Below are 55,837 nucleotides of genomic sequence, written 5' to 3'. Positions count from 1 at the left end.
TCTCGGCGCCCACAGTGTACTTGCCGAGGTCGTCGGCAGACACGCGGAACTCCCACAGACCACGACCCGGCTCAACCTTGGCCTTCGCGTAGTGACCCTTCAGCGGCTGCGTCAGCAGGTTGGCGCGCTTGGTGCCCACCGAAACCTGGACGGCGCTGTAGCCATCGTTGTCGTCCGTCTTCAACTGGGTCACCCGGTTCGGCGTCGCTTCGATCAGCGTCACCGGAATCGAGTGGCCATCTTCAGTGAAGAGCCGGCTCATGCCGCATTTGCGGCCCACCAATCCGATACTCATCTTCGTATCCTGTCTGTCGCTCAACCGAGCTTGATCTGAACATCGACGCCAGCGGCGAGATCAAGCTTCATGAGCGCGTCCACGGTTTTGTCGTTCGGGTCGACGATATCGAGCACACGCTTGTGCGTACGGGTCTCGTACTGGTCGCGTGCATCCTTGTCGACGTGCGGCGACGTCAGGATGGTGTAACGCTCGATCTTGGTCGGAAGCGGAATCGGGCCGAGTACCGTGGCACCCGTGCGCTTTGCCGTCTCGACGATCTCGCTGGCCGAGCGGTCGATCAGACGATGATCGTACGCCTTCAGCCGAATCCGAATCTTCTGGTTCGCCATAACCGTGTCCTGTTGTCGAAAGAACGTAATGTGAAACGAAGCGGCTTCTCACCGCCTCGCACAACCCTTTGCCACCACATCAGTGGTCGCGAACAAAACCCGCGACCCCAACTCGAAAACGCCAAGCGAGCACAAAGAGGCTCGCCTGGACATTCATTGCCAATCGCGCAAGTCATCGTGATCGACAGGGCGGACCCTGTGACTACACCGAATTGCGAGGGCCATCCCGGCCTGCGAACTCGAAGCACGTCCTGTGCCTCATTTCGCGGTAGGTCGACCGGGATCGTGCCCCTGTCGACAAGCAAGCTGCGAAGTATACCTGCAAATATCCACTTAGTGAAGTGACCCGGGGAAATTTCCTTCCGCGGGCACCACCGCGCGGCGCGAGACAGGTTCAACGCCCGTCCGAACCCGGGTCGCCATGGTAAGCGACCCCGGTATGCGCACCAGATTTCTTACTTGATGACCTTGGCCACCACGCCGGCGCCGACGGTACGGCCGCCTTCGCGGATGGCGAAACGCAGGCCCTCGTCCATCGCGATCGGGTGGATCAGGCTCACCACCATCTTCACGTTGTCGCCAGGCATCACCATCTCCACGCCTTCCGGCAACTGGCAGGCGCCGGTCACGTCGGTCGTGCGGAAGTAGAACTGCGGGCGGTAACCCTTGAAGAACGGCGTATGACGGCCACCCTCGTCCTTCGACAGCACATACACCTCGGCCTCGAAGTCCGTATGCGGGGTGATCGTGCCCGGCTTGGCCAGCACCTGGCCACGCTCCACGTCGTCACGCTTCAGGCCGCGCAGCAGCAGACCGGCGTTGTCGCCCGCCTGACCCTGATCCAGCAGCTTGCGGAACATTTCCACGCCGGTGACCGTGGTCTTCTGCGTGTCGCGGATACCGACCACTTCGATTTCGTCGCCGACCTTGATGATGCCGCGCTCGATACGACCGGTCACCACGGTGCCGCGGCCGGAGATCGAGAACACGTCTTCCACCGGCATCAGGAACGGGCGGTCGATCACGCGCACCGGCTCCGGGATGTAGCTGTCCAGCGCGTCCACCAGCTTGATGATCGACGGCACGCCGATCTCGCTCTGGTCGCCTTCCAGTGCCAGCTTGGCCGAACCATGGATCATCGGGGTGTCGTCGCCCGGGAACTCGTACTTGCTCAGCAGCTCGCGAACTTCCATCTCCACCAGCTCGAGCAGCTCGGCGTCGTCCACCATGTCCGCCTTGTTCAGGTAGACCACGATGTACGGCACACCGACCTGACGCGACAGCAGGATGTGCTCGCGCGTCTGCGGCATCGGGCCGTCCGCGGCCGAGCACACCAGGATCGCTCCGTCCATCTGCGCCGCACCGGTGATCATGTTCTTCACATAATCCGCATGGCCCGGGCAGTCGACGTGCGCGTAATGGCGCTTCGGCGACTCGTATTCCACGTGCGCGGTCGAGATCGTGATGCCACGTGCCTTCTCTTCCGGCGCCGCATCGATCGAGCTGTAGTCCTTGAACTCGCCGCCGAAACGTTCCGCACCAACCTTCGTCAGTGCCGCCGTCAGCGTCGTCTTGCCGTGATCCACGTGACCAATCGTGCCGACGTTGACGTGCGGCTTGGTGCGTTCGAATTTACCCTTTGCCATGACTCAAACCTCAAAAGAACTGTAGTTATTCGGAAAAGATCGGCCCTATCAGGCCTTCTTCATGACCTGTTCGGCAATATTGCTCGGCGCTTCGGCGTAATGGTCGAATTCCATCGTGAAGGTGGCTCGACCCTGGCTCTGTGAACGCAGACTGGTGGCGTAACCGAACATCTCGCCCAGCGGCACCGTAGCGTCGATGACCTTGCCTGACGGCGTATCGTCGGAGCCCCGGAGCACGCCGCGACGGCGACTGAGATCGCCCATCACGTCGCCCATGTAGTCTTCGGGCGTCACGACTTCTATCTTCATGATCGGCTCGAGCAACACCGGATCGGCCTTGCGGAAACCTTCCTTGAAGGCCATCGAAGCGGCCAGCTTGAAAGCCATCTCGGACGAGTCGACATCGTGGTACGAACCGTCGACCAGGCGAACCTTGACGTCGACCACCGGATAACCGGCGAGCGGACCGCTGGTGATGGTTTCCAGGATGCCCTTGTCGACCGCTGGAATGAATTCCTTCGGAATCACACCGCCGGAAATCGCATTCTCGAACTCGTAACCCTTGCCCCGCTCCTGCGGAATCAGCTCGATCACCACGTGACCGTACTGACCCTTGCCGCCCGACTGCTTGGCGTGCTTGTAATCCTGCTTGACCGTCTTGCGGATCGTCTCGCGATACGCCACCTGCGGCTTGCCGACGTTCGCCTCGACATTGAACTCGCGGCGCATGCGGTCGACCAGGATGTCCAGGTGCAATTCACCCATGCCGGCAATGATCGTCTGACCGGATTCTTCGTCGGTGCGCACCCGGAAGGACGGATCCTCCGATGCGAGACGCCCCAGCGCGATGCCCATCTTCTCCTGGTCCGCCTTGGTCTTCGGCTCGACCGCCATGGCGATCACCGGCTCCGGGAAAACCATTCGCTCGAGCGTGATGATGTGATCCTGCGCGCACAAGGTGTCGCCGGTGGTCACGTCTTTCAGGCCAACAGCGGCGGCGATGTCGCCCGCGCAGACTTCCTTCAGTTCCTTGCGCTCGTTGGAGTGCATCTGCAACAAACGACCGATGCGCTCTTTCTTGCTCTTGATCGGGTTGTATACCGCATCGCCCGACTTCAGCGTGCCCGAATAGACCCGGAAGAAGGTCAGCGAGCCGACGAACGGGTCGGTCATGATCTTGAAGGCCAGCGCCGAGAACGGCTGGTCGTCGCCCGCAACGCGCGACGTCTCTTCCTCGTTCTCGTCCAGTCCCGGCACGGGCGGGCGGTCGGCCGGCGACGGCAGCAACTGCACCACGCCGTCCAGCATGGCCTGTACGCCCTTGTTCTTGAACGCGGTACCGCAGTAAACCGGGATCAGCTCGTTGGCCAGTGTGCCGGCGCGGATACCTGCAACGATCTCGTCCTCGGAGAGCGAACCCTCTTCGAGGTACTTGTTCATCAGCTCTTCGGATGTCTCGGCTGCCGCCTCGACCATGTAACTGCGCGCTTCGTCGACGATGTCCTTCAGGTCCTCGGGAATTTCCCGGTACTCGAACTTCATGCCCTGGGACTCCATGTCCCAGACGACCGCCTTCATCTTCAGCAGGTCGACCACACCCTCGAAACCTTCCTCGGCACCGATCGGTACCTGCATCGGCACCGCGCGCGCGCCAAGGCGCGCCTTCAGCTGACCGACGACCTTGTCGAAATTGGCCCCGGTGCGATCCATCTTGTTGACGAACGCCAGCCGCGGGACCTTGTACTTGTTGGCCTGGCGCCAGACGGTCTCGGACTGCGGCTGCACGCCACCGACCGCGCAGAGCACGAACACCGCGCCATCCAGCACGCGCAGCGAACGCTCGACCTCGATCGTGAAATCCACGTGCCCGGGCGTGTCGATGATGTTGAAGCGGTGCTGCTCCAACGTACCGTCCATACCCTTCCAGAACGCCGTCGTTGCCGCCGACGTAATGGTGATGCCACGCTCCTGCTCCTGCTCCATCCAGTCCATCGTGGCTGCACCGTCATGCACTTCGCCAATCTTGTGACTGACGCCGGTGTAGAACAGGATGCGCTCCGTGGTCGTGGTCTTCCCGGCATCGATGTGGGCCATGATGCCGAAATTGCGGTAGCGTTCGATGGGAGTGGTGCGTGCCACGGGTCTAACCTCTGATCGTGCTTGCTGAAGCGGCGCTCATCCGAGCCAGCGGCGCTTACCAGCGGTAATGCGAGAAAGCCTTGTTGGCTTCCGCCATGCGGTGCGTCTCTTCACGCTTCTTCGCCGCGCCGCCGCGGCTTTCCGAAGCCTCCAGCAGCTCCGCTGCCAGCTTGCGCGGCATCGAGGTTTCGCCGCGCTTGCGGGCGGCGTCGATGACCCAGCGCATCGCCAGCGCCATACGGCGACCCGGACGCACTTCCACCGGCACCTGGTACGTGGCGCCGCCGACCCGGCGAGACTTCACCTCGACCGCGGGAGCGATGTTGTTGAGCGCCTTCTCGACCAGAGCCACCGGCTCCGCATTTTTCTCGCCGATGTGCTGCAGCGCACCGTAAACGATGCTTTCAGCCACGGACTTCTTGCCGCTCTTCATCACCATGTTGATGAAACGGGCGATCAGCTGGCTGCCATGCTTGGGATCCGGCAGAACCAGACGGGCGGGATGTGAACCTTTACGCGACATGTTTCGAGTCCTTTACTTCTTCGGGCGCTTGGCGCCGTACTTCGAGCGCGATTGACGACGCTTGGTGACACCAGCGCAATCGAGGCTGCCGCGCACCGTGTGGTAACGCACACCGGGCAGATCCTTGACGCGACCGCCGCGGATCAGCACCACCGAGTGCTCCTGCAGATTGTGACCTTCACCGCCGATGTAGCTGATGATCTCGAAGCCGTTGGTCAGGCGTACCTTGGCAACCTTGCGCAAGGCCGAGTTCGGCTTTTTCGGGGTGGTCGTGTAAACGCGCGTGCAGACGCCACGACGCTGCGGGCTGCTCTGCAGAGCCGGCGACCCACTCTTGTAGGTCTTGGGGCTGCGGGATTTGCGCACCAATTGGTTGACTGTCGTCATGCGAAGCTGTTCCTGAAAACATAAAGGCAGCCCGATCAAGCTCGGTCTGCCAAGAAGCGGGAATTTAACATGAGCAGCTTGCCATAGGCAAGCCGGCGCTCTGCCGTCCCTGACCCGAACACGAGGTGCGTCCATGCACCTCATTTCGTATGTTAGCGAGCAGAACCCTGGACGGGCTTACTCGACACCGTTATCGCTACCGGCCGGAACCTCGGCAAACGAGGCGGTAGGCGTGGAAATGGAGAGAGTCTCCAGCTCCGTGGCGGTCAAACCACCCTGACGACGACGCGCTGCGTGGTACGCCAAGCCTGTACCTGCCGGAATAAGACGGCCGACGATAACATTTTCCTTCAAGCCGCGCAAGGTATCACGCGTGCCACGCACCGCCGCCTCGGTCAGAACCCGGGTGGTCTCCTGGAACGAAGCCGCCGAAATGAACGACTCGGTCGCCAGCGAAGCCTTGGTGATGCCCAGCAGGATCGACTGGTACTCGGCCGGACGCTCACCCTTGGCGATCGCACGGTCGTTCTCGCCATTGATGCGCACCCGCTCGATCTGCTCGCCACGCAGGTAATGGCTGTCGCCCGGCTCGACGATCTCGACCTTGCGCAGCATCTGGCGAATGATCGCCTCGATGTGCTTGTCGTTGATCTTCACGCCCTGCAGGCGGTACACGTCCTGGATCTCCTTGACCAGGTACGAGGCCAGCGGCTCCACGCCCAACAGGCGCAGGATGTCATGCGGGCTTGGCTCGCCGTCGACGACGGTTTCGCCCTTCTCCACGTGCTCGCCCTCGAACACGATGACCTGACGCCATTTCGGAATCAGCTCCTCATGCTCGTTGCCGTCGACATCCTTGATCACCAGGCGCTGCTTGCCCTTGGTGTCCTTGCCGAAGCTGATGATGCCCGAGCGCTCGGCCAGGATCGCCGGCTCCTTCGGCTTGCGTGCCTCGAACAGATCGGCCACGCGCGGCAGACCACCGGTGATGTCGCGGGTCTTCGAGCTCTCCTGCGGGATACGTGCCACCACGTCGCCCACGCCCACTTCGGCACCGTTCTGGATCGACACGATGGCACCGGCGGGCAGGAAGTACTGCGCCGCAATGTCGGTGCCCGGCAACTTGAGCTCCCGGCCCTTGGCATCTTCCAGGCGCACGATCGGACGCAGGTCCTTTGCCTGCGCGCCGCGCCGCTTCGGATCGGTGACCACGGCCGATTCCAGACCGGTCAACTCGTCGGTCTGGCTCTGCACGGTGACGCCATCGAGGAAGTCGATGAAGCGCACCACACCGGCCACCTCGGTGACGATCGGATGGGTATGCGGATCCCAGTTGGCGACGGTCTGGCCCGGCTTGACCGGAGCGCCGTCCTTGACCGCGATGATCGCGCCGTAGGGCACCTTGTAGCGCTCACGCTCGCGGCCGCTGGTGTCGATCACGCTCAGCTCGCCGGAACGCGATACCGCAACCAGGTGACCCTGCTTGTGCTGCACCGACTTGAGGTTGTTGAACTTCAGCGAACCGGTGGTCTTCACCGTCACGTTGTCCACCGCCGCCGCACGCGAAGCCGCACCACCGATGTGGAACGTACGCATGGTCAGCTGGGTACCCGGCTCACCGATCGACTGCGCGGCGACCACACCCACGGCCTCGCCCATGTTGACCAGGTGACCGCGCGCCAGATCCCGGCCGTAGCAGAGCTTGCACACGCCATGCGTGGCCTGGCAGGTGATCGGCGAACGCACCTTCAGCACCTGCACGCCGGCCTTGTCGAGTTTCTCGACCAGGGCCTCGTTGAGCAGGGTGTCGCGGGTGACGATCGGCTGATCGTCGTCGCCGGGGGCGTAGACGTCCTCGACCACCACACGACCCAGCACGCGCTCGCGCAACGGCTCGACCACGTCGCCGCCTTCCACGATCGGCTGCATGATCACACCGTTCTCGGTGCCGCAGTCGTCCATGGTGATCACCACGTCCTGCGCCACGTCGACCAGGCGGCGGGTCAGGTAACCCGAGTTCGCGGTCTTCAACGCCGTATCCGCCAGACCCTTACGGGCACCGTGGGTGGAGTTGAAGTACTGCAGCACGTTCAGGCCTTCGCGGAAGTTCGCCTTGATCGGCGTCTCGATGATCGAGCCATCCGGACGGGCCATCAGACCGCGCATGCCGGCCAGCTGACGAATCTGCGCCACCGAGCCGCGGGCGCCGGAGTCCGCCATGATGTACAGCGAGTTCATCGACTTCTGATTGACCATCTTGCCGTCGACATCCATCACCTTCTCGGTGCCGATGCCGTCGATCATCGCCTTGGCGACCAGTTCGCTGGTGCGCGACCAGATATCGACCACCTTGTTGTAGCGTTCGCCGGCGGTGACCAGGCCCGACTGGTACTGCTGCTGGATCTCGACGACTTCCTTCTCGGCCTCTTCCAGGATCGGCTTCTTCTCGGCCGGAATCAGCATGTCATCGATGCCGATCGAGATACCCGCACGCGTGGCGAAGCGATAGCCGGTGTACATCAGCTTGTCGGCGAAGACCACGGTTTCCTTCAGGCCCAGCAGGCGATAGCTGGAGTTGATCAGGCGCGAGATGTTCTTCTTGGTCAGCTCGGTGTTGGCCAGCTCGAACGGCAGGCCCTCCGGCAGGATTTCCGCCAGCAGCGCACGGCCCACGGTGGTGTCGACGATCTTGGTTTCGTGCGTGCGCGTGCCGTCCTCGGCAATGTGCACCAGCTTCAGGCGCACCTTGACCTTGGCATGCAGCTCGACGGCACGATTGTCATAGGCGCGGCGTGCCTCGCCAATGCCCGAGAACACCATGCCCGTGCCCTTGACGTTGATCAGCTCGCGGGTCATGTAATACAGACCCAGCACGACGTCCTGGGTCGGCACGATGATCGGCTCGCCGTTGGCCGGGCTGAGGATGTTGTTGGACGACATCATCAGCGTACGCGCTTCGAGCTGTGCCTCGATCGACAGCGGCACATGGACGGCCATCTGATCGCCATCGAAGTCGGCGTTGAACGCGGTACAGACCAGCGGATGCAGCTGGATCGCCTTGCCCTCGATCAGCTTCGGCTCGAACGCCTGGATGCCCAGGCGATGCAGCGTCGGCGCACGGTTCAGCAGCACCGGATGTTCGCGGATCACTTCCTCGAGGATGTCCCAGACCTGGGCCTCCTCGCGCTCGACCAGCTTCTTCGCCGCCTTGATCGTGGTGGCTTCGCCACGTGCCTGCAGCTTCGCGAAGATGAACGGCTTGAACAGCTCCAGCGCCATCTTCTTGGGCAGACCGCACTGGTGCAGGCGCAGGGTCGGACCGACCACGATCACCGAACGACCGGAGTAGTCCACGCGCTTGCCGAGCAGGTTCTGACGGAAGCGGCCCTGCTTGCCCTTGATCATGTCGGCCAGCGACTTCAGCGCGCGCTTGTTCGTGCCGGTGATGGCACGGCCGCGGCGGCCGTTGTCGAGCAGCGCATCGACCGATTCCTGCAGCATGCGCTTCTCGTTGCGCACGATGATGTCGGGCGCATTGAGCTCGAGCAGACGCTTCAGGCGGTTGTTGCGGTTGATCACGCGGCGATACAGATCGTTCAGGTCGGACGTCGCGAAACGACCACCGTCCAGCGGCACCAGCGGACGCAGGTCCGGCGGCAGCACCGGCAACACGGTCAGCACCATCCACTCCGGCTTGTTGCCGGATTCGAGGAACGCCTCGATCAGCTTCACGCGCTTGGTCAGCCGCTTCAGCTTGGTCTCGGAGTTGGTCGAGGTGATCTCTTCCTTCAGGCGGATGACTTCGCCCGGCAGGTCGAGCGACTTCAGCAAGTGGAACACCGCCTCGGCACCCATGCGCGCGTCGAACTCGTCGCCGTGCTCTTCGGTCGCTTCAAGGTACTGGTCTTCGCTGAGCAACTGGCCGCGCTCGAGCGCGGTCATGCCCGGATCGATCACCACGAAGGCTTCGAAGTACAGGATGCGCTCGATGTCGCGCAGCGTCATGTCCAGCATCAGGCCGATGCGCGAAGGCAGCGACTTGAGGAACCAGATGTGCGCGGTCGGGCTGGCCAGCTCGATGTGGCCCATGCGCTCGCGACGCACCTTGGCCAGGGTGACCTCGGTGCCGCACTTCTCGCAGACCACGCCGCGATGCTTCATGCGCTTGTACTTGCCGCACAGGCACTCGTAGTCCTTCACCGGACCGAAGATGGCGGCGCAGAACAGGCCGTCACGCTCCGGCTTGAAGGTACGGTAGTTGATGGTTTCCGGCTTCTTCACTTCGCCGTACGACCACGAACGGATCAGCTCCGGCGAGGCCAACGCGATCTTGATCGCGTCAAAATCCGGCGTCGCGCGCTGCTGGTTGAACAGATTGAGCAGGTCTTTCATTGCATGGCTCCTGTGACTGCGCGGGTCACTTGATCTCTTCCAGATCGATGTTGATGGCGAGCGAGCGGATTTCCTTCACCAGCACATTGAAGGATTCCGGCATACCAGCAGTCATCTCGTGGTTACCGTCGACAATGTTCTTGTACATCTGGTTGCGGCCCTGCACGTCATCGGACTTCACCGTCAGCATTTCCTGCAGGGTGTACGCCGCGCCGTAGGCTTCCAGCGCCCAGACCTCCATCTCGCCGAAGCGCTGGCCGCCGAACTGGGCCTTGCCGCCCAACGGCTGCTGGGTAACCAGCGAGTACGGGCCGGTGGAACGCGCATGCATCTTGTCGTCGACCAGGTGGTTGAGCTTCAGGTAGTGCATGTAGCCCACGGTGACCGGGCGATCGAATGCCTCGCCGGTACGGCCGTCGTACAGCGTGGTCTGGCCCGACTCGGGCAGATCCGCCAGCTTCAGCATCGCCTTGATCTCGGTCTCTTCCGCACCATCGAACACCGGCGTCGCCATCGGCACGCCTTCCTGCAGATTGGTGGCGAGCGTGAAGATCTCCTTGTCGGTGAGCGACTTCAGGTCGACGTACTGCACGGCACCCGCCACGTGGCTGTTGTAGATCTGGTCGAGGAACTCGCGGATCTTGGCGACCTTCTCCTGCGCCTCGAGCATCTTCTGGATCTTCTTGCCCAGGCCCTTCGCGGCCCAGCCCAGATGGACTTCCAGAATCTGCCCGATGTTCATGCGCGAGGGCACGCCCAGCGGATTCAGCACGATGTCGACCGGCACGCCGTCGGCGGAGTACGGCATGTCTTCCACCGGCACCACGTTCGAGACCACGCCCTTGTTGCCGTGGCGACCGGCCATCTTGTCACCCGGCTGGATGCGACGCTTCACGGCCAGGAACACCTTGACCATCTTCAGCACGCCCGGTGCCAGATCGTCGCCCTGGGTGATCTTGCCCTGCTTCTCCTTGAAGCGCTTGTCGAACTCTTCCTTGTGACGCTTGACCTGATCAGCCGCGCGCTCGAGGAACTCGGTGACTTCCTCGTCCTTGACGTTGATCTTGAACCAGTCGTCCTTCTTCAGGCCGTCCAGGTAGGCGTCGGTGATCTCGGTGCCGCGCTTGAGCCCGCCCGGGCCGCTCATCGCGGACTTGCCGACGAGCTGGGTACGCATGCGGCTGTAGATCGCACCTTCCAGGATGCGGAACTGGTCGTCCAGATCCTTGCGGATCCGCTTGACCTCGGTTTCCTCGATCTGCTTGGCGCGCTTGTCCTTCTCGATGCCGTCGCGGGTGAACACCTGCACGTCGATGACGGTGCCGTCCATGCCCGGCGGCACGCGCAGCGAGCTGTCCTTCACATCGGACGCCTTCTCGCCGAAGATCGCGCGCAGCAGCTTCTCTTCCGGTGTCAGCTGGCTCTCGCCCTTGGGCGTGACCTTGCCGACCATGATGTCGCCGGCCTTCACTTCCGCACCGATGTACACGATGCCGGACTCGTCCAGGCGCGCCAGCGCCTGCTCGCCCACGTTCGGGATGTCGGCGGTGATTTCCTCGGCACCCAGCTTGGTGTCACGGGCGATGCAGGACAGCTCCTCGATGTGGATCGAGGTATAGCGGTCTTCCTGCACGACGCGTTCGGACAAGAGGATGGAATCCTCGAAGTTGTAACCGTTCCACGGCATGAACGCGATCAGCATGTTCTGGCCGAGCGCGAGCTCGCCCAGGTCGGTCGACGAACCGTCGGCCAGCGTGTCGCCCTTCGCCACCACGTCACCGACGTTCACCAGCGGGCGCTGGTTGAGGTTGGTGTTCTGGTTGGAACGGGTGTACTTGGTCAGCGTGTAGATGTCGACGCCGGCGTCGTTGTCGCCGACCTCTTCCTCGTTCACACGCACCACGATACGGGCCGCGTCGACCTGGTCGATCACGCCGCCGCGCTTGGCGCTGACGATGACGCCGGAGTCGCGCGCCACGGCGCGTTCGATACCGGTACCTACCAGCGGGGTCTGCGAACGCAGGGTCGGCACGGCCTGGCGCTGCATGTTCGCACCCATCAGGGCGCGGTTCGCATCGTCGTGCTCGAGGAACGGCACCAGCGCCGCGGCGACCGACACGGTCTGCATCGGCGAGACGTCCATGTAGTCGACTTCGGCTGCCGGACGCAGCTCGGATTCGCCACGAAAACGGCAGGACACGAAGTCCTCGACGAAACCGCCGTGCTTGTCCAGCGGCGAGTTCGCCTGGGCGATCACGTGATCGCCTTCCTCGATCGCCGACAGATAGTCGACCTTGTCGGTGACCTTGCTGTTCGCCACCTTGCGGTACGGCGTCTCGAGGAAGCCGTACGAGTTGGTGCGGGCATACACGGCCAGCGAGTTGATCAGGCCGATGTTCGGGCCTTCCGGCGTTTCGATGGTGCAGACGCGGCCGTAATGAGTCGGATGCACGTCGCGCACCTCGAAGCCGGCGCGTTCGCGGGTCAGGCCGCCCGGCCCGAGCGCGGAGACACGACGCTTGTGGGTGACTTCCGACAACGGGTTGTTCTGATCCATGAACTGGGACAGCTGCGAGGAGCCGAAGAACTCCTTCACCGCCGCCGCCACCGGCTTGGCGTTGATCAGGTCCTGCGGGGTCAGGCCATCGGCCTCGGCCAGCGACAGACGCTCGCGCACCGCGCGCTCGACGCGCACCAGGCCGATGCGGAAGGTGTTCTCGGCCATTTCGCCGACCGAACGTACGCGGCGGTTGCCCAGGTGATCGATGTCATCGACGGTGCCATGACCGTTCTTGATGTCGATCAGCACCTTCAGCACGTCGAGGATGTCAGACGTCTCGCCCTGTTCCTTGACCAGGTTCTGCGAGGCCTCTTCCTTGCGCTCGCTGAAGAACTTGTGGTCGTACAGCACGCCCGGACCGAGGATTTCCTTGCGGCCCACGCGGCGGTTGAACTTCATCCGGCCCACGCCCGACAGGTCGTAGCGATCGAAGGTGAAGAACAGGTTGAAGAACAGGTTCTGCGCCGCATCCTTGGTCGGCGGCTCGCCCGGACGCATCATGCGATAGATTTCCACCAGCGCCTCGAGCGGCGTCTTGGTGTTGTCGATGCGCAGGGTGTGCGAGATGTAGGCGCCACGATCGAGGTCGTTCACGTACAGCGTCGGTATCGTCTCGATGCCGGCCTTGCGGAACGCCTCCATCTGCTCGGCCGTGATCTCGTCGTTGGCCGAAGCCAGCAACTCGCCGGTGTTGCCGTCCACGATATCGGTGGCCAGGATGCGGCCGACCGGATAGTCGTCCGGCACTTCCAGCGCGGTGATGTCCTCGGCCGCCAGCTGGCGCACGTGGCGCGCAGTGATGCGCTTGCCCGCCTCGACCAGCACCTTGCCACCGATGGCCAGATCAAAGCTCAGGGTCTCGCCGCGCAGGCGCTCGGCGACCAGCTCCAGCGTGGTGGTGCCCTTCTTGCCGAGGTGGAACACGTTGTGCTCGAAGAAGATGCCCAGCATCTCCTCGTTGTTGTAGCCGAGCGCGCGCAGCAACACCGTCACCGGCAGCTTGCGGCGACGGTCGATGCGGGTGAACAGCGCGTCCTTCGGGTCGAACTCGAAGTCCAGCCAGGAGCCGCGGTAAGGGATCACGCGAGCCGAGAACAGCAGCTTGCCCGAGCTGTGCGTCTTGCCGCGGTCGTGATCGAAGAACACGCCGGGCGAACGATGCAGCTGCGAAACGATGACCCGCTCGGTGCCGTTGATGATGAAGGTGCCGGTGTCGGTCATGAGCGGAATCTCGCCCATGTAGACCTCCTGCTCCTTGATGTACTTGACCACCTTCTTCGAGGCCGGGCTATCCTTGTCGTAGATCACCAGGCGCACGGTGGTACGCAGCGGTGCGCCGTAGGTCATGCCGCGATTGCGGCACTCGCGCTCGTCGAATGCCGGCTCGCCCAGGCGGTAGTCGACATACTCAAGCGCCGCATTGCCCGAATAGCTGGAAATCGGGAATACTGACTTCAACGCGGCATGCAGACCCTTTTCGCCGCGCTGTTTGGGCGCGACATGCTCCTGCAGAAACTCCCGGTAGGAATCGGTCTGGATGGTCAGCAGGTTCGGCACACCCAGTACGGGTGGACGCTTGCCAAAATCCTTGCGGATGCGTTTCTTCTCGGTAAACGAGTAGGCCATGATCGGTAGCGCCTCGGTTCGCAGTGACGCCGGTGGTGCACACACCGGCTGAATGAAAAATCAGATGTTCGACAAATCCGTGGATTTGGGAATCGAGAATGCGGAATCCTTACGGGATTCCCCATTCTCCATTCCCCCTTCCTGCTGAAGCAGGCAAAGCCCGGGGACTCGCGTCCCCAGGCTTGCTTGACGTCAAGTCGAAGCTACGGCGCGCAAACGCCGATTACTTCAATTCGACCGTGGCGCCGGCAGCTTCGAGATCCTTCTTGAACTTCTCGGCGTCTTCCTTCGAAACGGCTTCCTTCAGGACGCCACCGGCCTCGGTGAGGTCCTTGGCTTCCTTCAGGCCCAGGCCGGTGATCGCGCGGACGGCCTTGATCACGTCGACCTTCTTGGCGCCGGCGGTCTTCAGCACGACGTCGAACTCGGTCTGCGCTTCGGCAACCGGAGCGGCAGCAGCCGGACCGGCAGCGGCGACCGGGGCGGCGGCGGTCACGCCAAACTTCTCTTCAATGGCCTTCACCAGGTCCATCACTTCCATGAGTGACTTGGTGGCGACGGCTTCAACGATCTGTTCGTTGGTCAGGGACATTTGATTTACCTCTGGAAATGGATTCGGTTTGAATAGACGTTGAACTTAGGCGGGCTCGGCTTCGACCGGCACTTCGGCGGCAACTTCGCCACCACCCTGCTGGTCAGCCACGGCCTTGACGACACGGGCAAACATCGTGGCCGGCTCGGCCAGCACGCGGGCCAGCATGGCCAACGCCTGTTCGCGGGTCGGCAACGCGGCCAGCACATCGACGTGCTCGGCCGGCAGCAGCTTGCCTTCCATCGAGACGAGCTTCGCCTTGAGCTTGTCGTTGCCCTTGGCAAATTCCTTGATCAGACGCCCGGCAGCGCCGGGCTCTTCCGTCGAGAACGCGTACAGCAGCGGACCGACCAGGACGTCCTTGACGACCTCGAAATCGGTACCGGCCACGGCGCGCGAAGCCAGCGTGTTCTTGACAACCCTCAAGTACACACCGGATTCACGGGCCTTTTTGCGCATCGCGGTCATTTGAGCGACCGTGGTGCCCGCGTACTCGGCAGCGACCAGGGAGTGAGCCTTCGCGGCAACTTCTGCCAGTTCGGCGACTACTTCTTGCTTCTGAGACAGATTGAGAGCCATTGCACTCCTCCAAATGAACTCCGCTTACGGCTCCTGCCGCTTGCGGTCCTGGGCGACGTCCTCCTTGACGTCGGGGACCGGAGGTCCCGGGTGTTGGCCTTTCCAGATCAAGACGATTCCAGAAGGGGCAGCACCATCTGCGCAGGCCGGATTCGCGAAGAACCCGATTAAGCGATCCCGCTGGCGACGACGGCGATTCCCTGCCATTGGCGAGCTCCCTGCCCGTCGTCGTCGCGCGCTGATCGCGCCTGCGGTCTTTGACGGCGATCCCGGCCTTCGCCGGGACTGCCCTCAAAAACTGCCCGCGCCGGCCAGAGGCCGGTGCGGGACTTGTACTTACCGGGTGGCGATGGTCAACGACGAGGGATCGACGGCGACGCCGACACCCATCGTGCTGGACAAAGCCACTTTCTGCAGAAACTGACCCTTCGCGCTGGACGGCTTGGCCTTCAACAGGTCGGCGATCAGCGTGTTGAGGTTGTCCGCGAGCTGCGAGGCGTCGAAGCTGGCCTTGCCGATGGTGGCGTGGATGATGCCCGCCTTGTCGTTGCGGAACTTCACCTGGCCGGCCTTGGCATTGGTGACCGCCGTGGCGACGTCGGCGGTGACCGAGCCATCCTTCGGATTCGGCATCAGGCCGCGCGGGCCAAGCAGCTGACCGAGCTTGCCGACCACGCGCATCGCGTCCGGCGTGGCGATCACGCGACCGAAGTCGAGATCACCCGCCTGCATGCGCTCGGCCAGGTCGTCCATGCCGACGGCGTCGGCACCGGCGGCCTTGGCGGCCTCGGCCTTCTCGCCCGGCGGGCAGAACACGGCAACCTTGACGGTCTTGCCGGTGCCGTGCGGCAGCAGCGAGGAGCCGCGCACGCCCTGGTCCGACTTCTTCGCGTCGATGCCCAGACGCACGGCCACATCCACCGACTCGGCGAACTTGGCCTTGGCGTTGTCCTTGACGATCTTGAGCGCTTCTTCCAGGCCGTAGAACTTGCCCGGCTGCACCGCGGCCTGAGCCGACTTCATACGCTTAGTGAGCTTTGCCATGTCTTAACCCTCCACCACAAGGCCCATGCTGCGGGCGCTACCGGCAATGGTGCGCACCGCGGCGTCGAGATCGGCAGCCGTCAGATCCGGCTCCTTCTGCTTTGCCACGTCTTCCAGCTGCTTGCGGGTGACCTTGCCGACCTTGTCGGTATTCGGCTTGGGCGAGCCCTTGGCAACACCGGTGATCTTCTTCAGAAGAATGGTGGCGGGCGGGGTCTTGGTGATGAAGGTGAAGCTGCGATCGGAATACGCCGTGATGATCACCGGAATCGGCAGACCCGGCTCGAGCTTCTGCGTGGCGGCATTGAACGCCTTGCAGAATTCCATGATGTTCAGACCGCGCTGACCGAGGGCGGGGCCCACCGGCGGCGACGGGTTGGCCTGACCGGCCTTGACCTGCAGCTTGATGTAACCGACGACTTTCTTTGCCATTGGATTTTCCTCGCGAGTCCAGGCGCCTTGCGGCTCCTCGCTGTTCACCTTTCCATGGATGGAAGGAAGACCTGCCTCGTGCAGATCCGAAAACACGGGCACGCCGGATCGTGAGACCCAAGCGTGAACCGCGCAGTATAGAGATTTATGGGTGTGTCAGCAAGCCCCGTGCCAAGAGCCGGCAAACTGAACCGGATCGAACGACGCGAGCCGTCGGATCAGGCCTTTTCGACCTGGCCGAACTCCAGCTCAACCGGCGTCGAACGACCGAAGATCAGCACCGCGACACGCAGGCGACTCTTCTCGTAATTGACTTCCTCGACCACGCCATTGAAATCGTTGAACGGGCCCTCGGTGACCCGCACCATTTCGCCCGGCTCGAACAGCACCTTGGGCCGCGGCTTTTCGACGCCCTCACGCACACGACTGAGAATGGCCTCGGCCTCGCTGTCCTTGATCGGCAGCGGACGATCGGCAGTACCGCCAATGAACCCCATCACCTTCGGGGTTTCCTTGATCAGATGCCAGCACTCGTCATCGATACGCGGCGACTTGCCTTCGGTATTCGTCTCGATCTGCACCAGCACGTAGCCGGGGAAGAACTTGCGCTCGCTGCGGCGCTTCTGGCCACCGCGCATCTCGATCACTTCCTCGGTCGGCACCAGCACCTCGCCGAACCGCTCTTCCATCTCGGCGCGCTTGATGCGCTCCTCGAGCGACCGCTTGACCTGATTCTCGAAGCCCGAATAGGCGTGCACCACGTACCAGCGTTTGCTCATGCTCACCACCTCAGGAACCCAACTTCAACAGCCAATCGAGGATGACCGAGCTCAGGATCAGGTCGATCAGACCCAGCAGCAACGACAGCACGATCACCACCACGATGATGATGCCGGTGGTCTTGATCGTCTCGTCGCGAGTCGGCCAGACCACCTTGCGCATCTCGAACTGCGACTCGCCGAGGAAGGTCCGGACCCGCCGTCCCAGCCCCGTGAACGCAGCGATGGCCAACGAAATCACCAGCGCAGCCAGCACACCCAGCAGGCGCACCGACGAGGAAATGTTGCCGTCTCTGCCGAGCCAGGAATAGGCGACGATACCGGCAACCAGCACCAACCCTGCCAGTATCAGCTTGCCGATGTCGGCGGCGTTCGTGCCCTTGGGCTGTTCTGCCTTGGTATTCATGCACTAGTGATCGGATGTCGCAGCACGCCGTACCTTGCGGCCGACCTTGCCATCGTCACCCGTCTCGTTCCTCGGGGAAGTGGCACGCCAGGAGGGACTTGAACCCCCAACCTGCGGTTTTGGAGACCGCTGCTCTGCCAATTGAGCTACTGGCGTACATGGCTTGAACTTCAAACACGACGGCGAGCGGCTTGAATCCGCTCGCCCCGTGACGTTTTCTTCAGCCATCCTCCCTGATGGCAGAGATCATACCGGCATCCATGCCGGACTGTTCATGGGAGCAGTTTACTTGATGACCTTGGCCACCACGCCGGCGCCGACGGTACGGCCGCCTTCGCGGATGGCGAAACGCAGGCCCTCGTCCATCGCGATCGGGTGGATCAGGCTCACCACCATCTTCACGTTGTCGCCAGGCATCACCATTTCCACGCCTTCCGGCAACTGGCAGGCGCCGGTCACGTCGGTCGTGCGGAAGTAGAACTGCGGGCGGTAACCCTTGAAGAACGGCGTATGACGGCCACCCTCGTCCTTCGACAGCACATACACCTCGGCCTCGAAGTCCGTATGCGGGGTGATCGTGCCCGGCTTGGCCAGCACCTGGCCACGCTCCACGTCGTCACGCTTCAGGCCGCGCAGCAGCAGACCGGCGTTGTCGCCCGCCTGACCCTGATCCAGCAGCTTGCGGAACATTTCCACGCCGGTGACCGTGGTCTTCTGCGTGTCGCGGATACCGACCACTTCGATTTCGTCGCCGACCTTGATGATGCCGCGCTCGATACGACCGGTCACCACGGTGCCGCGGCCGGAGATCGAGAACACGTCTTCCACCGGCATCAGGAACGGGCGGTCGATCACGCGCACCGGCTCCGGGATGTAGCTGTCCAGCGCGTCCACCAGCTTGATGATCGACGGCACGCCGATCTCGCTCTGGTCGCCTTCCAGTGCCAGCTTGGCCGAACCATGGATCATCGGGGTGTCGTCGCCCGGGAACTCGTACTTGCTCAGCAGCTCGCGAACTTCCATCTCCACCAGCTCGAGCAGCTCGGCGTCGTCCACCATGTCCGCCTTGTTCAGGTAGACCACGATGTACGGCACACCGACCTGACGCGACAGCAGGATGTGCTCGCGCGTCTGCGGCATCGGGCCGTCCGCGGCCGAGCACACCAGGATCGCTCCGTCCATCTGCGCCGCACCGGTGATCATGTTCTTCACATAATCCGCATGGCCCGGGCAGTCGACGTGCGCGTAATGGCGCTTCGGCGACTCGTATTCCACGTGCGCGGTCGAGATCGTGATGCCACGCGCCTTCTCTTCCGGCGCCGCATCGATCGAGCTGTAGTCCTTGAACTCGCCGCCGAAACGTTCCGCACCAACCTTCGTCAGTGCCGCCGTCAGCGTCGTCTTGCCGTGATCCACGTGACCAATCGTGCCGACGTTGACGTGCGGCTTGGTGCGTTCGAATTTACCCTTTGCCATGCGCGCTAAACCCCGATGGAGTCAATGAATTGAAGGAAACTGCCCGTTTCGGGGCCGGCCATGACGACCGAATGAAATGGTGCTCATAACAGGAATCGAACCTGTGACCTCTTCCTTACCAAGGAAGTGCTCTACCGACTGAGCTACATGAGCACTGAACGTAACGCGAGAGCCAATGGAGCGGAAGGCGGGAATCGAACCCGCGTAATCAGTTTGGAAAACTGATGTTCTACCATTGAACTACTCCCGCCCTGCGCGGAACTCTTGCTGCCGGAGGGAGGTGGATTGCTCCGGGCATCCTGCCCTCCGCCCCTCCGGGGCCGCGCCGCTTTCGCGTCGCGTTCAAGGCAGCTCCTGCCGCCTTGTCAAACCATTCACAGGAATCGGTGGCTCAAATCCACCTTTCACTTTTTTCAACCTCGGACAACCGATCCTGCATGGCTGTCGCGGATACCTTGCTGGTGGAGGGAGGTGGATTCGAACCACCGAAGGCGTAAGCCAGCAGATTTACAGTCTGCCCCCGTTGGCCGCTTGGGTATCCCTCCAACAAAGAACGCGTATTGTGTGGATCGGGCCCCGAACTGTCAACACCCAAGGCGAGCATATCCGCATGCGGGAGCGATTTTTTCCGTGCCGCGATCAGTCGCTGTCGGCCACGCCGGGGTCGACCAACCGCTCCATCCCCTTGGACAGCTCGAGCAGCTCTCTCGCCTGCCGCTGCAGACGCCGCTCATTGTCATCACGCGGCTCCCAGTGCGGCACGGGGGTCGGCCTGCCATCCGGCGCATCCAGCGCCACGAAGACCATCACGCAACTGGTGGCCAGCCGCTGCTCTCCCTTGCGCAGGTCCCGTGCCAGCACGTCCACTGCCAGATGCATGCTGCTGGTACCGGTGTGGATCAGTCGCGCCCTTACCGTCACCAGGTCGCCGATCAGGATCGGCGCCACGAACTGGATGCCGCTGACCGACACGGTGACGCAATACGCCCCGCTCCAGGCCACGGCGCAGGCGTAGCCCGCCTGGTCGATCCATTTCATGGCCATGCCACCGTGCACCTTGCCCCCGAAATTGACATCGGTGGGCTGGGCAAGGAAGCGGAACGTCACTTCGTGCTGCTTACCTGACATGAGCGGCTCGCTTGAGAGTATTTCGGCTTCGCATTATGCCCGCAGCGCGACGGCGTCCGCGGACTCCGCGCGGCCAGCCCGCGACTGCGGCCGGGCTCAGACGTTGAAGCGGAAGTGCAGGATGTCGGCTTCCCTCACCAGGTACTCCTTGCCTTCCAGGCGAAGCCGCCCGGCTTCCTTGGCCCCGGCCTCACCCTTGTACTTGATGAAATCGTCGAACGCGACCGTCTCGGCGCGGATGAAGCCGCGCTCGAAGTCGGTGTGGATCACCGCCGCCGCCTGCGGCGCGGTGGAACCGGCCCGGACCTGCCAGGCGCGCACTTCCTTCACACCGGCGGTGAAGTAGGTCTGCATTCCAAGCAAGGTATAGCCGGCGCGGATCACCCGGTTCAGGCCCGGCTCGTCCAGGCCCATGTCCTTCAGGAACTCGTCGCGGTCGGCGTCTTCCAGTTGCGCCATCTCTTCCTCGATCGAGGCGCACACCGGCACCACTTCGGCGCCCTCAGTCAGCGCACGCGCGCGCACGACATCCAGCAGCGGATTGTTCTCGAAGCCATCGTCCGCGACGTTGGCGATGTACATCAGCGGCTTCAACGTCAGCAGGAACATGTCCCGCACCAGCGCCTTTTCCTCGTCATCCAGCCCGACGGTGCGCGCCGCCCGGCCCTCGTTGAGCGCCGCGAACAACTTCTGCAGCACGGGCTTCTTTGCCAGCGCTTCCTTGTCGTTGGCCTTGGCTGCCCGCTCAGCCTTGTTCAGCGCCTTCTCCACCGACTCCAGGTCGGCCAGGGCAAGCTCGGTGTCGATGGTTTCTATGTCGGAGATCGGATCGACCTTGCCGGTGACATGGATCACGTCGCCCTCGAAGCAGCGCACCACATGGGCGATCGCATCGACCTCGCGGATATGCGCGAGAAACTTGTTGCCCAGGCCCTCGCCCTTCGATGCGCCCGCGACGAGCCCCGCGATGTCGACGAACTCCATCGTGGTCGGTACCACCCGCTGCGGCTTGACGATCTCGGCGAGCTGGTTCAGGCGCGGATCCGGCACCGGCACGATGCCCACATTCGGCTCGATCGTGCAGAACGGGAAGTTGGCCGCGGCGATGCCCGCCTTGGTCAGCGCGTTGAACAGGGTGGACTTGCCGACGTTAGGCAGGCCGACGATGCCGCATTTGATGCCCATGACTTGGAATCCGGGTGAGGTGAATCTTGAGTCCCGCAAGGGGACTTCGTGAAAAATGGCAGGACCGGCTATTCCCGATCGACCGTCGTGTGCAACTGCTGCATGGCCTTCTCGAACTGGCCCTCGACCGCCAGCGGCAGCGCATCCATGGCCCGGGCAATACCGTCCAGGATCGCCTCCTCATCCTGCGCCGACGGCCGACCCAGCACCCACGGGGTGACCCGATCGCGGTGGCCGGGATGGCCGATACCCACACGCAGGCGATGAAACTTGCCATGCCCGAGATGCGCCATGATGTCGCGCAACCCGTTCTGGCCGCCGTGGCCGCCGTCGAACTTCATTCGCACGGTGCCGGCCGGCAGGTCGAGGTCGTCGTGCGCCACCAGGCACTGTTCCGGCTCGATCTTGTAATAGCGCAAGGCCGAAACCACGGCGATGCCGCTCTTGTTCATGAAAGTGGCCGGTTTGAGCAGCCACACCGGCGTGCCGCCGATACGCACCCTGCAGGCCTCGCCATGCAGCTTGCCGTCGAACCCGAAGCGCTCGCCCTGCCCACTGGCCAGGGCGTCAACAAGCCAGAACCCGGCGTTGTGCCGGGTTCGGAGATATTCGGCACCGGGATTGCCCAGCCCGACGATGAGTCGCAAACCAGCCATGCGAACAAGCAGCTGCTGACGGCCCGCCCTCCGGCGGAGTACGGGCCGTCGCGGCTTACTTCTTGTCGTCCTTCTTGGCCGGTGCGGCGGCTGCAACCGGCGCAACTGCCTCGCCTTCAGCAGGTACTTCGTCGACTTCTTCCTGCACGGTATTGGCCGTGACCACCGGGATGTCGTGGCTCTCGCCCAGATGCAGCGCCACGATCTCCACATTCGGCGGCAGCTTCAGCTCCGACAGATGGATGATGTCGCCCGGGTTCAGCTCGCCCAGGTCCAGCTCGATGAACTCGGGCAGGTCCTTCGGCAGGCAGGAGATTTCGACTTCCGTCAGATTGTGCGAGACCACCACGCCGGAGGTCTTGCCGGCGGCCGACTTCTCCTGGTTCAGGAAGTGCAGCGGCACGCTGACGCGGATCGCCTCGTTCTCGTTCACGCGCAGGAAATCCATGTGCATCATCAACTGCTTGAACGGGTGCTTCTGCCAGTCGCGCACCAGCACCTTCTCGACCTTGCCATCGATGTTGAGGTCCAGCACGGACGAGAAGAACCACTCGTGCTTGGCGGCCAGCAGAATGGTGTTGTGCACGATCTGGATGCTCTGCGGTGCCTGGCCGGCTCCGTAGACAACGGCGGGCACGAAGTTCGCATGACGCAGGCGGCGGCTCGCACCTTTCCCCTCGTCCTTGCGGCTTTGTGCCTTGATTTCATGAGTCTTGGACATTTGATTACTACCTAGTTTTTTGAAGAACCGCCTCGCGGTGGTTTCGTGACTTTTCCGCGACCAGAAAAGCCGGTTGTGCCGGGCGGCGGAACCGCCACGGCGAATTTCGATGGATCAGTCGACGTACAACGAACTCACCGACTCGCCAAAGGCGATGCGACGAATGGTTTCGGCCAGCAACTCGGCGACCGAGAGCTGACGGATCTTGGCACAGGCCTGCACTTCCGGGCGCAGCGGCAAGGTATTGGTGACCACCAGTTCATCGAGCTGGGAGCCTTCGATATTGCTGATCGCCGCACCCGACAACACCGGATGCACGCAGTAGGCCACCACCTTGCGGGCGCCGCGCTCCTTCAGCGCCGCGGCTGCCGCACACAGCGTACCGGCGGTGTCGACGATGTCGTCGATCAGCACGCAAGTCTTGCCGCTCACGTCACCGATGATGTTCATCACGGTGGCCACGTTCGCCTTCGGCCGGCGTTTGTCGATGATGGCCAGATCGGCATCATCCAGCCGCTTGGCCAGGGCGCGGGCACGCACCACGCCACCGACGTCCGGGCTGACCACGATCAGATCGTCCATGCTGTGGTTGCGCCAGATGTCGGCCAGCAGCACTGGCGAGGCATACACGTTGTCGACCGGAATATCGAAGAAACCCTGGATCTGGTCGGCATGCAGATCCACCGTCAGCACCCGGTCGATGCCGGCGGCACCGATCATCCGGGCAGCCAGCTTGGCGGTGATCGGCACCCGTGCCGAACGCGGCCGGCGATCCTGCCGGGCATAGCCGAAATACGGAATCACCGCGGTGACACTGGACGCCGAGGCACGCTTCAGTGCGTCGGTCAGGGCCAGCAGCTCGAACAGGTTGACCGCGCTCGGCGCGCCAGTCGGTTGCAGCACGAACACGTCCTGCTGACGGACGTTTTCCTCGATCTCGATCTGCACCTCGCCGTCGCTGAACGTGCCGACCAGCGCCTTGCCCAATGGCACACCCAGGCGGTGGGCGACGTCCTCGGCAAGCGCGCGATGGGCATTGCCGGTAAACAGCATCATCTGGGTGGACGTGTCCACAGTGTTACCTCGGAACAAAAGCCATCATGAATGGCTGGGGCGGCAGGATTCGAACCTGCGTATGCGGGAATCAAAATCCCGTGCCTTAACCAGCTTGGCGACGCCCCAGTGAATTGTGTGTTCGTTTGTACCTGAATCTGTATCCATCAGCCGGCGCGATGTCGCGCCAGCGCATCCCGCAACGGCGAAACCTCGACACCGGTAGCCACCCATGCCCTGAACGTCGCCGGACATTGCGCCGCCACGTCCTGCGCCCGGCTCAGCGAGCGCAATTCCAGGAACACGCAACCGCCGCTGCCGGAAAGCCGCGCCCGGCCAAAACCACCCAGCCAGTCCAGCGCCGCGGCCACCCGCGGGTGTCGCGCACGCACTACTGGCGTAAAGGCATTTTCGGTTGTTTCGCCGGAAGCAAAGGATGAAATTGTCGCCCGCGGCGCATTTCGTGTCAATTCAGGCGCTTGAAAAAGCCCTGCGGTCGGCACCGGCTCAAGCGGGTCGAGCACCACATAGTGGCGCGGCGGCAGGCTCACCGGGCTGAGCCGGTCGCCAATCCCCTCGGCCCAGGCCGAGCGGCCATGCACGAACACCGGCACGTCCGCACCCAGCTGGCGCCCCAGTTCAGCCAGCACGTCGTCGCCCAGATCCAGCTGCCACAACAGGTTGAGCGCCACCAGTACCGTGGCCGCATCGGAACTGCCGCCGCCGAGGCCGCCGCCCATCGGAATGCGCTTGTCCACCTCGATATCCACGCCGGCCGTGCTGCCGGCATGTCGCCGCAGCGACTCCGCCGCGCGCACCACCAGATCGAGTTGCGCCGGCACACCCGGGGCCCCGTGCAGGCAGCGGATGTCGCTGTCCTCGCGCACCCGCAGGCGAATCTCGTCACCCCAGTCGAGCAGCCGGAACACCGTCTGCAGCTCATGGTAGCCGTCGGGTCGTCGACCGGTGATGCGCAGGAACAGGTTCAACTTGGCCGGCGCCGGCCATGCCGTCCATTCACCGCTAACAGGTGCCGACAACGTCCGGCTCATGAACACGCGCAGGTGATCGGGAAAGCCATTCTCGCGATCCCGCTGCCGTGCGTAGGCAAACGCCGGATCGTCCTTGTCGACCCGCGCAAAGCCATGCTTGGCGTAGAACGGCGCGTTCCAGCGCACATCGGCCAGCGTGCCCAGGTCGACCCGCCGGTAACCGGCCATGCACGCCCAGGCACAGGCGTGTTCCAGCAGCGCCGCGCCGATACCCTGCCGGCCATGTTCCGGCAGCACATCCATTTCGGCGATGCCGATGACATCGCCGCCGGCCAGCGTGTCCAGCCAGACGAAGCCGACCGGCTCGCCCGCCCCGTCCAGGGCCACCCAGACCAGACCGCGACCGATGGCCTGCTGCAGCAGCTCCGGCGGGATCGCCATGGCCGAATAGCCCGCCCACGCCGGGTGACCGCGAAACAGTTGCACGGCCTTGCGCTCGATCGCGCACAAGGCAGCGACCTGGCTCGGGTCCGCACGTTCGATCACGAGTGACATCGGGGTTCCGGGATTCACTTGACGGCGCTGCCGCCGGAGGGCGCACAGCCTAACCCAACCGGCCCGTCGGCAGGCTTAGCGGAACTGCCACGACTCGATCGACAATTTCACCTTGTACGGCGATTTCCCGGCGTACACCTTCTTCGGCAAGGGTGGCTGGCGGCCGGTGTCCCATTCGCGGTAGTCGACGACCCAGCCATCCTGCTGCAGCAGCGAAGGCAGGCGATCGGCACCGAAGCTCAGCTCGGCCGGGCCACTGTCGGCGCGCAGGCCGAGTACCCACGCACGCAGGTCGCCCAGCGGCACCTCCCAGCCCAGCGCCTTGCGCATCAGCGCCTCGGCGTCCGGCCCGCGCAACGGGCTCGAACCGAGACCTTCCAGCAGGGCGCCCTCCGGACCGCCACTCAGGCGGAAGCTCTTGCCGGTGATCGGAGCGCGCAACACGAACTCGTAGCGGGTGCCATCCTGGGTCCAGCTGAAACTGCCGCTGCCGCCCTCCTTGCCGTCGGAGACACCGAGCCGTCCCTGCAGCACCCAGTGATCGGCCTGAGCCAGCGTCCGTTCGCGTGCCGCCTGGGCGCGCAGCAGGCTGGCGTCACTCTTGATCCGCACCATTGGCACGCAGGCCACCAGCAGCAGCGGCATGACCGCCGCAAGGCATCGCAGCGCCCACTTCATGGATGCAGTCGCTTCAGTGCTTCCTGCAGGCTGCTGCTGTGCGGGTCGAGCTTGCGCACTTCGTCGAACACTCGCTGCGCGTCCTGCCTATGGCCCTGCTTCCACAGCACCTCGCCCAGGTGCACGCCTACGTCGGCGTCCTTGCGCGCCTGCCATGCGCCACGCAGGGTGCGCTCGGCCTGGTCCAGATGTCCCATGCGGTATTGCAGCCAGCCCCAGGAATCGGCGATTGCCGGATCGTTCGGCTTGGCGGCGCGGGCGGCCCGGATCAGCCGTTCCGCCTCGGGCAGATCGCGGTTCGCGTCGGCCAGGGTGAAACCGAGTGCATTGCTGGCGTCGACATCACCCGGCTTGATCTTCAGCAGATGCTGGAAGTCCTTCACGGCCAGATCGATCTGGCCCGCTTCGGCGTAGGTGAGGCCGCGGCCGTACAGCAGCCCCGGATCGTCCGGCACGACCTGCAGGGCCCGACTGAACGCGGTCTCGGCCTTCGCGTACTTGTGTTCCTGCAGATACAGCTCGGCATCGAGCTGCCAGGCCTGGCGCAGCTGCGCCGGCTGATCGAGGTAGTCCAGCTGCATCTGCCCCAGCAGTTGATGCGCCTGGGCGAGCTTGCCCTGCGCATGCAGGATGACCGCGCTGCGAAGGTCCGCATCGAAGGCGTGCTCGTCGTCATCGCCGACCTGGCCGTACCAGTCCAGCGCCTCGGTATCGCGATGCTGCATTTCGGCCAGTTGGCCGAGCAGGTAGGCACCGTGCTCACGCACATCGGGCGGGGCTTTCTGCAACTCCCGGTAAAGCGCCGCCAGCGCTTTCTCGTCCTTGTTGTGCGCCGCCAACCCGGCGCGCATGCCATAGGTGTCGATATTCTGCGGGCCGTGTCCCAGCAGTCGGGAGGCACCCGCGTAATCGCCGGCCTGACTGAGCATGCCGGCGTAGGCCAGTCGCAGCTGGATATTCTTCGGCGCCTTCGCCAAGGCCTTCTGCAACAGTGCACGGGCACCGTCGCGGTCGCCGTCCTTGAACCTCATCTGCGCCGCCCAGGCGTAGGTTTCGGCGCTCTTGAAGCGCTGCATCGCCGCGTTGGCGATCTGCATGGCGTAGGCATGGCGGCCCAGCTTGTCGCCCAGCTCGCTCATCGCCAGCCATGCATGCGCGTCGTCGGGCAACCGCTGCGGCGTCGCCAGGGCCTCCAGCAGGCGGGCGGCCTGGGCCTGGTCGCGGGCAGCCACCAGCACGCGGCCGAACTGGCGCCAGGCGTCCTTGTCGCCGCTGGTGATCAACAGCTCCAGCTGATGCTTCGCTTCGCCGGTATCGCCGCGATCCAGCGCCAGCTCGGCCCGCGACTGGGCCATCCTGGCCGGCGTGGCGCCCAGGAGCTGCCAACGATCCAGCGCGCGCTGGGCGGCGGCACCGTCATGCACGGCGATCGCCAGGGCAGCAGCCCGTTCGGCCACCCTGGGGTCGGCGCTCAATGCCATCGCCTTGTCGTAATGACCCGAGGCCCCCTTCAGGTCGGCATGGGTCAGCGCCATCTCGCCGGCCAGCAACTGCGCCAGCACGTCGTGCGCGGTATCCGGGGTGACCACGATCATGCGTGCCAGCGGTTGCGCGGCACCCGGTGTTTCCCGTGCGGGTCGCGACGGCAGGCCGGTACAGGCGCCCAATCCCAGCGCCAGCAGCGTGACTGCCGTAAAATGCCGCAGTTGCTTGAACTTGGTCAGCCCGCTCCGCACACTACTCTCCATCCGTTTGTCTGTTCCGGACACGCCTGTTCACAGGCGCCCCCTGCCAAGCTTAGCCTACGCCGCCGAACTCCTCTTCCCGAGATCCTCACCACGTCATGCCGCTCATCGCCCTCGGGCTCAATCACCTCACCGCGCCGGTCAGCCTGCGCGAACAGGTGGCGTTCGATGAGGACGCCGCCAGTGCGGCGTTGTTCGAGCTGACCCGGCAACCCGGCGTGGAGGAGGCGATGATCCTGTCCACCTGCAACCGCACCGAGCTTTACGTCGGCGTCGCGACCGGTGCGGAGGAGATCCCGCAGTTGTGGCTGAGTCGTCATCATCGTCTGACTCCGGGCAAGCTGGATGAGTTCCTGTACCGACATGATGAACAGGATGCCGTGCGCCACATGTTCCGGGTCGCCACCGGGCTGGACTCGATGGTGCTGGGTGAACCGCAGATCCTCGGCCAGGTGAAGGATGCCTACCAGCAGGCTCGCCTGGCGCAGGCACTGAAGGCGCCGCTGGACCGGTTGCTGCAGCACACGTTTTCGGTAGCCAAGCGGGTTCGCACGGACACCCGCATCGGCGCACACACGGTCTCGGTCGCGTTCACCGCGGTGCGCCTCGCCGAGCAGGTGTTCACCGACCTCAAGCAGGCCTGCGTGCTGCTGATCGGCGCCGGCGACACCATCGAGCTCGCCGCCCGGCACCTGGCGGACAAGCAGGCGCGCCGGCTGATCGTGGCGAACCGCACGCTCGAAACCGCCCAGGAGCTGGCCGGCCGCTACGGTGGTTACGCGATTGCGCTGGCCGACCTGCCCCAGCATCTGGCCGAGGCCGATATCGTGATCTCCTCCACCGCCGCGCGGCAGCCGATCGTGACCCGCGGCATGGTCGAGCAGGCGATGACGACGCGCCGGCGCAAACCGATGTTCATGGTCGACATCGCGGTACCACGCGACATCGAGGCCAGCGTGGGCGAACTGCCCGACGTGTACCTCTACGGCATCGACGACCTGCGCCAGGTGATCGACGACAACCGCCGCTCCCGTGAAGCTGCGGCGCACGAGGCCGAGACGATCATCGACCTGCAGGTGGATCGCTACATGGCCTGGCGCCGGGCGCTCACCCTGAAGAATCCTGCGCTGGACATGCGCCAGCACGCCGAGATCTACCGCGACGAAGTGCTGGGCAAGGCCCGCGCAATGGTCGCCAACGGCAAATCGCCGGAGGAGGCGCTGGCGTTTCTTGCCAATACGCTGACCAACAAGTTGCTGCATCATCCCAGCGCACGCCTGCGCCAGGCTGCGCTGAACGGGGATCTGGACCTGCTGCACGCCGCCGGACGGTTATACGGACCTGATCAGGAAGAGAGTGGGGAGGAATGAGAAAATAGGGCAAGCCGTATCCAGCTACTCTCGTCTCTCATTTCTCTGCGTCCTGCACTCTTCAATGACCCCATCGATCCGCCGCAAGCTCGAAGCACTGGCCGAGCGCCACGAGGAAATCGGCCTGCTGCTGTCGCAGCCGGACGTACATGCCGACAACGCCCGTTTCCGCGAGCTCTCGCAGGAATATGCCCAGCTCGAACCGGTCACCGGCTCGCTGCGCGAGCATGCCCGGGTCGAACGCGAGCTGGCCGAGGCCCGCGCCATGCTGGACGATCCGGAGCTGCGCGAAATGGCCGGCGACGACGTGCGCCGGCTGGAGCAGCGCCTGCTCGACCTGGATGGCGAACTGCAGCTGCTGCTCTTGCCGACCGATCCTCGCGACGAGGCCAACCTGTACCTGGAAGTGCGTGCCGGCACCGGTGGCGACGAGGCGGCGATCTTCGCCGGCGACCTGTTCCGCATGTACCTGCGCTATGCCGAAAGTCGTCACTGGCACGTCGAGATCCTCAGCGAACACGCCGGCGAGCATGGCGGCTACCGGGAGATCGTGGCCCGCATCGAGGGCAAGGGTGCCTATTCGCAGCTGAAATTCGAATCCGGCGCCCACTGCGTGAAACGCGTGCCGGTCACCGAATCGCAGGGTCGCGTGCACACATCCACCGCCACCGTGGCCGTGCTGCCGGAACTGGACGAGATCGACGACATCCCGATCAACCCGGCCGACCTGAAGACCGACACGTTCCGCGCCTCCGGCGCCGGTGGCCAGCACGTCAACAAGACCGACTCGGCGATCCGTATCACCCATCTGCCGACCGGCACCGTGGTGGAGTGCCAGGAAGAGCGCAGCCAGCACAAGAACCGAGCCCGCGCGATGAGCCTGCTCAAGGCGCGCCTGCTCGACGCCGAGCGCAGCAAGCAGAGCGCCGCCCAGGCCGAGTCGCGCAGGCTGCAGGTCGGCACCGGCGATCGCAGCCAGCGCATTCGCACGTATCGCTACAAGGACAACCTCGTGACCGATCACCGGATCGGCCTGAATCTGCACAGCCTCGCCGAAATCATGCAGGGCAACCTCGGCGAACTGATCGACGCACTGACCCGAGAGCACCAGGCCGACCTGCTGCAGTCCCTCGGCAGCGCCTGAACCCCGCCGTCACGGCCACCCGGGTTAACCTGTCGGCACCAGGGCATCCAGCGAGGCACGCATGAGCAAGCATTACCGCAAGGCCATGGACGAACTGCAACTGGAGCTGGTTCGGCTGCAGCACGGATTGCACTGCAGCGGAAAGCGGATGGTCGTGCTTTTCGAGGGCCGCGATGCTGCCGGCAAGGGCGGCGTGATCAAGTGCATCAGCGAAAGCCTGGATACCCGCGGCTATCGCATCGCCGCCCTGGGCAAGCCGAGCGAAAGCGAAACCTCGCAATGGTATTTCCAGCGTTACGTCGCCCATCTGCCCTGCGCAGGCGAGCTCGTGCTGTTCGATCGCAGCTGGTACAACCGCGCCGTGGTGGAACCGGCGATGGGTTTCTGCAGCAAGGCCCAGTACGAGGCGTTTCTGGACGCGGTGCCGACCTTCGAGCAGATGCTGGCCGACGACGGCATCATCCTGCTCAAGTACTGGCTGGCGGTGGACCAGGTCGATCAGGAAGAGCGTTTCGCCGAGCGTGCCAGCAATCCGCTGAAACGCTGGAAGCTGTCACCCGTCGATCTGGTCGCGCGTCAGAAATACGCCGAGATGGGCCGGCTGCGCGACGTGATGATCGAACGCACCCACCGCGACCACGCGCCCTGGTTCGTGGTCGACTTCAACGATCAGAGGCGCGGCCGGATCAACCTGATCCGGCACTTGCTGCAGCAGGTGCCGCTGCACGACGAACCGATTGCCGAGGTGAAGTTGCCCAGGCTCAAGGGCAAGCCGCGGAAAGAGCACGTCACCGACAGGGCGCTGTGGGTGCCGAACACGTTCTGAGCGTCATCCGGTATGGAAACCGTGCAGCGCCTGCTCGGGCAGCTCCTCGCGACTGACCGACTCGACCCGCGCGGCCGGCGGCCCCTGCCGCAACCAGCGCTCCAACGCGTCGAGCATGTCCACCGATCCGCAGGCCAGCACCTCGACCCGGCCGTCCGGGCGGTTTTTCGCGTGGCCGGAAATGCCCAGCATCAGCGCCTGCTCGCGGGTGCTGGCGCGGAAAAACACGCCCTGCACCCTGCCGCTGACGATGAACCTTGCGACCGGCATCACTTCACACCGATCAACTCGGCCAGTGACGCCTCGGTGACTGGACCCACGATGTGCCTGGCGACCCTGCCATCCGGGCTGATCAGATAGGTGGTGGGCAGGCCGCGCGGCTCGTCGAAATCCTTCAGCGGCTTGTCCAGGGTGACCTGGGCGATCGGATAGACCACCGGATGCTTCGCCAGGAACGCCTTGATGTCGGCCGGTTCGCTGTCTTCGTAGGCCAGCCCGATGGCCACGACATGCTTGTGGGTGGCGACGAAATGCGAGATGCCCGGCATCTCCTTGATGCACGGCACGCACCAGGTCGCCCAGTAGTTCACGATCACCCAGTGCCCGCGCTGGGCGGCCAGATCGAAGGTCTGGCCGTCCAGCGTGCCGACCCGCAGGGTCGGCTGGCCCGGCATGGCCGCATCGGCCGGCCGTACGCATGCCAGCGCCAGCACCACGGCAGCGGCGCGGCCCAGGAATGAGGTGAACGTCGGGAACGGGGTCATGCGGGTAATTCCTCGATACCCGTCGCCGCATCGGCGACCGGGGGATAGATCTGGTCCAGCCGGGCGCCCAGCTTCGCCTCCAGCACCGTGGCCACTTCGGCCAGCAGCGACAGCAACTCCGGCGGCAACTCGATGCCAAGCGCCGCGGCCTCTTCCACCGGCTGCAGCGGCAGGCGATAGTCGGCATGCCGATACACGCGCAGCAGGTCGGTGCTGTCCAGGCTGCGGCAAAGCAGCCAGCCCCCCGCTTCGCCACGCTGGATCAGGTCGGCCTCCTGCAGATCGTCGAAATAGGCGGTGATCAGTGCGCTGCGCAGATACGGCTCCCGTACCCGCACTTCGGCCGGATCCACGCAGTCGCCGCTGCGATGGGCCTCGACAAAATGCCGCAACACCACCAGCAGGCCGAGAAATTCGGCGCCCTCGGGCAACGTCTTCGTCGGCGGGTGATACTCGAACGCGGAGGCAGAGGCCGCGATCGATGCCGCCAGGATCACGATGACCCACGACAGATAGACCCACAGCAGGAAGATCGGGATCGCTGCCAGCACACCGTAGATCTGCTGGTAGTTCTGTGCGTTCTTCACGAACAGGCCGAAACCCCAGCGGGCGATTTCGAACAGCACCGCACCGAGCAGCGCGCCGATCGCCGCATCGCGACGCGAGACCCGGGTGTTGGGAATCACCGAGTACATCAGCCACAGCGTGAAAAACGTCACCACGAACGGCAACGTGGCCAGCAGGCTCTGGGCGATGCCGCTGAGCTGATCGATGGCGCCGTGCAGCAACGGTGCGGCGGTGACGTAGGAAGTGACGGCGATGCCGCCGACGATCAGGATCGGCCCCAGGGTCAGCGCCGCCCAGTACAGCAGCAGGCGGGAACCCCAGCCCCGCGCCTGATGCACGCGCCAGATCCGGTTCAGCCGGTCCTCGATGCTGATCATCATCGACAGCGCACTGAACAGCATCACCAGGATACTGATGCCGGTGAGCTTGCTGGCATTCGCGGCGAAGCCCAGCATGGTGTTCTGCACGGCCTCGCCAGCCGAAGGCACGAAGTTGTTGAACACGAAATTGATCAACGTGTCGCGCGCCGGCTGGAATACCGGAAACACCGAGAACATCGCGAATATCGCCACCATCAGCGGCACCAGCGATACCAGGGTGGTGTATGACAGCGCGCCCGCCGTCTCGAAGCACTTGTCATCGACAAAGCGCTGCCAGATGAAACGGCTGAAGCTCCTTGTTCGATCGCGATTGAAGCGTCGGATCATCGGTATCCTTTCGGCGGCGCCACGCCGCGGCCAACATCGTGGGTATCGGTCGCTACACTAGCGTATTGCCGATGAATGCCTCAAACACATGAGCCCTGCCGCATGACTCAAGAAATCCTGGTCCTGTACTACAGCCGCAGCGGCCACACCGCCCAGCTGGCGCGCCTGATCGCCCGCGGCGTGGAGGAAGTGCCGGGCATGCTGGCCCGGTTGCGCCAGGTGCCGCCGGTCGCACCTGTGACCGAGCTGGCGCAACCGCCCGAGCCGGAAGACGGCGCACCGTATGTGACCCGGCAGGACCTGCTCGATTGCGTCGGGCTGGCCATGGGCAGCCCGACCCGCTTCGGCAACATGGCCGCGCCGCTGAAACACTTTCTCGATTCGACCGGGGCCGAATGGGCCAGCGGCTCGCTGGTCGGCAAGCCGGCCGCGCTGTTCACCTCGACCAGCACCATGCACGGCGGGCAGGAATCCACGCTGCTGACGATGGCACTGCCGCTGCTGCATCACGGCATGCTGATCGTCGGCCTGCCGTACACGGAGCCGGCACTCACCGCCACGCAAACCGGCGGCACACCCTACGGCGTCAGCCACGTGACCGGTGCCGGCGGCGACAACCCGATCAGCGGGCACGAGCGTGAACTGGCCCGGGCGCTGGGGCGCCGGCTGGCCGAAACCGCACGCAAGCTGGCGGCTGACGCATGAGCACGCTGCCCCGGGAACAACAGCTCGGGCTGCTCGCCTGGGCCGGCCTGAGCGTGTTGCAGCTGGCCTGGCACGGCTGGCTGTTTCCCCCGCAGGTCATTCCGGTCTGGCTGGTCCTGGCGATCACGGTGATCCCGCTGCTGCTGCCGTTGCTGGCGATCCGCGACGCGCGACGCGCGCTGTTGTGGGTCGGCATTCTCAGCCTGTTCTACTTCTCCCACGGCGTCGCCGAGAGCTGGAGCTCGCCCGGTCAGCGCTGGCCGGCGCTGGTCGAGGTCGTGCTCAGCCTGCTGTTGATCGCGACGCTGGGCGCCGGTGTCAAGCGCAGGCAACGCGACTAGCAGGATACGGCGGACGGGCGCCTGCCTATACTCGAGACCTTCGCTTTCGATGGAGTGCACCATGACGGGCTTCCTGCAGGATCCGGCGCAACTCGCCCATCCCTATCGCAGCGACCGCGTGCTGCTGTCCCTGCTCGATCGCGCCCTGCCCGCCGATCGGCGCGCTGCCCTGGATGCCGATCTGGATGCACTGGGTGCGTACGCGCAGCTGGCCTGGCAGCGGGCGAGCACGTCGACGCGACGCAAACCGGTGTTGACCGCGTGGGATGCCTGGGGCCGACGGGTCGACCGGATCGAGCTCACCACCGCATGGCAGGAAGGCCCCGGCCTCACCACGCGACACGCGGTACTGGCGGCCGGCCACGCACCGAGCGAGCACGCCAGGCTGGAGGAATTCGCCCGGGTCTACCTGTATCACCTGGCCAGCGAGTTCTACACCTGCCCGCTGGCGATGACCGACGGCGCGGCCACCGCGCTGAAGGCCTCCGGCAACCAGGCGCTGATCCGGCGCGCGTTGCCGCACTTCCTCAGCCGTGACGCCGCCAGCTTCTGGCTCAGCGGCCAGTGGATGACCGAGAACAGCGGCGGCTCCGATGTGGGTCTGACCGAGACCATCGCACGCCAGGACGCCGATGGTCAGTGGCGGCTCTACGGGCGCAAGTGGTTCAGCTCGGCCGTCGTGGGTGAGGCGGCGCTGGCGCTGGCCCGGCCGGAAGGCGCCGGCAGCGGCGCCGCGGCGCTGGCCCTGTTCTATGTCGAGACGATGGACGGCGAGCGGCGTCGCCCCGAACTCGTCATCGACCGGCTGAAGGACAAGCTCGGCACCCACGAACTGCCCACTGCGGAGATCCACCTCGAGGGCCTGCCCGCGTGGCCGCTGGGCGAGCTCGCCCACGGTGTGCGCCAGGTGGCGCCGATGCTCAACGTCACCCGCACGTGGAATGCCGTCTGCGCGGTCGCCAGCATGGCGCGCGCGATCAGCCTGGCGCGCGACTACGCCTCGCGCCGGCGGGCGTTCGGCCGCCCCGTGATCGAGCAACCGCTGCACGCGCGGACCCTGGCCGACATGCAGGCCGAGTTCGAGGGTGCCTTCGCGCTCGCCTTCGAGGTCGCCCACCTGCTGGGCCGGGTCGAACACGATGCGGCCGCCCCGCATGAAGCCGCACTGCTGCGCCTGCTGACGCCGCTGGCCAAGCTGTGGACCGGCAAGCTGGCGGTGAAGCTGTGCTCCGAGGCGCTGGAATGTTTCGGCGGCGCGGGCTACATCGAGGACACCGGGCTGCCGCAACTGCTGCGCGACGCGCAGGTGTACGCGATCTGGGAAGGCACCACCAACGTGCTGTCGCTGGACAGCCTGCGTGCGCTGGCCGGCGACCATCTCGGGCCCTTGCGCACGGCGGTCCGCGGCTGGACCGAGGGCAGCGGCGAAGCGGCGGCGGTGAGCCTGATCGGGACCACGCTGGACGCGGCCGCTGCCTGGCTCGATCAGCATGCCTCGGATCGGGATTCGCTCGAGGCCGGCGCCCGCGGCCTCGCCTTCACGCTGGCCCGCTGTGCCGGTGCCGCCTTGCTGGCGCGCCAGGCCCGCTGGTCGGGCGAACGCGACGATCCACGCCCCGCCGCCGCACTGAGGCGCTTTGCCAGCCACGGACTGGACCGGCTGGTGACACCGAACTCCGCGGACACCTTGCTGCTTCTGGACTAGTGCTCCCCGGCACGTAGCCGGGATGACCCCGCCACGCGACCGGCTCCGTCCCACAGGGGCTAAAATGCCCCGTTCCCCCAACTCGGCTCATCCGCATGCAGCATCTGACCATCGTCACCACCGGCGGCACCATCGACAAGATCTACTTCGACGACAAGTCGGACTACAAGATCGGCGCGCCGCAGATCGGCGAGATCCTCAGCCATCTGGGCGTGGCCTTCCAGTTCGACGTGATCCCGATCCTGCGCAAGGACAGCCTGCACATGGGTGCCGAGGATCGAGCGCTGGTGCGCTCGACGATCGAGGCGCAACCGCACCGCCACGTGCTGGTGACCCACGGCACCGACACCATGGTCGAGACCGCGCAAGAGCTGGCCAGCATCAAGGGCAAGGTGATCGTGCTTACCGGTGCGCTGAATCCGGCCCGCTTCCAGGGCTCCGACGCGGTGTTCAACATCGGCTGCGCGGTGGCCGCGGTGCAGACGCTGCCCGATGGGGTCTACATCACCATGAACGGCCGCGTGTGGGATCCGGCCAGGGTGCGCAAGAATCGCGACGCCAACCGCTTCGAGGAAGTGTCCGGCTGACCGGCCGTCGGTCCCTTCGTGGCGAGGTTCCGTCACGGCCCATGAAAAGGGGCCCGATCGATCCGATCGGGCCCCCTTGCATCACGATCACACAGAAGAAAAAAACGGGTCGTCCCTGACCCGTCAGGGGATTACCAGGTGGCCTTCAGCGACACACCGGAGAATGCGGTGTAGCCGCGCAGCTTGATGTAGTACGTGCCCGAGGGGGCGCTGAACGTGCAGCTCTCGTTGTTGCCGGTCTTGTACGGGCGGCAGTCGTAGCTGCTGGTGGTCGGTGCCGTACCCTTCTTCACGTAGAGATCGGCGTCGCCGGTGCCGCCGGAACTGGCGATAGTCAGGCTGCTGGTGCCGGCCGGAATCACCACGGTATAGCTGAGTTCCGCATTCTTCGCCGCGGCCTGGCCGGTCACCGGCACGCCGTTCTGCAGACCGCCACCACCGCCGCCACCGCCACCTGTGCTGTAGCTCGCCTTCAGGGTCACCCCGGAGAACGCGCTGTAGCCGCGCACATTGACGTAGTAGACGCCGGCCTGCGGCGAAGCCACGGTGCAGGTCTCGCCGTTGCCGCTCACGTACGGGCGGCAGTCGTAGCTGCTGGTGGTCGGTGCCGAGCCGAACTTGGTGTACATGTCGGCATCGCCGGTGCCGCCGGACATGGCGAATACCAGGTTCGTCGCTCCCGCCGGCACGGTGATCTTGTAGGCCAGTTCCTGGCCCGCACTGCCCGACAGGCCCGTCACCGGGGTGCCGTTCTGCAGATCCGTGGTACCGCCGCCGCCACCGCCGCCGGTGCCCGGACAGGTCACGCCCACACCGGTGAATGCGCTGATCACGTCATTCGCGCTGTAGCCCAGGTCGGTGGCCGCCGACTCCACTCCGCAGGCGCCGGAGTTGAAGGTGGAAGTGGCCGTCCAGTACGACTTGTTGGCGAGCGCGAAGGCCTGGAATGCCTTCTTCACGTCCCAGCCGCTGGTCTTGGCCAGCAGGCAGAAGGCCTTGTTGTAGACACCGCTGGAGTAGTGCACGTCCAGGCTCGAGGTGTAGTTCGCCGCGTTGTCGATCGAGCCGCCATCCTGCGGCGGATTGCACATGTAGCGCAGCGCATCGCCGATGCCGGCGCTGGTCTTGACGATATCGCGCCCGACCAGGAAGTCCGCCGAACCGCGATCGAAATATTCGGCCGCCTCGCCGGCAATATCCGAGTACGCCTCGTTCATGCCACCGGACTGGCCGGTGTACTGCAGGCCGGAGTTCTGCTCGGTGTACCCGTGGCTGATCTCGTGGCTGGTCACATCCAGCGACACCAGCGGATAGAACGTGCTGGCGCCGTCACCGAAATACATTGCCGAACCGTCCCAGAACGCATTCTCGTAGTTGCTCTTGTAATGCACCTTCATCACCAGCTGGATGCTCAGCGGCGGCGCACCGGTGTAGGCGGTGTACATGTCATGCACCACTCCACCGAAATGATGTGCATCGTTGACCGGCGAATAGGCACCGTTGGTGGCGTCGGTATTGCTGGTCGGACAGGTGAAGCTGACCACCGAGCCACCACTGGTGCCGTGGTTGAGGTTGTAGGTCTTGACGTTGGTGTTGACCAACGTGCAGGTGCTGCCCGACTGGGTCACGTCGAGCGCGGCGTAGTCGGTGCCGTAGAGGTACTGGCCGGTCTTGGTGTTGCCACCGGGCCCATTGGCCGAGGCGTCGGTCAGGCCATTCCAGCTCTGGATCACCGCGCCGGTGTTGGCATCGATGATCGCGGTGGGACGGCTGGGATTGGCGCCGCCGACGAAGTAGGAGACCCGATAGACCAGCCGGGCCGGGCCGCCATCCTGCGGATACACGAACAGGTCGGCTTTCTGATTCTCCATCGTCGCACCACCGGTCAGGGTGGTATGGGCGTGCGCCTTCAGCGCCGCGATGGCCCGGCCCTGGTTGAGCTTCGGCGCGACCGAGGCCAGGTCGAGCTGCGCGCTCTGCATCAATTCACCGCTGGCCCGCAGCGCATTGCCCTGCGCATCCTGCACCACGGCAATGCTGCGACCGTAGACCGGCACGCCACGGAACATCTGCTGCTGGCGCACGACGTGGTGGCCGCCGGCGAGGGCCACCGAACTGCGTGGCGCAAGCGACATGTCCTGTCCCAGATTGAGCTGGGCGGCCAGCGCACTGGCCGGTACGGCACCGAGATTCTGTTCGTGCAGGGTTCGCGTATTGGCGGCGGTCGCAACCGACGCGGTAGCCAGGCCGATCGCGGCCACCAGCAGTTTCAGACGGAAATGGTTGGGCATGAAAAAAACTCCTAGACAAAATTCGGGGCAAACGGGTCCTATGCGGCCGCAAGGCCCCATGCAGGAAATTGCCGTGCAAGGCACGGCTCGATATTCGTGAGCTGTCTAGCGATCCCAAAATACGTCCGGAACCGGCTGCCTTCCCCCTGGCTTTCCCTAGCGAGGGCAGCGCGTGGACGCGTAGCTGCAAAACGGTGGAGACACCGCTAAAGGATCATCCGTCAACCTCCCCGGTCGCGGATTCAGCAACGTTATTCCTTGCGACTAACCGTGACAATCCGACTTTTTCCTACGCCCGGTGACCACGGTCACAGCGCGACCTGTCGGGCCGACGGCAATCGGCGTTGCACGACGGGAATCGGCTGATTTCCTTGTTTCGAGCGCAGCGCGGCTGCGAACCACGCCCATCGGTTCGCTGTCGGATCAGGCTATTTCCCGGTGGCCTGCGCGCGGTACACCGCACAATTTTGCGAATGCGCCGAACGGGCTGTGGATTCAGAGCATGCCGGTTTCGAGCTTGGCGGCATCCGACATCATCGAATGGCTCCACGGCGGATCGAACACCAGGTCCACGTCCGCCTCGGCCACGGTGGGAATCATCTCGAGCTTGGTGCGCGCGTCATCCACCAGGATATCGCCCATGCCACAGCCGGGTGCCGTCAGCGTGAGCTTCACATAGACCTTGCGCTGGCCCGATGCGGTCTGCTCCAGGCTGAGGTCGTAGACCAGCCCCAGTTCGACCACATTGACCGGGATTTCCGGATCGAACACGGTACGCAGCTGGTCCCAGGCCAGCTTCTCCACATCTGCATCGGTGGCGTCGGCGGCCACCTCGATCGGCACCGGCTGCTCCTTGCCCAGCGCATCGGCATTGTTGCCGGCGATGCGGAACAGGTTGCCCTCCACATACACCGTGAAACTGCCGCCCAGCGCCTGCGTGATGTAGCCGATCTGGCCCGCGGGCAAGCTCACCACGTCACCTTGCGGCACCATGACGGCGCTGCAGTCGCGCAACAGGGTGAAGGGTTCGCTGCTCAGACTGAAACCACTCATGCCACTCGCCAATCCTGTATCTGTGGGTACGACCGGTTGCCGACCCAGGTTGTACATTATGCCGCCCGCGACGCGGGCTGGCTTGTTCCAGATCAGGCCGGAATCCCCGAACTCAAGGGAATGTGACTGCTGGCGCCACCATGGCGACCAGGCGGGGCACGTTATGATGGCCGCTTTGCACGATGGATAAGCCGATGTTTCCAGCCGTCCCGCCATGTCGTCGCCGATGAGCGTGCGCAGCGCGTTGCTGTTCGTGTTCGCCCTGTTCAGTGCCGCCATGCTGGGACTCGCCGCCGGCGCGGTCTGGATGGTGGTTTCCTTGTACCTGCGCCATCCGCTGCCGTGGCTGGCACCGCCGATCGGCGCGCTGCTGGGCCTGGCCATTCGCGGCAGCGTGCGCCGGCCCGGCACCGGCGCCATGCTGCTGGCCGCCGGGGCCACGGCGCTGGCCGGGATCTACGTCAACATGCTGATCGCCGGCGTGCAGATCGCCGGCAACATGGGCGTGGGGCTGATCGATGCCCTGCGCACCGCCGGTCCCGGAATGCTCTGGCAACTGGCCCGCCTGGCACTGACGCCGGCCGATGTCGGCTGGACCGTGCTGGCCGTCCTGCTGGCCGGCTGGCTGGCGCAGCGCGCGCAGAGCCGGCGCTGAGGCGCCGGCTCTGCTGAGGGTGCTCAGGCCTCGATGGCCTTCAACTCGGTCACCAGCTCACCCACCGCGGCCTGGCCGTCGCCGTACAGCATGCGGGTGTTGTCGCCGTAGAACAGCGCGTTCTCGATCCCGGCAAAACCGGTGCCCTTGCCGCGCTTGATCACGATCACATGCTTCGCATCGCCCACGTCGAGAATCGGCATGCCGTAGATCGGCGAGGCCGGGTCGGTCCTGGCCAGCGGATTGACCACGTCGTTCGCGCCGATCACCAGCGCCACGTCGGTGGCGGCAAACTCCGGGTTGATGTCGTCCATGTCGGCGATCAGGTCGTACGGCACACCCGCCTCGGCCAGCAGCACGTTCATGTGCCCCGGCATGCGGCCGGCGACCGGATGGATCGCGAATTTCACCTTCACCCCGCGCTTGATCAGCAACTGGGCGAATTCCCATACCTTGTGTTGTGCCTGCGCCACCGCCAGGCCATAGCCGGGAACGATCACCACGCGTTCGGCATAGGCCATCATCACCGCTGCGTCGGCGGCGTCGACCGGCTTCTGCGCGCCCTCGATCGCCTGCGCCTCGCCCCCCGCCGCACCGAAGCTGCCGAACAGCACATTGCCGATCGAGCGGTTCATCGCCTTGGCCATCAACTGGGTCAGCAGGGTACCGGCCGCGCCGACCACCATGCCGGCGATGATCATCGCCTCGTTGCCCAGCACGAAACCCTCGAACGCCACCGCCAGGCCGGTGAACGCGTTGTACAGCGAGATCACCACCGGCATGTCGGCGCCGCCGATCGGCAAGGTCATCATCAGGCCGAACAGCAGCGCCAGCACGAAAAACACCACGATCAGCGGCAGGCTGGCATGACCGACGATCAGCGCAAGGCCGACCGCGACCGCTCCGGCCAGCAACAGCAGGTTGACCGCGCGCTGGCCGGGAAACACGAAACGCTTGTCCAGCCATCCCTGCAGCTTGGCGAACGCGATCAGCGAACCGGAGAAACTCACCGCGCCGATCAGCGCGCCGAGCACGCCCAGCGCCAGTTCGACCGGTGACAGCGCGACCAGCGCCGGCGGCGGGTTCAGCGCGTTGATCGCCCAGCTCTCCGGCCGCAACGGCGAGGTATCCGGGAGCCCCGGCGGATGCAGGATCGCCAGCGTGCGCACATAACCGATCAGCTCGACCGCACCGATCGCCGCGGCCGCGCCGCCGCCCATGCCGTTGTACAGCGCCACCATCTGCGGCATCGCGGTCATCGCCACCCGCTTGCCGCTCCACCACGCCGCGGCCACACCGACCAGCACGGCGGCGATGATCAGCCCGCGGTTGTGCATGTCCGGCAGGAAGAACGTGGCGAGCACCGCCAGCAGCATGCCGTAGCCGGCCCACACGATGCCGCCGCGCGCCGTGCGCGGTGAACTCATCCGTTTCAGGCCCAGGATGAACAGCAGCGCGGCGAGGAAATAGCAGGCCTTGATCAGCGTCGGCAACCAGCTCATCAGTGACTCCCCTTGCCGGCACCGGGCTTGCTGGACTTGAACATCTCCAGCATCCGCTCGGTCACCACGTAGCCGCCGGCGGCATTGCCGGCGCCGAGCAGGACGCCGATGAAGCCGATCGTCATCTCGAACGGCGTCTGGGCGTGGCCTAGCGCGATCATGGCGCCAACCAGCACAATGCCGTGGACGAAGTTGGAACCGGACATCAACGGCGTGTGCAGGATCACCGGCACCCGCGCGATGATTTCATAGCCGGTAAATGCGGCCAGCATGAAGATGTACAGCGCCAGGAAACCGTCGATCATGACCCCACCCCGTCAGGACTCAGTTGAGCTTGCATCATACGGGAACCTCGGGAAACTTCGAGGCTGCCGTGCGGGCTGCGCGTGCCGGCCGGAGTCAACCTGCGCCAAGCTGCCGCGTTGAACACGGGAGTCCCACCGATGGAGCCCGAGGATGCGCCACCCGACGATGCAGGCGCGATGGCCATGAACAGTGCGGCCGGCACGCTCGACACGGACCTGCTGATCGAAAGCGGCCCGAGCGACATCCGGGAAACCCCGGCGACGCTGGATGCGTTCCTGGCGCAGATCGAGCGGCGCGCGTTCCGCATGGCCGAGCTGCAGCTGCGCCATCGCGAGGACGCGATGGATGCGGTGCAGGACGCCATGCTGCGGCTGGTCAGGCATTACCGCGACAAGCCGGCCGCGGAATGGCCGCCGCTGTTCTGGGGCATCCTGCGTCGGCGCATCGTCGATCTGCAGCGGCGCCGCAAGGTGCGCTCGATCGTGGTGGGCTGGCTCGGCGGCGGTCGTGACGGCGACGGCGACGAGCTGCCGGCATGGGAGCCGGCCGATCATGGCCCCGGGCCGCTCGAGCGGCTGCACGATGCGCAGTCGTATGCCGACATGGCGGCCGCCGTGAGGCAGCTGCCGCCGCGCCAGCGCGAGGCCTTCATGCTGCGCGTGCTGGAGGGTCTGGACGTGGCGGAAACCGCCCGTGCCATGGGCTGTGCCGAAGGCAGCGTGAAGACCCATCTGTCACGCGCCATGCATCATTTGCGCGATCAACTGGAGGACTGGCGATGACCACGCCCGACAACCGACCCGACACCCCGCTCGAACAGCGCGCCCGCGAGCTCTACGACGAGGCCGTCCGACGCATCGACCCGGACACCGCCGGCCGCCTTCGCGCAGCACGCCGACAGGCCCTGGAAGCCGCCCGGGCACCCGAGCGGCATCGCGCGCGCTGGCTGATCCCGGCAGGCGCCTTCGCGGTCGTCGCCCTGGCCACGATGATGGTGTGGCAGCCGCTGCCGCACCGGGGCGCCACGCCGTCGCACGTCGCGGGCACGGCGCCGACCACGGCCGACCTGGACAACGACCTGCCGCCGGATGCCGACAAGACCGACCCGAACCTCTACCAGAACCTCGATTTCTACGGCTGGCTGGCCGCCAACGACAGCAAGCCGGCGACCCGCTGAGCCATGAGCAGACTCCCGAACCCGATCCTGCCCCTCCTGCTTGCCGTGTTGCTCGGCAGCATCGTCGCGCCGGTGCGGGCGCAGGACGCGCCGCCACCGCCGCCGCCGCATGGCGAGATGCCGCCACCGCCGCCGCGACCGTGGAGCAGCCTGGATCCGGCCCAGCGCGAGATTCTTGCCCCGCTGCAGCAGGAGTGGAACAACCTGCCGGCGCGCAAGCAGGCACACATGCTGCAGCGTGCCGAACGCTGGGTCACCCTGCCGCCGGACCGGCGGGAGAAGATCCGCCAGCGGATCGCCCACTGGCAGCAGATGACGCCGCAGGAACGCGAGCAGGCGCGTGCGAACGAACGCAAGTTCCACGAGTTGTCGCCGGAGCAGCGTGCGCAGTTGCACCGCGCGTTCGAACATTTCCAGCAGTTGCCGCCGGAGCAGCGCGAGCAGCTGATGCAGCGCTGGCACCACCTGCCGCCGGCCCAGCGCAGGCAATGGATGGAACACCCGGACTTTGGCGTGCCGCCGCCCGGAGAACGGCCGCCCGGGCACGGCCCGCCGCCACCGCCACCGGATGCCGATGGCTCGATATGAAGGCAGCCGCCCCGCCTTGCGCGGGGCGGCTGCCTTCAGGCGCCGAAGCGGGTTTCGCCGGCGTGGCTGAGGCAGCTCCTGGTGATCAGTTCGTCGTCGAAATCGGGCCGCAGCTCGCCGTCGTGAACCAGCAGCTCGACGAAATTGTAGACATTGCGCGCATACATCTCCGAGGCATGCAGCGGCGCGCCGGCGGGCAGGTTGAGCGGCCCCAGGATCACCACGCCGCCATGCTCGACCCGCTCGCCCGGACGGGTCAGTTCGCAGTTGCCGCCGCCCTCGGCGGCCAGGTCCACGATCAGCGCGCCCGGCTTCATGCCCTCGACCATCGCCGCCGTGAGGATCTTCGGCGCGGGCCGTCCGGGCACCGCCGCGGTGGTCACGATCACGTCGATCGTCTTCAGATGCTCGGCCAGCGCCTGCTGTTGCGCGGCGCGTTCCTCCGCCGACAGCTCGCGCGCATAGCCGCCGCTGCCTGCCGCGCTGACACCGAGGTCGAGAAACTTCGCGCCCAGCGATTCGACCTGCTCGCGCGTCTCCGGACGCACGTCGTAACCCTCGATCTGCGCGCCCAGCCGGCGCGCGGTGGCGATCGCCTGCAGGCCGGCCACGCCGGCGCCGATCACCAGCACCTTCGACGGCCGGATCGTGCCGGCCGCGGTGGTCAGCATGGGGAAGAATTTCGGCGACGCCTCGGCCGCGATCAACATGGCGCGGTAACCGGCCACCGCCGCCTGCGAGCTGAGCACGTCCATCGCCTGCGCCCGGGTGGTGCGCGGCAGCAGCTCCAGCGAAAACGCGGTCAGCTTGCGCGCGGTCAGCGCGGCGATACGCTGGTCGGCGCCGTAGGGACGCAACTGGCCGACCACCAGGCTGCCTTCACGCAGTCCGGCGAACACGGCATCCTCGGGCGGCAACACGCAGGCCAGCAGGTCGGCCTGCGCCAGCACCCCGGCAGCATCGGCGAACTCGGTCTCCGCGTAGGCTGCGTCGGGAAAGCCCGCGGCGCGTCCCGCATCGTGCTCGAGCAGCACCCGCAAGCCCTTGCCGCGCAGTTTCTTCGCCATCTCGGGCGTGATCGCCACGCGCCGTTCCCCGGCAGCGGTCTCGCGCAAAGCGGCAACGGTGATAGGCATGACGCAATCCCCTTGGAATGGTCCGGACATCTTAGCGTCAGTTGGCGCGGACAGGTTTTGATCGGGTCGCAGGCGGGAGAGTAAGCTGGCCCGCCGGCACGCGCCGCACCGGGCCATCGCCGGAGAGTCCGATGTCTGTATCCGCCCATGCTTTCGATGACCTGCTGGCCCTGGCACGCCACGCGCGCGAACGGGCCTATGCGCCGTATTCCAGCTTCCACGTCGGCGCTGCCCTGCTCACTCTCGATGGCCGCACGTTCAGCGGCTGCAATGTGGAAAACGCGTCGTATGGCCTGTGCAACTGCGCCGAGCGCACGGCCCTGTTCGGCGCCATCGCCGCCGGCTGCCGGCCCGGCGACTTCGCCGCGCTGGCGGTGATCGCAGACACCCCCGCCCCGGTCAGTCCCTGCGGCGCATGCCGCCAGGTGATGGTCGAACTGTGCGGCGAGGCGATGCCGGTGTTGATGGGCAACCTGCATGACGAGACGCAGCGCACCACCGTGGGTGCGCTGCTGCCGGGCTCGTTCCAGCTGCCGCCACCCGCATGACGGAAAGATGCGGCAGAAGCGGTGGCGCACCCTCCCCGCCTGCGGCTTCTAGCCGGCGTCGCAGTGCTTCTTCTCGACGAGCTCCATGAGTCGCTTGAGGCGCGCATCGGACTGAAGCTGCTGGCCCTGCGCCGCCACCGCGCCCGCCTGGGCTCGATATTTGTCATTCAGCGGTTTGTCCTCGGCTTCGGCTCGCTGCCAGACCTCTGCCTGATGTGCCGCTTCGGCCTGGCCAACCGCCTTGCCCGAGAGGCCGGTCGGATCGGCCATCGACCCAAGCGCCGCCGCCGTCAGCCCCACGGCGGCCGGCGTCTCCCCGGCGACGCGTTTGTTCCCGCGATGGATCACCTCCTGCCCGGTGGCCGCCAGATCGGTGACGCCCGGCGTCATTCGCTGCATGTAGGGACCGAGCTCGGCGGCGATCTGTGCGCAGGTCATCGCTTCATCGCCGGGCAAGGCCCCCGGCGCCTGCGCCGCCGCGATGGCGAGCGCCCACAGAGTGGCACCGATCGAGCACGCTGCTGTCATGGGTTTGTGCCATGTCGACATGTCTGTACCTCCCGACGGATGCACCGAAGAAAGCTGTCAACAGAGGGCAAAAGCATCGGTCTGGCGAAATGACGATGTCAAGCAGATAACCGCCATGATGCGCTCGACCGTCAAGAGGGGGTCCGGCCTCAGGCCCCGCAGATTCCCCGCCTGGCCGGCCCGCACCAGCGAAGGGCTGCGGCGGTCCGTCGGACGGGTGCGCTAAAGTGCATGCTGGCGCCGGTCTCGACGCCCGGTTGACACTATTTTCCCGAGATCGTCCATGGATTCCCTCGAACAACACTTTGCTCCCTACCGCGCCAACATCGTCGGTCACGAGCAGACGTTCCGTTCGCCGTATGGCGAGCAGCGCATCGTCTACGCCGACTGGACCGCGAGCGGCCGCCTGTACCGGCCGATCGAGCAGTCGCTGCTGGAGCGCTTCGGCCCGTACGTGGGCAACACCCACTCGGAGAGCAGCGAAACCGGCCGGGCGATGACGCTGGCGTACCACGAGGCGCATCGCATCCTCAAGGCGCACGTCAACGCGCGATCCGACGACCTGATCATTTCCACCGGCACCGGCATGACCGGTGTGATCAACAAATTCCAGCGCATCCTCGGACTGAAGGCGCCGCAGGGCCTGCGCCGTTTCGTGGATATCCCGGAGGCGGAACGCCCGGTGGTGTTCATCACCCACATGGAGCACCACTCCAACCAGACGTCGTGGTACGAGACCATTGCCGACGTGGTGGTGGTGCCGCCGGATCCGCAGGGCCTGGTGGATCTGGCCGCGCTGGAGACACTGCTGCAGGAGTATCGCCACCGTCCGCTGAAGATCGGTTCCTTCACCGCCTGCTCGAACGTCACCGGTGTCTGCACGCCGTACCACGCGATGGCCAGGCTGATGCATCGCGCGGGCGGCGTGGCGTTCATCGACTTCGCCGCGTCGGCGCCGTACGTGGACATCGACATGCATCCGGCCGATCCCGAGGAGCGGCTCGATGCGGTGCTGTGGTCGCCGCACAAGTTCCTCGGCGGACCGGGCTCGTCGGGCGCGCTGATCTTCAACCGCGAGCTGTACCGCAACACCGTCCCCGACGATTCCGGTGGCGGTACCGTGAACTGGACCAACCCGTGGGGGCAGTACTCGTTCCTGGACGACATCGAGGCCCGCGAGGACGCCGGCACGCCGGGATTCCTGCAGACGATCAAGGCCGCACTGGCGGTGCAGTTGAAGCACCAGATGGGTGTGGAGGCGATGCGCCGGCGCGAGGAAGCCATCGTTCCCTACGTGATGGATGCGCTGCAGGCGATTCCCGGCGTGCATCTGCTGGCACGGGCGCACCGGCAGCGGCTGGCGATCTTCTCGTTCTACGTCGAGGACATCCACTACAACCTGATCGTTCAACTGCTGAACGACCGCTTTGGCGTGCAGGCGCGCGGCGGCTGTTCCTGCGCCGGCACCTACGGTCACTACCTGCTGCATGTGGATCCGTCGCGGTCGCACTCGATCACCGATCGCATCGACCAGGGCGACCTGTCGGAAAAACCGGGCTGGGTACGGCTGTCGTTCCATCCCAGCAGCACGACCGCCGACATCGACCACGCGATCCATGCGGTACGGGAGATCGTGGCGCATGTCGCGGAGTGGGCGAAGGACTATGTGTACTCGCCGGCCACCAACGAGTTCGCGCCGCGGGGCGGCGACGGCGCGGCCGCGCTGGCACGCATCAGGCGATGGTTTGAGCTGGAACCGCCCGATCAGGCAGGTTCCGGGCCTGCGCCCGCCTGAACGTGCCGGCGGTGACCGGCCGCCACCCCGCGACAGCAGCCGCGGGGACTGCTAAAACAGGTGGCCTCACCGGAAGCCGGTTCGGGAGGGGTTGATGCGATCGACTCGCGCGGGAATCCTGTTCGCTTGCGTGCTGCTGGCCGGCGGCATGCCCGCGGCCGGCCAGGTGCCATCGGGCGCCGAGTGGCAGGCCCGCCAGGGCGAGGCCTTGCGCCGCTCCGAAAGCATCCTGCAACGGGCGGCCGCACAGGAAGGGCTGCTGGCGCAGTACCAGCTGATGCGCGATGCCTACAACGCCAGCCGCGATCCCGTTTTCCGCCGCGTCTTCGGCCAGTACCTGAGCTGGTACCAGACCTTCATCGGCGACTATCCCGCGGCTGCGGCGAGCTTCTCGATCAGGCAGTCGCTGCTGCCGCAGGACCACCCGTCCCCCCTCGCCACGCCGGGCTACAGCGCCCGCAACGCAGTGGAGGCGATCGCCGAACTGGCCCGGAACCGGCGGGCCGTGTTCTTCAACGAGGCGCACAACGTGCCGCTCACGCGCAGCCTGACCGTGCAGTTGCTCGGCCGGCTGCGCGCGGAGGGCTTCGATTACTTCGCCGCCGAGACGCTGTCCACCCGCGATGCCGGGCTGCAGTCGCGCGGCTACCCGGTCCGCGCGAGCGGCTTCTATACGCGCGAACCGATCGCGGCCGAGATGGTGCGTACCGCGCTGAAACTCGGCTTCAAGGTGATTGCCTACGAATCCGGCCCGGACGTGAGCGGCGACGCGCGCGAGGCCGAACAGGCCGCCCGTCTCTATCGCCAGGTTTTTCAGAAAGACCCCGGTGCACGCCTGGTGGTCAACGCCGGTTACGGCCACATCCAGGAGTCCGGAGACTTCCTGGGCGGCTCGTCGATGGCCGAGCACCTGCGCAAGCTCAGCGGCATCGACCCGCTCACCGTCGAACAGACGGTGATGTTTCCGCATCCGTCCGCCGAGGACGACCACCCCTATTACAGCGCCGTCATGCAGGCGCTGCGGCCGCAGTCGCCGATCGTTTTCGAGGATGAGGCCGGGCACCCCTGGACGCTTCGCGCAGGCTATGACGTAAGCGTGTTCTTCCCGCCGCAGGTGCTGCGGCACGGGCGCCCGGAATGGCTCAGGCTGGGCGACCTGCGCCGGCCGTACTACATCAGCGGCAGCCGCTGCCTGTACCGCTACCCCTGCCTGGTCGAAGCCCGCTATGCCGACGAAGGCGAGGACGCGATTCCCGCCGATCGCCTCGTGCTGGATCCGGCGCCGCTGAACGTGATGCCACAGCAGCGCCTGCCGTTCGCCCAGGCCCCCGCCGATGCCGATCTCTATCTGCGGCCCGGGAAATACCGGCTGACCTACAGGCGTCGGAATGGTCACGTGGCGGCGCGGGAAACCATCACCGTCCCGGGCCGACCGCCTTGAGGCGCGTTTCGTACGACGGTTCACGGCAGGATGCGGGCGCGCCCACCGTCCATGGCGTGCGCGCCCGCGGCACCGGGGGCGGCGTCGACTCGCCACCGGTGCTGTTCACGCTATTGCGCGTCCAGTCGACCGTAGACCCCATGTTCCTCGTCGGCCGGTCCGGCAGTGAAGTACAAACTGTCGACCGACTGATGCAGGTAACCGTTGCCGAACGCGATGCCCCACAGCCCCTCGATCCGGACCGGCCGGTAGCTGGCGTCGCGCAGGCTGCCCAGCGGGATATTGAAGATCGGGTCGTAGGCGTTGATGCGGCCGTCGCCGAAGTTGCCGACCAGCAGGGTGTTGCCGAACAGGCCGAAGCCGGCCGGTGCCATCGCCATGCCCCAGGGTGCATTGAGCGCGCCGCGTGAAGCGATGCGCCTCAGCAGACGGCCATTTGGCGTATAGGCATCCACGAAGCCCAGCCCGGGGCCCTGCACGTCATCGTGTCTGCCGGCGTCCTGCTTGGCGTAGGTCACGTAGATGTCGCCGTGGATGTTCTGGATGCCGAACGGTGCGAAGCCGTGCGGAATGCCAGGGTCCCTGAACGCCCCCGGCGGCAGCGCCACCAGCGCGAAGTGGCTGTCATACACGTCGACCTTCGCGTTGAAGAAATCCGTCGCGTAGATCTGCCCGCCGTTGCCGCCCGCACTGATCGCGAGCCCCTTGTAGATCGCGCTGCCTGCGGTGCGCACCCGCACTGCATGGGTCGCATCCACGTTCGGAGCCCAGGCTGCGATCACCCCGTCCTCGGTGGCGAAAATGAACCGGCTCGGCCCGGAAACCGCGCCCTTGCTGACCACGAAATCGCCGGAACCGTTGTAGACCACGCCGGTCGGATTGCCGCCGCCATCCGTGGTCGGGCCGGGAATCTGCACCACCAGCGAAAGCACGTTGCCGTCGCCGTCGTACAGGGTCGAGGTGCCGCTGCCGTTGTTGGCCACCCAGACCGCGCCGGACGGATTGAAGGCGATGCCCCAGGTATTGACGAGGTGCGGGTCGACGTGGTCTGCCGGCACGAAGCCGTCGGACACCAGGTTGTGTCGCTTGTAGGTAGCACCGCCGGCGCTCGCGGCGGGTGCCGCGACGATGGTGAAAACGAGCGCCAGCGCGGCGCACAAGCGGGAGGATGTGGAGGAAAACAGTTTCATGTTCGGACTCCTGCGGCAATGAGGACGGAATACCCTTCGCACAAGACGCTCGTCGCGCGAGCGGTACCGGGCGTATCGTTGACACCGATCGCCCCGCACCGCCCGGTCTGTTCCCGCCGGACACGGATTGGTTCATTGCCTGCGGGCATTGAACCGAAAGCGGCGCGGCGGGCATTCACCTCGAAGGCTCAGCAGCGAGGACACCATGCCGATCACCGAAAGCGAAGCGCGCGGACCGGGGCGTGGCGATGCCGCGCTGGACGAGATCGTCCTGCTCGACCGCGTCGCCGCCGAGGACGCCGATGCATTCGAGTCGCTCTATCGCGCCTACCAGCCGCGGCTGAAGCGCTTCATCGGCCGCATGACCCGGCAACCGACGCTGATCGAGGAAGTGCTCGACGACACGATGATGGTGGTGTGGCGCAAGGCGCATACCTACAACCACGCCGCCAAAGTCTCCACCTGGATCTTTGCGGTCGCCTACCGGCAGACGCTGAAGGCCCTGCGGCACAGCGACGACACGGTCGAATTCGGCGACGAGCAACAGGCGGCGTCATCCGCCGCCGGCCCGGACGCCGAGTTGCAGCAGGACGAGCTGCACCGACACATCGGCGACGCCTTGGCGGGCCTGTCGGCGGAACAGCGCGCGGTGATCGAACTGACCTACTACCTGGGCTACGGCTACCGCGAGATCGCCGAGATCATGGGCTGTCCGGTGGATACGGTGAAAACGCGGATGTTCTACGCGCGGCGCAAGCTGAAGACGCTGCTCGCGCTGACACGGGAGGAGGCGATATGAGCGGGCGAGTACTCCGATTCGAGGGCTCCACCCACCTGGAAGTCGAACGGCTGTTGCCGTGGCTGGTGAACGGCACGCTGGCGGACGACGAACTGGCCCTGGTGCAGCAGCATCTGGACGAATGCGCCGCCTGCCGGCACGAGACGGACTGGCTGCGCTCGCTGCAGGCGGCGTGCAGCGAGGAAACCCCGCCAGCGGCGGACCTCGCACGGTCGGCGCGGCGCCTGCGCCGACGCGTGGACGCGGCACAGGCGAACGGTCGACGCGGCTGGGGTCGCCACGCGACGTGGCTGCCCTGGGCCATCGGGGCGCAGGCCGTGCTGGTGCTGCTGCTGGGCATCGCGCTGGTGAACACCAGCCGGCCGCCGACAGCGGCATATCACACGCTCGGTGCGGCGCAGACGGCGCACGCCCGGCTGGTCGTGATGTTCGATCCCCAGCTCAGCGAAGCACGGATGCGTCGGCTGTTGCGGGCCAGCGAGGCCCGCATCATCTATGGCCCGACCGATGCCGGCGGCTATGTGCTGAGCGTGCCGGCCGCGCGGGTGAAGACGGTGCGCGAGGCATTGCGTGCGGCGCCGGGCGTCAGCCTGGTGGAAAGCCTGGGCCCCGGTGACGAACGCTGACATGTCCAGGTCGATATCCCTCGTGCTGTTGTGCCTGGCCCTGGCCGCCTGCGCCGCCGCGGTGCGGCCGCCGAGCTCGACCGCAGCGGGAGTGATGGATGCGCAACGGCAGATCCTGGTGACCCTGCGCATCGCGCCGCCACATTTCCGGCCCGATCTGGATTACACCGGCAACTACCTGGCCGCGCCCGGTCGGGTGGCGCGTCGGCGCGTCGCGCAGGCACTGGCCCGTCGCTATCACCTGGTGTTGCTGGACGACTGGCCGATTCCCACCCTGAATCTGGATTGCTTCGTGATGCGGGTGGACGGCGCGCGGGTCGACCCGACGCTGCTGCAGCAGCTGTCGGCCGATCCGCGCGTGGCGACGGTGCAGCCGATGCATCTGTTCCACACGCTGGCCGACAACGATCCCTTGTCGGCGCTGCAGCCGACGACTGCCGTCTGGCACCTGGCCGAACTGCACCGGCAGGCCACCGGCAGGCACGTCACCGTGGCCGAACTGGACAGCGGGGTGGAGCTGACGCACCCGGATCTGCAGGGACAGGTCGGCACGGCGCGCAATTTCGTGGATGACGGCGGGTACCGGGCCGAGTCCCATGGCACCGAAGTCGCCGGCATCATCGCGGCGCGGGCCGACAACGGCCTGGGCATTGTCGGCGTGGCGCCGGGCGCGCGCCTGCTGGCCTTGCGTGCCTGCTGGCAACCGCCGCAACCGCAGCTGGCCGGGGCGACCTGCAGCAGCTTCACGCTGGCCAAGGCGCTGCAGTTCGCGCTGCAGACGAACGCCCAGGTGTTCAACCTGAGCCTGAGCGGTCCCGGCGATCCGCTGCTGGCGCAACTGCTGGATGCGGCACTGGCGCGCGGGATCACGATTGTCGTCGCGATCGATCCGGACCGGGACGACGGCGGCTTTCCAGCCTCCCACCCCGGCGTACTGGCGGTCACCGCGGATCCCGACGGCAGCCGCCTCGCCGGTGCCCTGCAGGCACCGGGCCGGGACATCCCGACGACCCTGCCCGGCGGCCAGTGGGGTTTCGTCAGCGGCGCCTCGTTCGCCACGGCGCAGGTGAGCGGCCTGGTCGCCGTGCTGCGCGAGCTGTCGCCACGGCTGCGGCCGGGGCAACTGCGCGCTGCACTGGCATCGAGAATTGCGCTAGGCTCGACCGCGCAGCGACCCGCGCTGATTGACGCGTGTGCAGCCGCGATGCGCCTCTCGCAACGTTGCGCATGCGATTGTGCCGTGCCGGCCATCGCGTCCCGGGGGTCGCACCCATGAGATCCTGCCGTGCTCCGTCGCGCGATCGCACTGAGTGCCCTGCTGTTCACGACTGCGGCCAGTGCCCAGGTCTCGGGTAGCGTTGCGCTGGTTTCCGACTACCGTTTTCGGGGCGTCTCGCTCAGCGACGAACGACCCGCCGCACAGCTCGCGCTTGCCTACGATCAGCGCGACGGCTGGTATGCCGGGATGCTGGCCTCCACGGTGAGGCCCTCGGGCACCCTCCGCACGCAGCTGCTGACCTATCTGGGGCTGGCGCGACCGCTTGGTGCGGGCCTGGACTGGGAAGCGGGAGTGGACTACGCCAGCATCGTCGGGGAAGGCCGCTACGACTATTCGGAGGCCTACGTCGGACTCTCCACGGAACACTACAGCGGCCGCCTGTACTACACCCCCCACGACTTCGGACAACCATCGCCGGCGCTGTATGCGACGATCGACCGCCACTGGCAACTCACCGATCGACTGCGCCTGCTCGGGCACCTGGGGCTGTTGCGGCGCAACGGCCACGCGGATGACGAATCGAGCCACTATCGCGCCGATGCCCGCGCCGGCCTCGGCATGACCTGGCGCGATTATCATCTGCAGCTGTTCTGGACCATCGTGCACGGCAGCGATGCGCCGTATCCGTTCGGCTATCGGCCTGGCAGCCAGCCGGCGCGGCAGGTCTGGGGGGTCAGCCTCTCGCGCTCGTGGTGACGCGTCCCGGCCCGGCCGCGCGCGAACGGCCGGGCCGGGGGCCATCCGTGAGCTCCGGCGGGACGACCTGCGCCGTTGCCCGCGGCGGCACGCGCCACTCGGGCCGACGGCGGGTTGTGTACGATGACGGTTTTCGCCACGACCCTGCCCATGCCCGACGCGCTCTCCCTGCTGCTCGAACGCCACTCGACCCCGTCTCGCCAGCTTGGCGAGCCGGCACCCGACGAATCCACGCTGCAGCGCCTGCTCGAAGCGGCGATCCGCGTGCCCGATCACGGCAAGCTGGTGCCGTTCCGGCTGATCCGCCTGCATGGCGAGGCGAAACTCGCGTTCGGCCGGCGGCTGGCCGCGATCGCGATCCGCAACCATCCGGAGATGTCCGAGGCCAAGCGGGAGAAGGAGCAGTTGCGCTACACCTTCGCCCCGTTGGTCATCGCCGTGGTCGCCTGCCTGCATGCCGACAGCAAGGTGCCGGAAATCGAGCAGAAGCTGTGCGCCGGCAATGTGGCCTACAACCTGTTGCTGGGCGCGCATGCGCTGGGGCTCGGCGCACAGTGGCTGACCGGCTGGGCCGCCTACGATGCGGATGCCGCGGCCATGCTGGGACTGGCCACGCACGAGCATGTGGTCGGCTTCGTTCACCTGGGCACGCCGCAGATCGAGATCCCCGACCGCGATCGCCCCGCGCTGGCCGACCTGCTCAGCACATGGACACCGTGAACCCGCCGGCGGAAAGGCCTCCCACCGTCCATCTGGTCGACGGCAGCCTGTATGTATTCCGCGCCTGGCATTCGATGCCGGACGAGTTTTTCGATGCAGACGGCCATCCGGTCAATGCGGTGCACGGCTACACCCGTTTCCTGTGCGAGCTGCTCGAACGCGCCCAGCCCGAACACCTGGCGGTGGCGTTCGACGCCTCGCTGACCAGTTCGTTCCGCAATGCGATCTATCCGGCCTACAAGGCCAATCGCGAATTGCCGCCGCCGGACCTGGAACGCCAGTTCATGCAGTGCCGCGCGATCACCGAGGCGCTCGGCATCCACCTGATGATCGACCACAGCTTCGAGGCCGACGACCTGATCGGCAGCACGGTGTGGAACCTGCGCGCGCTGGGCTGGCGCAGCGTGATCGTCTCGGCCGACAAGGATTTCGGCCAGTTGCTGGGCGAACACGACGAGCAGTGGGACTATGCCCGCGGCCTGCGCTGGGGGCCGGCCGGCGTGCACGAGAAGCTCGGCGTGCATCCGCACCAGGTCGCCGATTACCTGGCGCTGTGCGGCGACTCGGTCGACAACATCCCCGGCGTACCGGGCATCGGCGCGAAAACCGCCGCGGCCCTGCTCAGCCACTTCGGCAGCCTGGACGTCCTGCTCGACCGCATCGACGAGGTGGCCTTCCTGCGCCTGCGCGGCGCGGCGTCCTGCGCCATCCGGCTGCGCGAGCACGCCGAGCAGGCGCGGCTGTGCCGCCGGCTGACCCGGATCGCGCTGGATGCACCGGGGGCCAGCACGGTCGAGAGCCTGCGCCGCCGACGCCCGCAGCCCGACCAGCTCGAGCCGCTGTGCGAGCACCTGCGCCTGGGTGCGTTCA

Annotated in this window: 53 protein-coding genes and 5 tRNA genes (2 of these 58 only partly in view); 20 read left to right on the top strand and 38 right to left on the bottom strand. The window is 65.7% G+C overall.

The annotated features are described in order from the left end of the window. From rplC to ACFPPA_RS03845, 28 genes are all read right to left on the bottom strand, one after another. A protein-coding gene (gene rplC / locus ACFPPA_RS03980) for a 50S ribosomal protein L3 (protein ID WP_377319444.1) crosses the window boundary here: on the bottom strand, positions 1 to 295 show its 5' end (the start). 347 nt of this gene lie to the left of the window's left edge; only the first 295 of its 642 coding nucleotides appear in the window; the start codon lies at positions 293 to 295; its stop codon lies off the left edge, out of view. A 20-nt stretch (positions 296 to 315) separates the two neighbouring features. Beyond that, positions 316 to 627 (bottom strand): 30S ribosomal protein S10, encoded by a 312-nt coding sequence (gene rpsJ / locus ACFPPA_RS03975; protein ID WP_007082173.1) that lies wholly within the window; start codon positions 625 to 627, stop codon positions 316 to 318. 455 nt (positions 628 to 1,082) lie between these two features. Then, a complete protein-coding gene (gene tuf, locus ACFPPA_RS03970) occupies positions 1,083 to 2,273 on the bottom strand; it encodes an elongation factor Tu (RefSeq protein WP_377317462.1) in 1,191 nt (396 codons plus the stop codon). A gap of 48 nt (positions 2,274 to 2,321) precedes the next feature. Further along, a complete protein-coding gene (fusA, locus tag ACFPPA_RS03965) occupies positions 2,322 to 4,412 on the bottom strand; it encodes an elongation factor G (RefSeq protein ID WP_377317476.1) in 2,091 nt (696 codons plus the stop codon). A 55-nt stretch (positions 4,413 to 4,467) separates the two neighbouring features. After that, positions 4,468 to 4,935 (bottom strand): 30S ribosomal protein S7, encoded by a 468-nt coding sequence (gene rpsG, locus ACFPPA_RS03960; protein WP_007514548.1) that lies wholly within the window; start codon positions 4,933 to 4,935, stop codon positions 4,468 to 4,470. Between the two features lie 12 nt (positions 4,936 to 4,947). Beyond that, the gene (rpsL, locus tag ACFPPA_RS03955) at positions 4,948 to 5,322 is read right to left on the bottom strand and encodes a 30S ribosomal protein S12 (protein ID WP_056386848.1); all 375 of its coding nucleotides are present in this window, start codon (positions 5,320 to 5,322) and stop codon (positions 4,948 to 4,950) included. Positions 5,323 to 5,499: 177 nt separating this feature from the next. Next, positions 5,500 to 9,714, bottom strand: coding sequence for a DNA-directed RNA polymerase subunit beta' (rpoC, locus tag ACFPPA_RS03950; RefSeq protein WP_377317474.1), 4,215 nt, complete (start codon positions 9,712 to 9,714; stop codon positions 5,500 to 5,502). A 25-nt stretch (positions 9,715 to 9,739) separates the two neighbouring features. Next, the gene (gene rpoB / locus ACFPPA_RS03945; RefSeq protein ID WP_377319443.1) at positions 9,740 to 13,903 is read right to left on the bottom strand and encodes a DNA-directed RNA polymerase subunit beta; all 4,164 of its coding nucleotides are present in this window, start codon (positions 13,901 to 13,903) and stop codon (positions 9,740 to 9,742) included. A 220-nt stretch (positions 13,904 to 14,123) separates the two neighbouring features. Continuing rightward, positions 14,124 to 14,492, bottom strand: a complete 369-nt coding sequence (gene rplL / locus ACFPPA_RS03940) for a 50S ribosomal protein L7/L12 (RefSeq protein ID WP_377317472.1) — start codon at positions 14,490 to 14,492, stop codon at positions 14,124 to 14,126. A 45-nt stretch (positions 14,493 to 14,537) separates the two neighbouring features. Next, the gene (gene rplJ / locus ACFPPA_RS03935; RefSeq protein WP_377317470.1) at positions 14,538 to 15,071 is read right to left on the bottom strand and encodes a 50S ribosomal protein L10; all 534 of its coding nucleotides are present in this window, start codon (positions 15,069 to 15,071) and stop codon (positions 14,538 to 14,540) included. Between the two features lie 336 nt (positions 15,072 to 15,407). Further along, positions 15,408 to 16,115: a 50S ribosomal protein L1 gene (rplA, locus tag ACFPPA_RS03930; protein WP_377317468.1), complete on the bottom strand. Its 708-nt coding sequence runs from the start codon at positions 16,113 to 16,115 to the stop codon at positions 15,408 to 15,410. A 3-nt stretch (positions 16,116 to 16,118) separates the two neighbouring features. Continuing rightward, positions 16,119 to 16,547, bottom strand: coding sequence for a 50S ribosomal protein L11 (gene rplK / locus ACFPPA_RS03925; RefSeq protein WP_140656415.1), 429 nt, complete (start codon positions 16,545 to 16,547; stop codon positions 16,119 to 16,121). 218 nt (positions 16,548 to 16,765) lie between these two features. Continuing rightward, on the bottom strand, positions 16,766 to 17,326 hold the full coding sequence (gene nusG / locus ACFPPA_RS03920) for a transcription termination/antitermination protein NusG (RefSeq protein WP_377317466.1): 561 nt from the start codon (positions 17,324 to 17,326) through the stop codon (positions 16,766 to 16,768). Positions 17,327 to 17,336: 10 nt separating this feature from the next. Beyond that, a complete protein-coding gene (gene secE / locus ACFPPA_RS03915; protein WP_377317464.1) occupies positions 17,337 to 17,732 on the bottom strand; it encodes a preprotein translocase subunit SecE in 396 nt (131 codons plus the stop codon). Positions 17,733 to 17,812: 80 nt separating this feature from the next. Further along, a tRNA-Trp gene (locus ACFPPA_RS03910) sits at positions 17,813 to 17,888 on the bottom strand. A gap of 129 nt (positions 17,889 to 18,017) precedes the next feature. Then, on the bottom strand, positions 18,018 to 19,208 hold the full coding sequence (gene tuf, locus ACFPPA_RS03905) for an elongation factor Tu (protein ID WP_377317462.1): 1,191 nt from the start codon (positions 19,206 to 19,208) through the stop codon (positions 18,018 to 18,020). 77 nt (positions 19,209 to 19,285) lie between these two features. Beyond that, a tRNA-Thr gene (locus tag ACFPPA_RS03900) sits at positions 19,286 to 19,361 on the bottom strand. 23 nt (positions 19,362 to 19,384) lie between these two features. Further along, positions 19,385 to 19,458, bottom strand: a tRNA-Gly gene (locus tag ACFPPA_RS03895). A gap of 209 nt (positions 19,459 to 19,667) precedes the next feature. After that, positions 19,668 to 19,753, bottom strand: a tRNA-Tyr gene (locus ACFPPA_RS03890). 94 nt (positions 19,754 to 19,847) lie between these two features. Continuing rightward, on the bottom strand, positions 19,848 to 20,336 hold the full coding sequence (locus ACFPPA_RS03885; RefSeq protein ID WP_377317460.1) for an acyl-CoA thioesterase: 489 nt from the start codon (positions 20,334 to 20,336) through the stop codon (positions 19,848 to 19,850). 96 nt (positions 20,337 to 20,432) lie between these two features. Further along, on the bottom strand, positions 20,433 to 21,521 hold the full coding sequence (ychF, locus tag ACFPPA_RS03880; RefSeq protein ID WP_377317458.1) for a redox-regulated ATPase YchF: 1,089 nt from the start codon (positions 21,519 to 21,521) through the stop codon (positions 20,433 to 20,435). Positions 21,522 to 21,589: 68 nt separating this feature from the next. Next, entirely contained in the window at positions 21,590 to 22,177 is a 588-nt protein-coding gene (gene pth / locus ACFPPA_RS03875) for an aminoacyl-tRNA hydrolase (RefSeq protein ID WP_377317456.1), read from the bottom strand. A gap of 55 nt (positions 22,178 to 22,232) precedes the next feature. Further along, positions 22,233 to 22,898, bottom strand: coding sequence for a 50S ribosomal protein L25/general stress protein Ctc (locus ACFPPA_RS03870; RefSeq protein ID WP_377317454.1), 666 nt, complete (start codon positions 22,896 to 22,898; stop codon positions 22,233 to 22,235). Positions 22,899 to 23,012: 114 nt separating this feature from the next. Continuing rightward, a complete protein-coding gene (locus ACFPPA_RS03865) occupies positions 23,013 to 23,954 on the bottom strand; it encodes a ribose-phosphate diphosphokinase (RefSeq protein WP_377319442.1) in 942 nt (313 codons plus the stop codon). A gap of 49 nt (positions 23,955 to 24,003) precedes the next feature. Then, positions 24,004 to 24,080: transfer RNA gene (locus ACFPPA_RS03860), tRNA-Gln, on the bottom strand. A gap of 38 nt (positions 24,081 to 24,118) precedes the next feature. Beyond that, a complete protein-coding gene (gene ispE / locus ACFPPA_RS03855; RefSeq protein ID WP_377319441.1) occupies positions 24,119 to 25,546 on the bottom strand; it encodes a 4-(cytidine 5'-diphospho)-2-C-methyl-D-erythritol kinase in 1,428 nt (475 codons plus the stop codon). Positions 25,547 to 25,573: 27 nt separating this feature from the next. Beyond that, positions 25,574 to 26,176, bottom strand: a complete 603-nt coding sequence (gene lolB, locus ACFPPA_RS03850) for a lipoprotein insertase outer membrane protein LolB (RefSeq protein ID WP_377317452.1) — start codon at positions 26,174 to 26,176, stop codon at positions 25,574 to 25,576. Further along, the gene (locus ACFPPA_RS03845; RefSeq protein WP_377317450.1) at positions 26,173 to 27,924 is read right to left on the bottom strand and encodes a tetratricopeptide repeat protein; all 1,752 of its coding nucleotides are present in this window, start codon (positions 27,922 to 27,924) and stop codon (positions 26,173 to 26,175) included. Before ACFPPA_RS03845 ends, lolB begins: the two co-directional genes overlap by 4 nt. A 95-nt stretch (positions 27,925 to 28,019) precedes the next feature. On the opposite strand from ACFPPA_RS03845, the gene hemA reads away from it, so the two are divergent. The 3 genes from hemA to ppk2 all read left to right on the top strand — a co-directional run bounded on the left by hemA (position 28,020) and on the right by ppk2 (position 31,261). Further along, positions 28,020 to 29,291 (top strand): glutamyl-tRNA reductase, encoded by a 1,272-nt coding sequence (gene hemA / locus ACFPPA_RS03840; RefSeq protein ID WP_377317448.1) that lies wholly within the window; start codon positions 28,020 to 28,022, stop codon positions 29,289 to 29,291. 64 nt (positions 29,292 to 29,355) lie between these two features. Further along, positions 29,356 to 30,435, top strand: a complete 1,080-nt coding sequence (gene prfA, locus ACFPPA_RS03835; RefSeq protein WP_377317446.1) for a peptide chain release factor 1 — start codon at positions 29,356 to 29,358, stop codon at positions 30,433 to 30,435. A gap of 61 nt (positions 30,436 to 30,496) precedes the next feature. Next, positions 30,497 to 31,261 (top strand): polyphosphate kinase 2, encoded by a 765-nt coding sequence (gene ppk2 / locus ACFPPA_RS03830; protein ID WP_377317444.1) that lies wholly within the window; start codon positions 30,497 to 30,499, stop codon positions 31,259 to 31,261. A gap of 3 nt (positions 31,262 to 31,264) precedes the next feature. Here ppk2 and ACFPPA_RS03825 read toward each other — a convergent pair whose 3' ends face one another. Genes ACFPPA_RS03825 through ACFPPA_RS03815 form a run of 3 tightly spaced genes read right to left on the bottom strand, consistent with a single transcriptional unit; the run spans position 31,265 to position 33,299 of the window. Further along, positions 31,265 to 31,531 carry an acylphosphatase gene (locus tag ACFPPA_RS03825; protein WP_377317442.1) on the bottom strand — a complete coding sequence of 89 codons (267 nt, stop codon included), beginning with the start codon at positions 31,529 to 31,531 and terminating at the stop codon, positions 31,265 to 31,267. Beyond that, on the bottom strand, positions 31,531 to 32,025 hold the full coding sequence (locus ACFPPA_RS03820; protein WP_377317440.1) for a TlpA family protein disulfide reductase: 495 nt from the start codon (positions 32,023 to 32,025) through the stop codon (positions 31,531 to 31,533). The genes ACFPPA_RS03825 and ACFPPA_RS03820 overlap by 1 nt, the downstream gene beginning before the upstream one ends. Continuing rightward, positions 32,022 to 33,299 (bottom strand): YihY family inner membrane protein, encoded by a 1,278-nt coding sequence (locus ACFPPA_RS03815; RefSeq protein ID WP_377317438.1) that lies wholly within the window; start codon positions 33,297 to 33,299, stop codon positions 32,022 to 32,024. Before ACFPPA_RS03815 ends, ACFPPA_RS03820 begins: the two co-directional genes overlap by 4 nt. A 102-nt stretch (positions 33,300 to 33,401) precedes the next feature. Here ACFPPA_RS03815 and wrbA point away from each other — a divergent pair, with 102 nt between their 5' ends. From wrbA to ACFPPA_RS03795, 4 genes are all read left to right on the top strand, one after another. Continuing rightward, positions 33,402 to 34,004 (top strand): NAD(P)H:quinone oxidoreductase, encoded by a 603-nt coding sequence (wrbA, locus tag ACFPPA_RS03810; protein WP_377317436.1) that lies wholly within the window; start codon positions 33,402 to 33,404, stop codon positions 34,002 to 34,004. Continuing rightward, entirely contained in the window at positions 34,001 to 34,345 is a 345-nt protein-coding gene (locus tag ACFPPA_RS03805; RefSeq protein ID WP_377317434.1) for a DUF2069 domain-containing protein, read from the top strand. The genes wrbA and ACFPPA_RS03805 overlap by 4 nt, the downstream gene beginning before the upstream one ends. A gap of 61 nt (positions 34,346 to 34,406) precedes the next feature. Next, positions 34,407 to 36,050, top strand: a complete 1,644-nt coding sequence (locus ACFPPA_RS03800) for an acyl-CoA dehydrogenase family protein (RefSeq protein ID WP_377317432.1) — start codon at positions 34,407 to 34,409, stop codon at positions 36,048 to 36,050. A gap of 95 nt (positions 36,051 to 36,145) precedes the next feature. Beyond that, on the top strand, positions 36,146 to 36,637 hold the full coding sequence (locus ACFPPA_RS03795; protein ID WP_377317430.1) for an asparaginase domain-containing protein: 492 nt from the start codon (positions 36,146 to 36,148) through the stop codon (positions 36,635 to 36,637). A gap of 131 nt (positions 36,638 to 36,768) precedes the next feature. On the opposite strand, the gene ACFPPA_RS03790 is transcribed toward ACFPPA_RS03795, so the two are convergent. Together ACFPPA_RS03790 and sufT are read right to left on the bottom strand one after the other, a co-directional pair. Continuing rightward, complete coding sequence (locus ACFPPA_RS03790) at positions 36,769 to 38,928, bottom strand: M4 family metallopeptidase (RefSeq protein ID WP_377317428.1); 2,160 nt, start codon at positions 38,926 to 38,928, stop codon at positions 36,769 to 36,771. A 495-nt stretch (positions 38,929 to 39,423) separates the two neighbouring features. Further along, positions 39,424 to 39,981, bottom strand: a complete 558-nt coding sequence (gene sufT / locus ACFPPA_RS03785; protein ID WP_377317426.1) for a putative Fe-S cluster assembly protein SufT — start codon at positions 39,979 to 39,981, stop codon at positions 39,424 to 39,426. Between the two features lie 214 nt (positions 39,982 to 40,195). Between sufT and ACFPPA_RS03780 the strand changes: the two genes are divergently transcribed. Continuing rightward, positions 40,196 to 40,636, top strand: coding sequence for a hypothetical protein (locus ACFPPA_RS03780; protein ID WP_377317424.1), 441 nt, complete (start codon positions 40,196 to 40,198; stop codon positions 40,634 to 40,636). 23 nt (positions 40,637 to 40,659) lie between these two features. On the opposite strand, the gene ACFPPA_RS03775 is transcribed toward ACFPPA_RS03780, so the two are convergent. Together ACFPPA_RS03775 and ACFPPA_RS03770 are read right to left on the bottom strand one after the other, a co-directional pair. Further along, entirely contained in the window at positions 40,660 to 42,138 is a 1,479-nt protein-coding gene (locus ACFPPA_RS03775; protein ID WP_377317422.1) for an NAD(P)(+) transhydrogenase (Re/Si-specific) subunit beta, read from the bottom strand. Then, positions 42,138 to 42,443, bottom strand: coding sequence for an NAD(P) transhydrogenase subunit alpha part 2 (locus ACFPPA_RS03770; RefSeq protein WP_377317420.1), 306 nt, complete (start codon positions 42,441 to 42,443; stop codon positions 42,138 to 42,140). The genes ACFPPA_RS03775 and ACFPPA_RS03770 overlap by 1 nt, the downstream gene beginning before the upstream one ends. A gap of 183 nt (positions 42,444 to 42,626) precedes the next feature. Between ACFPPA_RS03770 and ACFPPA_RS03765 the strand changes: the two genes are divergently transcribed. The 3 genes from ACFPPA_RS03765 to ACFPPA_RS03755 are packed head-to-tail and all read left to right on the top strand — an operon-like array spanning position 42,627 to position 44,209. Continuing rightward, complete coding sequence (locus tag ACFPPA_RS03765) at positions 42,627 to 43,226, top strand: RNA polymerase sigma factor (RefSeq protein ID WP_377319440.1); 600 nt, start codon at positions 42,627 to 42,629, stop codon at positions 43,224 to 43,226. Then, entirely contained in the window at positions 43,223 to 43,621 is a 399-nt protein-coding gene (locus ACFPPA_RS03760) for a DUF3619 family protein (protein ID WP_377317418.1), read from the top strand. The genes ACFPPA_RS03765 and ACFPPA_RS03760 overlap by 4 nt, the downstream gene beginning before the upstream one ends. A gap of 3 nt (positions 43,622 to 43,624) precedes the next feature. Beyond that, entirely contained in the window at positions 43,625 to 44,209 is a 585-nt protein-coding gene (locus ACFPPA_RS03755) for a DUF3106 domain-containing protein (protein ID WP_377317416.1), read from the top strand. A gap of 35 nt (positions 44,210 to 44,244) precedes the next feature. Here the strand turns inward: ACFPPA_RS03755 and ACFPPA_RS03750 are convergent, their stop codons facing one another. After that, positions 44,245 to 45,345, bottom strand: coding sequence for an NAD(P) transhydrogenase subunit alpha (locus ACFPPA_RS03750; RefSeq protein ID WP_377317414.1), 1,101 nt, complete (start codon positions 45,343 to 45,345; stop codon positions 44,245 to 44,247). Positions 45,346 to 45,476: 131 nt separating this feature from the next. Here ACFPPA_RS03750 and cdd point away from each other — a divergent pair, with 131 nt between their 5' ends. Beyond that, positions 45,477 to 45,893: a cytidine deaminase gene (gene cdd, locus ACFPPA_RS03745; RefSeq protein WP_377317412.1), complete on the top strand. Its 417-nt coding sequence runs from the start codon at positions 45,477 to 45,479 to the stop codon at positions 45,891 to 45,893. A gap of 48 nt (positions 45,894 to 45,941) precedes the next feature. Here the strand turns inward: cdd and ACFPPA_RS03740 are convergent, their stop codons facing one another. Beyond that, positions 45,942 to 46,442 carry a hypothetical protein gene (locus ACFPPA_RS03740; protein ID WP_377317410.1) on the bottom strand — a complete coding sequence of 167 codons (501 nt, stop codon included), beginning with the start codon at positions 46,440 to 46,442 and terminating at the stop codon, positions 45,942 to 45,944. A 262-nt stretch (positions 46,443 to 46,704) separates the two neighbouring features. Here ACFPPA_RS03740 and ACFPPA_RS03735 point away from each other — a divergent pair, with 262 nt between their 5' ends. Both ACFPPA_RS03735 and ACFPPA_RS03730 read left to right on the top strand, forming a co-directional pair. Beyond that, complete coding sequence (locus tag ACFPPA_RS03735; RefSeq protein ID WP_377317408.1) at positions 46,705 to 48,216, top strand: aminotransferase class V-fold PLP-dependent enzyme; 1,512 nt, start codon at positions 46,705 to 46,707, stop codon at positions 48,214 to 48,216. A 94-nt stretch (positions 48,217 to 48,310) separates the two neighbouring features. Next, on the top strand, positions 48,311 to 49,657 hold the full coding sequence (locus tag ACFPPA_RS03730; RefSeq protein ID WP_377317406.1) for a hypothetical protein: 1,347 nt from the start codon (positions 48,311 to 48,313) through the stop codon (positions 49,655 to 49,657). Between the two features lie 110 nt (positions 49,658 to 49,767). Here ACFPPA_RS03730 and ACFPPA_RS03725 read toward each other — a convergent pair whose 3' ends face one another. After that, complete coding sequence (locus ACFPPA_RS03725; RefSeq protein ID WP_377317404.1) at positions 49,768 to 50,847, bottom strand: TIGR03118 family protein; 1,080 nt, start codon at positions 50,845 to 50,847, stop codon at positions 49,768 to 49,770. Between the two features lie 205 nt (positions 50,848 to 51,052). Here ACFPPA_RS03725 and ACFPPA_RS03720 point away from each other — a divergent pair, with 205 nt between their 5' ends. The 6 genes from ACFPPA_RS03720 to ACFPPA_RS03695 all read left to right on the top strand — a co-directional run. Continuing rightward, a complete protein-coding gene (locus ACFPPA_RS03720) occupies positions 51,053 to 51,646 on the top strand; it encodes an RNA polymerase sigma factor (protein WP_377317402.1) in 594 nt (197 codons plus the stop codon). Then, positions 51,643 to 52,272: a zf-HC2 domain-containing protein gene (locus ACFPPA_RS03715; protein ID WP_377317400.1), complete on the top strand. Its 630-nt coding sequence runs from the start codon at positions 51,643 to 51,645 to the stop codon at positions 52,270 to 52,272. The genes ACFPPA_RS03720 and ACFPPA_RS03715 overlap by 4 nt, the downstream gene beginning before the upstream one ends. 1 nt (position 52,273) lies before the next feature. Beyond that, positions 52,274 to 53,548 carry a S8 family peptidase gene (locus ACFPPA_RS03710; RefSeq protein WP_377317398.1) on the top strand — a complete coding sequence of 425 codons (1,275 nt, stop codon included), beginning with the start codon at positions 52,274 to 52,276 and terminating at the stop codon, positions 53,546 to 53,548. A 9-nt stretch (positions 53,549 to 53,557) separates the two neighbouring features. Further along, a complete protein-coding gene (locus tag ACFPPA_RS03705) occupies positions 53,558 to 54,247 on the top strand; it encodes a TorF family putative porin (RefSeq protein ID WP_377317396.1) in 690 nt (229 codons plus the stop codon). A 150-nt stretch (positions 54,248 to 54,397) separates the two neighbouring features. Next, complete coding sequence (locus tag ACFPPA_RS03700; RefSeq protein ID WP_377319439.1) at positions 54,398 to 54,967, top strand: nitroreductase family protein; 570 nt, start codon at positions 54,398 to 54,400, stop codon at positions 54,965 to 54,967. After that, positions 54,955 to 55,837, top strand: the 5' portion of a protein-coding gene (locus tag ACFPPA_RS03695; RefSeq protein ID WP_377317394.1) for a 5'-3' exonuclease. The gene runs 32 nt beyond the window's last position; 883 of the gene's 915 nt are visible here — the first part of the coding sequence; it begins with the start codon at positions 54,955 to 54,957; its stop codon lies off the right edge, out of view. Before ACFPPA_RS03700 ends, ACFPPA_RS03695 begins: the two co-directional genes overlap by 13 nt.

The organism is Rhodanobacter ginsengisoli, assembly GCF_042657065.1.
In the GTDB taxonomy this organism is placed as follows: domain Bacteria; phylum Pseudomonadota; class Gammaproteobacteria; order Xanthomonadales; family Rhodanobacteraceae; genus Rhodanobacter; species Rhodanobacter ginsengisoli.
This window is presented reverse-complemented; position numbering and strand designations above follow the sequence as displayed.

Bases quoted from the DNA above. Each gene is read 5' to 3' on its own strand.
- ACFPPA_RS03800 (WP_377317432.1), top strand. From the start codon at position 34,407: ATGACGGGCTTCCTGCAGGATCCGGCGCAACTCGCCCATCCCTATCGC.
- ACFPPA_RS03735 (WP_377317408.1), top strand. From the start codon at position 46,705: ATGGATTCCCTCGAACAACACTTTGCTCCCTACCGCGCCAACATCGTC.
- ACFPPA_RS03740 (WP_377317410.1), bottom strand. From the start codon at position 46,442: ATGTCGACATGGCACAAACCCATGACAGCAGCGTGCTCGATCGGTGCC.
- ACFPPA_RS03715 (WP_377317400.1), top strand. From the start codon at position 51,643: ATGAGCGGGCGAGTACTCCGATTCGAGGGCTCCACCCACCTGGAAGTC.
- sufT (WP_377317426.1), bottom strand. From the start codon at position 39,981: ATGAGTGGTTTCAGTCTGAGCAGCGAACCCTTCACCCTGTTGCGCGAC.
- ACFPPA_RS03865 (WP_377319442.1), bottom strand. From the start codon at position 23,954: ATGATGCTGTTTACCGGCAATGCCCATCGCGCGCTTGCCGAGGACGTC.
- cdd (WP_377317412.1), top strand. From the start codon at position 45,477: ATGTCTGTATCCGCCCATGCTTTCGATGACCTGCTGGCCCTGGCACGC.
- rpsG (WP_007514548.1), bottom strand. From the start codon at position 4,935: ATGTCGCGTAAAGGTTCACATCCCGCCCGTCTGGTTCTGCCGGATCCC.
- ACFPPA_RS03710 (WP_377317398.1), top strand. From the start codon at position 52,274: ATGTCCAGGTCGATATCCCTCGTGCTGTTGTGCCTGGCCCTGGCCGCC.
- ACFPPA_RS03725 (WP_377317404.1), bottom strand. From the start codon at position 50,847: ATGAAACTGTTTTCCTCCACATCCTCCCGCTTGTGCGCCGCGCTGGCG.
- tuf (WP_377317462.1), bottom strand. From the start codon at position 19,208: ATGGCAAAGGGTAAATTCGAACGCACCAAGCCGCACGTCAACGTCGGC.
- ACFPPA_RS03885 (WP_377317460.1), bottom strand. From the start codon at position 20,336: ATGTCAGGTAAGCAGCACGAAGTGACGTTCCGCTTCCTTGCCCAGCCC.
- rplL (WP_377317472.1), bottom strand. From the start codon at position 14,492: ATGTCCCTGACCAACGAACAGATCGTTGAAGCCGTCGCCACCAAGTCA.
- ACFPPA_RS03720 (WP_377317402.1), top strand. From the start codon at position 51,053: ATGCCGATCACCGAAAGCGAAGCGCGCGGACCGGGGCGTGGCGATGCC.
- ACFPPA_RS03795 (WP_377317430.1), top strand. From the start codon at position 36,146: ATGCAGCATCTGACCATCGTCACCACCGGCGGCACCATCGACAAGATC.
- ACFPPA_RS03825 (WP_377317442.1), bottom strand. From the start codon at position 31,531: ATGCCGGTCGCAAGGTTCATCGTCAGCGGCAGGGTGCAGGGCGTGTTT.
- ACFPPA_RS03730 (WP_377317406.1), top strand. From the start codon at position 48,311: ATGCGATCGACTCGCGCGGGAATCCTGTTCGCTTGCGTGCTGCTGGCC.
- rpsL (WP_056386848.1), bottom strand. From the start codon at position 5,322: ATGACGACAGTCAACCAATTGGTGCGCAAATCCCGCAGCCCCAAGACC.
- secE (WP_377317464.1), bottom strand. From the start codon at position 17,732: ATGAATACCAAGGCAGAACAGCCCAAGGGCACGAACGCCGCCGACATC.
- ACFPPA_RS03760 (WP_377317418.1), top strand. From the start codon at position 43,223: ATGACCACGCCCGACAACCGACCCGACACCCCGCTCGAACAGCGCGCC.
- ACFPPA_RS03765 (WP_377319440.1), top strand. From the start codon at position 42,627: ATGAACAGTGCGGCCGGCACGCTCGACACGGACCTGCTGATCGAAAGC.
- rpoC (WP_377317474.1), bottom strand. From the start codon at position 9,714: ATGAAAGACCTGCTCAATCTGTTCAACCAGCAGCGCGCGACGCCGGAT.
- ACFPPA_RS03820 (WP_377317440.1), bottom strand. From the start codon at position 32,025: ATGACCCCGTTCCCGACGTTCACCTCATTCCTGGGCCGCGCCGCTGCC.
- nusG (WP_377317466.1), bottom strand. From the start codon at position 17,326: ATGAGCAAACGCTGGTACGTGGTGCACGCCTATTCGGGCTTCGAGAAT.
- ACFPPA_RS03770 (WP_377317420.1), bottom strand. From the start codon at position 42,443: ATGATCGACGGTTTCCTGGCGCTGTACATCTTCATGCTGGCCGCATTT.
- rplJ (WP_377317470.1), bottom strand. From the start codon at position 15,071: ATGGCTCTCAATCTGTCTCAGAAGCAAGAAGTAGTCGCCGAACTGGCA.
- pth (WP_377317456.1), bottom strand. From the start codon at position 22,177: ATGGCTGGTTTGCGACTCATCGTCGGGCTGGGCAATCCCGGTGCCGAA.
- wrbA (WP_377317436.1), top strand. From the start codon at position 33,402: ATGACTCAAGAAATCCTGGTCCTGTACTACAGCCGCAGCGGCCACACC.
- ACFPPA_RS03805 (WP_377317434.1), top strand. From the start codon at position 34,001: ATGAGCACGCTGCCCCGGGAACAACAGCTCGGGCTGCTCGCCTGGGCC.
- ACFPPA_RS03700 (WP_377319439.1), top strand. From the start codon at position 54,398: ATGCCCGACGCGCTCTCCCTGCTGCTCGAACGCCACTCGACCCCGTCT.
- ACFPPA_RS03845 (WP_377317450.1), bottom strand. From the start codon at position 27,924: ATGGAGAGTAGTGTGCGGAGCGGGCTGACCAAGTTCAAGCAACTGCGG.
- ACFPPA_RS03790 (WP_377317428.1), bottom strand. From the start codon at position 38,928: ATGCCCAACCATTTCCGTCTGAAACTGCTGGTGGCCGCGATCGGCCTG.
- ACFPPA_RS03780 (WP_377317424.1), top strand. From the start codon at position 40,196: ATGTCGTCGCCGATGAGCGTGCGCAGCGCGTTGCTGTTCGTGTTCGCC.
- hemA (WP_377317448.1), top strand. From the start codon at position 28,020: ATGCCGCTCATCGCCCTCGGGCTCAATCACCTCACCGCGCCGGTCAGC.
- rplA (WP_377317468.1), bottom strand. From the start codon at position 16,115: ATGGCAAAGCTCACTAAGCGTATGAAGTCGGCTCAGGCCGCGGTGCAG.
- ACFPPA_RS03870 (WP_377317454.1), bottom strand. From the start codon at position 22,898: ATGTCCAAGACTCATGAAATCAAGGCACAAAGCCGCAAGGACGAGGGG.
- ACFPPA_RS03750 (WP_377317414.1), bottom strand. From the start codon at position 45,345: ATGCCTATCACCGTTGCCGCTTTGCGCGAGACCGCTGCCGGGGAACGG.
- lolB (WP_377317452.1), bottom strand. From the start codon at position 26,176: ATGAAGTGGGCGCTGCGATGCCTTGCGGCGGTCATGCCGCTGCTGCTG.
- ppk2 (WP_377317444.1), top strand. From the start codon at position 30,497: ATGAGCAAGCATTACCGCAAGGCCATGGACGAACTGCAACTGGAGCTG.
- tuf (WP_377317462.1), bottom strand. From the start codon at position 2,273: ATGGCAAAGGGTAAATTCGAACGCACCAAGCCGCACGTCAACGTCGGC.
- rpsJ (WP_007082173.1), bottom strand. From the start codon at position 627: ATGGCGAACCAGAAGATTCGGATTCGGCTGAAGGCGTACGATCATCGT.
- ACFPPA_RS03775 (WP_377317422.1), bottom strand. From the start codon at position 42,138: ATGAGCTGGTTGCCGACGCTGATCAAGGCCTGCTATTTCCTCGCCGCG.
- ACFPPA_RS03815 (WP_377317438.1), bottom strand. From the start codon at position 33,299: ATGATCCGACGCTTCAATCGCGATCGAACAAGGAGCTTCAGCCGTTTC.
- ychF (WP_377317458.1), bottom strand. From the start codon at position 21,521: ATGGGCATCAAATGCGGCATCGTCGGCCTGCCTAACGTCGGCAAGTCC.
- prfA (WP_377317446.1), top strand. From the start codon at position 29,356: ATGACCCCATCGATCCGCCGCAAGCTCGAAGCACTGGCCGAGCGCCAC.
- rplK (WP_140656415.1), bottom strand. From the start codon at position 16,547: ATGGCAAAGAAAGTCGTCGGTTACATCAAGCTGCAGGTCAAGGCCGGT.
- ACFPPA_RS03755 (WP_377317416.1), top strand. From the start codon at position 43,625: ATGAGCAGACTCCCGAACCCGATCCTGCCCCTCCTGCTTGCCGTGTTG.